Here is a 57,671-nt window from a genome sequence, read left to right as displayed (position 1 = left end):
AGCACTTTTTCGATGCGATGCTTGTGCAGCAGAGCCACCGCTTCTTTACGATCGGCATTTTCGCTGACGGTAATCAAACGCTCTTTGGGCGTCATGACCTTTGAAACCGCTTCGTCAAAGCGCGTTTCAAAACGCAAGTCACGGCTGGTGACAATGCCGACCAACTCATCACCGTCAACCACCGGCACGCCGGAAATATTTTTAGAGCGGGTCAAGTTGATAACGTCCCGAATGCTCACATCCGGCGAAACCGTGATCGGATTCTTGATCACACCGCTCTCGTAGTTCTTGACGTTGCGCACTTCGCTCGCCTGCTGCTCAGCCGTCATGTTTTTATGAATGATGCCGATACCGCCTTCCTGAGCAATCGCAATCGCCAGCCTCGCTTCGGTAACCGTATCCATCGCCGCAGCAACCAGAGGGATATTCAACGTAATGCCCCGCGTCAGCTTTGTTTTCATTTCTACATCGCGTGGCAGCACAGTCGAGTGCGCAGGCACTAATAAAACGTCATCAAACGTGAGCGCTTCCTGAAGAATTTGCATAGACCACACCTTATAACTCAGTGAAAAATAACCGTGTATTATACAGCGTAGGATAGGTGGAGCGCGAGCGAAACCCATATTTTGTTGAATAATTTTGGATTTTCTGGTTAGGCAGGCGTGGGTTTGCGGTATCTAGCTTTTAGGTTTATTATCCCTGCCCTAATTTTTCCAATCGGAGATTCTTTATGCCCGACTGTATTTAATATTGTATGTCGCCTAAAAGCGCCTACTGTTGGTGCTCTATCTCCTCCATCCGTGGAGTCGTCGGCTATTGCTCCTGCACTGCTCTACCTTCTGCATCCTTGCAGTCTCGTGGCGTAAAACTGGTCTCTGCTATCTATTTTTTCACCGCTTGCATCTTCAGCAACGCCAGCCTTTTCTTTTTCGCCCGCTCCGCTTTTTCAGCCTCTTCTTTTTCCTTGCGCAAGCAGCGCGCGTCATAACGCCGTTTGGCCTGTGCGGATTTTTGCGCCCGACTCCGTTCGGTATTGCTGGGCGGTGCGGGCTGCATGACGATGCAATCGACCGGGCAAGGCGCTATGCACAATTCACAGCCGGTACATTCTGCGGCTATGACCGTATGCATGAATTTTGACGCGCCCAATATCGCATCGACCGGGCAGGCGGCGATGCATTTGGTGCAGCCGATACAGTCTTCTTCAATAATAAACGCGACGCTTGGCGGCTTGTGGACGCCGAATTTGGTATTCAGCGGTTTGGATGGAACGCCCAATAACTCGGCCAGATCGCGTATGCCTTCGTCGCCGCCCGGCGGACACTGGTTGATGTCCGCTGCGCCCGAGGCGATGGCCTCGGCATAGGGGCGACAGCCTTGGAAGCTGCATTGCCCGCATTGGGTCTGCGGCAGTAAGGCATTGATTTGATCGATCAAGGTGGGAGATTTAGTTGAAACAGACATGTTTTGAATAGGGTCTTTTAATAGTTCCTACGCTCCGGCGAGGGAATTCAGTTCGCAACGCTCTGGCATTGCGGGACGCCGGAGCGTTCATCGTTATATGCCAGTATCCCGCGGGCTTTCGTCATCCCGACAGTCCCTGGCCTGACGTTAGGCAGGAAACGGAGCGAGAGGCAGACCTTCCAGGTTTTAAAAACCTGGAAGGTCTAATCGGCAACGTTATCCGGTAACCGGTATATGCCTTTTTGTCCATGATGACGACTCTGAAATACACTTGTATAACGGCGAGCACCACCGGAGCGCGGGAACGATAAATTCTGCCCGGCGGCCACTTTGCCTCTTGGTATTACTTAACCCGCATGCCCGGCTGCGCGCCTTCATCAGGGCTTAAAACCCAGATGTCCTTGCCACCGGGACCTGCCGCCAGCACCATGCCTTCGGATACACCGAAACGCATTTTTCTCGGCGCCAGGTTGGCGATGACCAAAGTCAACTTGCCTTCCAGATCTTCCGGGCTGTAGGCGGATTTAATCCCGGCAAAGATGTTGCGGGTTTCATCGCCGATATCCACGGTCAACTGCAGCAACTTGTCCGCGCCATCGACGTGGTCGGCCTTGATGATTCTGGCGATACGTAAATCCAGTTTGGCGAAATCGTCAAACTCGATGGTGTCGGCAATCGGCTCGCATGTTTTCGCTTTTGGCGGCTCGGCGGTTTTTTCCAGATTTTCTTTGGACGCTTCAATAATCGCCGCGATTTTATCGGCCTCAACCCTTGTCATCAACGGTTTGAATTCGTTGATCGCGTGGTTTAACAAAGGCTTGGCATCAACCGGCCAGGCTTGTGCTTCGATGTTTAAAAAGCTTTCCGCATTACCTGCCAGCACCGGAAGAACCGGCTTCAAGTAAACGGCCAGCAAACGGAACAGGTTGAGGCCCATGGTGCAAACTTCGTGCAGTTCCTGATCCTTGCCTTCTTCCTTGGCAATCAGCCAGGGCTTAAGCTCATCAATATATTGGTTGGCTTTATCGGCCAGTGCCATGATTTCGCGCATGGCTTTACCAAATTCGCGGGTTTCGTAAAATTCGGCAATTTGCGTGTTGGCCTTAACGAATTCATGGAACAAGGCTTGTTCTGAACATTGCTCGGATAACTTGTTGTCAAAGCGTTTGGCGATAAAACCGCTGCAACGGCTGGCGATGTTGACCACTTTGCCGACCAGATCGGAATTGACCCGCTGGCTGAAATCGTCGAAATTCAAATCGATGTCATCGACCCCGGCGCTGAGCTTGGCGGCAAAATAATAGCGCAGGTATTCAGGGTTCAAATGATCCAGATAAGTCCGGGCTTTGATAAACGTGCCGCGCGATTTGGACATTTTCTCGCCGTTCACGGTCAAAAAGCCGTGCGCAAAAATCGCGCTCGGCGTCCTGAAATGCGCGCCGCTGAGCATCGCAGGCCAGAATAAGGCGTGGAAATAGATAATGTCTTTGCCGATGAAATGGTACAGCTCGGCGTCGCTGTTTTTGGACCAGAATTCGTTAAAGTCCAGCCCTTGTTTATCGCACAGGTTTTTAAAGCTGGCCATGTAACCAATCGGCGCATCCAGCCAGACATAAAAATATTTGCCCGGCGCGTCGGGAATCTCAAAACCGAAATACGGCGCATCGCGGCTTATGTCCCACTGCTGCAAGCCGCCGTCCAGCCATTCGGCCAGTTTGTTGCTGACTTCGGGTTGCAAGTGGCCGGCGTGGGTCCAATCACGCAACATGTCGCTAAAGTTGGCCAGATCGAAAAAATAATGCACGGAGTCTTTATCGACAGGCTTTGCGCCGGAAATGGCCGAAACCGCGTTTTTCAGTTCGGTCGGCGCGTAGGTTGTGCCGCAGACTTCGCAGCCATCGCCGTACTGGTCGGCCGCGCCGCATTTGGGGCATTCGCCTTTGATAAAACGGTCGGACAAGAACATGTTCTTAACCGGATCGTAGGCTTGGGTAATGCTGCGTGAGCTGATGTGTCCGGCATCGCGCAGACGTTCGTAAATCAGCGATGACAGGGTTTTATTCTCTTCGGAATGAGTGCTATGGTAGTTGTCGAAGGCCACGCTGAACTCGGTAAAATCGGCCAGATGCTCCTTGCCGACCTGGGCGATCAGTTGTTCCGGGGTAATGCCTTCGCGGTCCGCCCTGAGCATGATCGGCGTGCCGTGCGTGTCGTCCGCGCAAACGTAATAGCAGAGGTTGCCGCGTTGTTTCTGGAAACGCACCCAGATATCCGTTTGAATGTACTCAACCAGATGGCCGAGATGGATAGGGCCGTTGGCATAAGGCAGTGCGCTGGTGACGAGAATTTTTCTATCTGGCATAGTGTAAAAGCTCAAGCAATTCGAAGGCAAAATTAGCTGGTTATTATGGCATAAAATAAACGCAAACTACGATTATCAAGCAGCCAACAAGTGCAATAGCGAGTTGAAATCGGTAAAATGGCCTATATCTTGAGTTTTATGCTTGGTAATTGATCAGGCGAATTTATTAACAATTATGGAGCATGGTCATGGCAAGCCTCGAAAAAGCAGCGGTAGAAGATCTTCTGCAAACATTTATCGACCCCAACAATGGAACCGACCTGGTTTCGGCAAAATCGGTCAAGGCCATTGCGATTGACGGCAACAACGTCAGCGTAAAACTGGAGCTGGGCTATCCCGCTAAAAGTTATTTACCCGTACTTAAAGCCGAGGTTGAAGAGCTGCTTAAAACGCTTCCCGGCATCGGCGATGCCAGCGTCGAAGTCAGCGTAAAAATCGTTTCCCATGCCGTGCAACAGGCCTTAAAGCCGCTGCCCAACGTCAAGAACATTATTGCCGTGGCTTCCGGCAAGGGCGGCGTCGGCAAATCGACAACGGCGGTCAATCTGGCGCTGGCTCTGACCGCGGAAGGCGCCAATGTCGGCATTCTGGATGCGGATATTTACGGCCCCAGCATCCCGATGATGCTGGGGCTTTCAGGCTTTCCTGAAAGCAAAGACAACAAAACCATGATGCCCAAGGTCGCTTTCGGCGTACAGACCAATTCAATCGGCTATCTGGTCGAGGCCGACCAAGCCATGATCTGGCGCGGCCCGATGGTAACCAATGCCTTGCAGCAACTGCTTAAAGACACCAACTGGGACAATCTGGATTACCTGATTATCGACTTGCCGCCCGGCACCGGCGATATACAGCTAACCTTGTCCCAGCAGATTCCGGTCAGCGGCGCGATTATCGTCACCACGCCGCAGGATATTGCGCTGATTGACGCCCAACGCGGCTTGGGCATGTTCGAGAAAGTTAACGTGCCGGTACTGGGCCTGGTTGAAAACATGAGCATCCATATTTGCAGCAACTGCGGCCACGAAGAAGCCATATTCGGCGAAGGCGGCGGGAAGTTGATGGCCGAGCGCAACAGGATTGAGTTTCTGGGCTCCTTGCCTTTGGATATCAACATCCGGCAATTTGCCGATAGCGGCAGACCGACCGTGGTCGCCGACCCGGACAGCCGCGCGGCGCAGATATACAAGCAAATCGCCCGCAAAACAGCGGCACGATTGGCGTTAAAGGCCAAGGATTTCACGACAAAATTCCCCAGGATCGTTGTGCAGAATACGTAAAAAGCTTTTTCACCACGAAGGACACGAAGAGCACGAAGAAAAAAATATAAAACTTCGTGTTCTCCGTGTCCTTCGTGGTGAATAAAAAACTTTTAACCTCGGGTGTTCATTCAACTTCCATGCTTAATCCTTGCGCTGCCTGTGGATGAGAAGTTACCAAGTTCTATGCTAAAATCCTGTTTTTTACATCAATTCAGGTAGTAATACTCCATGAGCATTAAGTCGGACAAGTGGATACGCCGCATGGCGGAACAACATGGCATGATCGAGCCGTTTGAAAGCGGCCAGATCAGGGATTCGGAACGCGGCAGGGTGATTTCCTACGGCACCTCCAGTTACGGCTATGATGTCCGGTGTTCAGACGAATTCAAGATTTTCACCAACATCAACTCTGCGATCGTCGACCCTAAAGACTTTGATTCAAGCAGCTTTGTCGATGTTAAGTCCGATGTCTGCATTATTCCGCCAAACTCGTTTGCCTTGGCCAGAACGGTTGAATTTTTCCGCATTCCCCGCGATGTCTTGACGATTTGCCTGGGCAAATCGACTTATGCGCGATGCGGCATCATTGTCAACGTAACGCCTCTGGAACCGGAATGGGAAGGCCATGTGACGCTGGAGTTTTCCAATACCACCACGCTACCGGCAAAAATCTACGCCAATGAAGGCGTTGCGCAAATGCTGTTTTTTGGCGGCGACGAAATTTGCGAAACCTCTTACAAAGACCGGGGCGGCAAATATCAGGGCCAGACCGGCGTTACTTTACCGAAAGCGTAAGCAGGTTTAATAATTCACCACGAAGCCAAAAATAGGCGCCTCTACGACTGCAAGGATGCAGGAGGTACGACTCCACGGATGGAGGAGGTAGAGCAATGCAGGGAGCAATTGCCGAGAGCACCAACATTAGGCGCTTTAGGCGACGCAGGAGCAGTTGCCGAGGCGACAACGAAGAACACGGAGAAAAAACTTCGTGTGAACGGCTCAATGGAAAACACAAAAAGGTAAGGAGTGTTTAGAATTGTAAAGTTCAAAGCAAGCTTTGAACTCCGCCATCTAAATTTCCTGGAGTCCAAAGCTTGCTTTGGCTACTTTAAAGCCGGCTTAACGATTTTAAAGCGTGAGCAGTTACGAAAAAATAAGGTAAAAAACTTCGTGCTCTTCGTGCCTTCGTGGTTTTATGCTTTTATCAAAACTATTGAATAGTTAACGGCGCCGGCAGATTGATCGGCGGCAGCTGCACAAAAAAACCTTTTTCTTTCAGGCTTGTCAGCACTTTTCCGGCGTCTTCCTTAGCCAATTTGCGTTCCGGCGTCAGTTCCAACTCCATCACAAATTCCATCTTGCCAAAGCTGCCGAAAAGCGCTTCCGGCACCTTGGAAAAATCATCTTTTGTATCAACGTACAAATAAAGATGTTCTTTTTTCAAGCTCTTATAAATAAAACACAGCATAGGGTCAGTCGCAGATAATGAATCAAACGACTATTTTAACCATTTTTGATTAGAATGGCCTTTTCTTACTGTCCCGTTAATACCAATGGCTAACTATCAGATCAAACCCGATGAGTTTTTTAAAAAGGCTTGTTCTTTTGAAGCGGCCCTGATTCTGGTCGCGATTATTTTAGGTTGGATCGCTGGCATCGACCCTTTCGCTTACCTGCATTTTTCAGAGTCAGCCATTGCTTATGGCGTGATAGGGACCGCGCCTTTGTTTTTGCTGTATCTGAGCATGGAGCAGATACAAGCGGAGCCAGTGGCAAAAATCAGGAAAGTGCTGTTTGAAACCTTGGCACCCGGCTTGTACCGTTACCATTGGACTGATTTGCTGGTGCTCGCATCGATTGCCGGGCTATCGGAAGAACTGCTGTTCCGGGGTGTTATCCAGCCCTGGATTGAATCGTCCTGGGGCATGACCGCAGGCTTGGTCGTCAGCAATATCATTTTCGGCCTGGCTCATGCCGTGACGCCGCTTTATGCTGTGCTGGCGACTTTAACCGGAATGTATTTAAGCTTAGCCATGGATTATGGCGGCGACAGGAATTTGCTGCTGCCGATTGTTATTCACGGCCTGTACGATTTCCTGGCGTTTATCGCTTTAATGCATGCGTACCGGGCAAGCCGCTTAACCGAGCCCAAAAAGTAATATTAAAATCCAGCATCAATTCAATTCAGCCACTTGACAAAAAAAACCGCCGCCCCCACATAATTGCTGAAAGACAAATCATCGTTTTTAAGTTTGTTATTGCATTAAGACATTAATCATTAGGAGACAAAAAATGGCTGTTATACGTTATGAACCATGGGGTTTACTGAATCAACTGCAAAGAGAACTATCGCTTTCACGGGAAGAAAAACCAGGCGAGGGTTCGGTTGCAACGGCCGAATGGACGCCCGCAGTCGATATAAAAGAAGAAACCGATAAATTCGTTATCTATGTCGACATTCCCGGAGTCAAGCCGGAAAATATCGACATCAGCATGGAAGCCGGAGTTTTGACAGTGAAAGGCGAAAAAGAAGCCGAAGCCAAAACCGAAAAAGAAGGCTATAAACGGGTCGAGAGAGTATCGGGGTCTTTTTACCGCCGTTTTAGCCTGCCGGATTCTGCCGATGGCGAGGCGATCAATGCAAAATGCAAACTCGGCGTATTGGAAATCGTCATTCCCAAACGGGAGGCCATTAAACCAAAACGCATCAATGTAATGTCCGAGGAATAATTCCAAGCCCTCATTATATTTGACTTAAACAATCTGCAGCAGGTCTGGCAAACCTGCTGCGCTGAATATCCATCGCTGATTTGTTGCAGCATCAAAATCCAACCTGGTTTTCCGGGCTAATTCAATTGTAATCGGACAGGCACCACATGGAATATAAAGACTATTATAAGATCATGGGACTATCCAGGAGCGCCACTCAGGATGAGATCAAACGCGCCTACCGCAAGCTGGCGCGCAAATATCATCCCGATGTCAGCAAGGAAAAGGATGCCGAAGCAAAATTCAAGGAACTGGGCGAGGCCTATGAAGTGCTCCAGGACCCTGAAAAAAGAGCCGCTTACGATAGATTGGGCGCCAACTGGAAAGCCGGCGAGGATTTCAGACCGCCACCCAAATGGGATGAAGGCTTCGAATTTAAAGGCGGCGGCTTTACCGGCGGCGGTGGCGGCGTTTTTAGCGATTTTTTTGAGCAATTGTTCGGGCAAGGCGGATTTCGTACCTCCGAACAAGGTACGCGCGGATTCCAGGCGCGGGGCCAGGATGCGCATGCCAAAATTTATATCGACCTGGAAGACAGCATTCGGGGCGCGACTCGCAATATTACCCTGAGCGCGCCGGAGATGGATGCGCGCGGCCATGTACAGGTCAAGCAAAGGAGCCTGAACATCAAAATCCCCAAAGGCATTAAACCCGGCCAGCATATCCGGCTGTCCGGCCAGGGCGACCCCGGCTCAGGCGGCGGCAAAGCCGGCGATTTGCTGCTGGAAATAGCCTTTAATCCACATCCGCTATACCGGATTTCCGACGCCGACATTTATCTGGATTTACCGGTCACGCCTTGGGAGGCGGCATTAGGCGCCACCGTCAAAGTGCCGACGCCGGATGGAAAAGTTGACCTGAAAATACCGCCCAATTCCCGGCAAGGCAGCAAACTGCGTTTAAAAGGCCGTGGCTTACCGACCAAAACGCCGGGCGATTTTCTCGTGGTGCTGCAAATCGCCCTGCCGCCGGCAAACACCGACCGCGCCAAGGCGGTCTATCAAAAGATGCAGCAAGAACTTAATTTTAACCCGCGCCAGTCGCTTGGGGTATAAGCCTATGAGTTCACATGATCTATTGCCCATACATACCGGAACGGTCATCGAAGAGGACAGCCTGACCCTTGAGCAACTATGCCATGCTTGCGGCGTCCACGCAGAGTGGGTTATCAGCCTGGTTGAAGAAAGCATTATCGAGCCGCAAGGGGATGAAATACAGGTGTGGCGTTTTTCAGGCGCAAGCTTGGTGCGGGTGCGTTCTGCGCTCAGGCTACAGCGCGATCTGGGCGTTAATCTGGCCGGCATCGCGCTGGCGCTGGATTTGATGGAAGAGCTTGAAAACCTGCGTGCTGAACTGAAAAAAATGCAGCATGGTTGAAGATCAGAAATATCCATCTGCCCTGCTGCTTGCAACCTCTTACTCAGCACCTTGCCGAGCAATTTTAAAACACTCCACAGTTCCGTTCATTTCATTGGCTGTCAGCAGATAATGCTCGCCATCCACGACATAATGGGCGATGCCTTCGGGCGACTTGTCTTCATCGCCGGCAATCTTGCCCAAAGCGACTACTTTAGGGTGAAAAGGATCGGCCAGGGAAATTAATTCAACCGACCCGGCTCTTTCCATGCCTACGGCAACATACGGTACGCCGTCCAGTTCCAGGGAAACCAGCATTTCCGGCTCCGAGCCTTTTTTATTGCTGCGCCGATCCGGGTAGACTTTATTGGCAAATGCAAACTCATCAAGCTGGTTGCCGGTATCGCCCAGCAAAGCACCAGTCGCCGCATCGAAAACACTGACCGTACGTCCGCCGCTAACCGGCTGATCCTTGTCTGATGCAGAACCATTATCCTCGTCTGTGTCGCCTTCATCGGCCGTAACGAAATAACGGCCATTAGCTACCGTGGTAATCCCGTCGGGTTCGCGCAACCCTGTCATCGATTGGTCGAATTTCACCCAGCCGTCATAGCGGGCATCAACTTTATGCTGGCTCGCGCCCAAGCCGTAATAGCCGATGACTTGCTCGCTGGTTAAATCGACGACCGCAACCGCATCGTCTTCCTGCAAGGTGACATAGGCTTTCTTTGCATCCGGTGTAATAGCGATATATTCCGGCTCCAATAAGGCTGGAGAATGGGTTCTGATCGGAATAAGTATTTTCTTCTCGCCTTGAGTTTCCGAGCCGAAAACTTCCCGTCCTTCAATATATCCAAGCAGGACTTTTTTCTTGTCAATCTTGCCGTTGCCGTCAAAATCCATGTTCTTGCTGATAACACCATCGCCATTCCAATCGATTTCCCTTTCCATAAACCGGCCGCCTTTGCTTACCACGAAGCCTTCATAATTCATCGAGTTCGCCAGTTCCAGATTTTTGTGGCGCTCAATGTGCCCGGACGGGCTTAAGTAAACGATAGAAATGCTGCCTTCCGGCGTGAAAAACTGCTTACTTGACGGCTCAAACAAAAAATCTTCGCCTTCATTGGCGATCATGGCAAACTTGCCGTCTCCGGAAAAAACCACCGAATCTGGCCCAAAGCCGACGATGACGCGATCTATCAAAAAACCGGTTGACGCCGAACGAATCTCCAGCCTGCCGGGCTTGTTACCGGCATCGATAACTGCTGCAAACACATCCAGCTTAGGATGAAACGCAACCGAGGTCAGTTCCTCACCTGTATCCAGCCTCAGGTTGAAGCGGGATATCCGGCGCAAGTGCTCAGGCTTGCTGACATCCAGTACATCAGCTTCGCCTGTCTCAAAATTGCTAAGCACGGCCCGCAAAGTGGATTGCTGAATGCTGACGATTTCCGTACCTCTTTCGTGGCCCGAGTCATAAACACTCACAGGCTCTATGTTCCAATTAACAGTAGCAGGCGGAACAGGCGCGGTTGCGCATCCGGCCAAGCACAAAATTGGTATAAATTTAATGAAGGGACTAACTTTCACCGCTAACCTCGTTGACGACCATTTGGCAAGCCAGGAACTTGCTTTCTGGCCTGATATTTAAAATAGCCATCATATATGAATTCTTGCCAATAAAAAAAGCCGCGCTGGCTTTCCAGCGCGGCTTTGCGTTCAGCTGATGCTTGGGTTTATTTAGTACGCTAACTGGGCACGTACTGTGAAAGTATCGTTATTATCCGGATCAGCGCCTGTTGGTGTAACAACAGCGGTGTTGTTCATGCTGAACGCTCTGTTGTAATCAGCCATTAAACGGATATTATTGTTAAGATACCAGTTTAAAGCGACAGTGACAGCCGACATTTCGCCGCCGCGGAAACCGCCATCATTCAGGTCAACTGCCGAATAACGTGTCGCCAGTTCCCATGCGCCCCATCCGCCATTTTTCAGGCTGAACTTCTTCGCAGGCTCCACTTTGAAAAATCTGCCTGCCTTGTACTTGCGTGATTCGCCGGTGATAGTCCAGCCTGCGTCGACATACCAGCCGTCCAGCTCCAGATTGCTTGAACCGCCATCAGCAGCCACTACCCCTGTGCCTTTTTGCTTCCGGTCAACCCACATTCTGGTATATTCAGCGCCTGCTGAAAACGGCCCATACAAACCGGCAGCTTCCAGGCCTAACATCTTGATATTGTCTACATCTTGAGCTGTTTTATCTAATAACAACAGGTTAGACATGTGATTGGTTTCATACTCAAACCGAAGCGCTCTGCTCGAAGCGACATCGCCGCTATCATCCGGCTTGCGGTAGTTACCGGCGATACCTAAATGCACAACCTTGCCCTTCTCTTCGATCGGCGCATACGTGGCGCGTCCGTTAACAGCCCATCCTTCATCTCCGGCATTGGCAACTTCAGTACCGGTGGTTCTGGCAGGCGTAATTGAGTTTCCAAAAATACCGGCTTCCGCCATCCAGTGTTTCGGGGCTTTACTCTCAAAATTCAAACCGATCGCACGGTCGACAACCGGTGCGTTTAATACGTTCATTAATGAACGCTCGGTAAACATCATATCGTTAGAACTTTCTTGCAACTCACGGCTGAAGTTTTGCTTCATTTGACCTGCGAAAATATTCGCGTACTCCAGGCCACTGTATTGAATAAATACATCCTTCATACGGACATTGTCATCAGCGAAGTCCGCTACGGTTTTGAAGCTCCAGTCTTTGTAGAAAGTGCCGTTAAAATCTATACGTGCGCGGCGAAATTCCGTGCCGTCATTGGCTTCATGATGCGTACCATTTGGTAAGCCTGTTACGGGGTTTCTTGCAACAAAATTATCATTGCCGCTGTAATTTGCATCGGCATGAATACGACCACCCAGCTTAAACTTGAAGTTCTTATCCTTTGTTTCAAAGTTAAGCCCTTTATTATCCAACTTAACATTAACCGAATCAGCCGCTGAATCCGCATCGGCATGCTCTTGCAAGGCTTTGATGGAGTTTTCTTTTAATGCCAGATCTTCACGGATCGCTTTAATTTCCGCTTGATCCAGTTTTTGTTCTCTATCAACTGTCTTGGCAGCTTTATCGACTTTTTCGAACGAACCCATCAGTTCCCGGCCATGGCCTGGCTCTGCATAGATCTGCTTGGTTTTGGTATCTACATAAAGATCCATGGCAAAAGCGCCGGATGTTGCGCCTGCACCTAAAACGGTAGCGATTGCCAATGTAAGTTTAGATATTTTCATGTTTTGCTCTTGGTTGTTATCAAAAAGTTTGAGCAAGAATATGGAAATAAAATGACAGCTTAATGACAGCTTCATGACAACTTCATGACAGCGCAACAAAAGCGATACGCGGTTGCGGATCTACAAAGAATTTAAGACATCGTTAGATCTTGGTGAAATTTTCAATAAAATCCAGCAGATTACCAATTATCTTTTTAGCAACAAAAATACTGCATAATTGACCAAAGTAAATTTTGACCGCCAAAAACTACAGATACCGAAGTTCAAAGCTTGCTTTGCCTGAATAATGGAAACCGTGAACACACCACTACAGATGCAGACGGTAAGATAAAATACCCAAAGTAGATGCTTTGCGACCCACCACTATCTCCATCCTTGAGAAAATTTATCCGCTATTGTCATCATATTGCACAGTCTGTTGCTTTATACTCACGCCCACTAAAACAATCAATTTAACGGATTTATGTTGAACCCCGGCTTTTCCGTTCATCCCAATAACTTCAGTTCCCTGATGCTGTTTGGCTTAAGCCTGACCAATTATGCGCTGATGTATTGGGCGAATATTTTTCTGGCCAGACATCTTACTATCGGGGCTTTCGGTGATTACAGCGTGGCAATATCCATCGTCACTTTGCTATCGACGCTGGCAACATTAGGTCTCGAAAAATACGCCCTGCGTCTGGTTTCCCTGTATATCGAGCGCAAAAACTGGCCGCGTCTGCGTGGCTTCTGGCTGTTTTCGTTGCGCACGATCATACTGTTCAGTATTTTACTGATGGGCTTGCTCAGCTTAGGGCTGGGTGCCTTTTTGCCCTTGCATAAGACCGATTATCACGCAGTGACTATTGTCTACTCCGGCTTTCTGCCGGTGATTGCGCTTTGCCTGTTTTTGGTTGAAGTCATTACCGTCTACGGTGTGCGGATTCTGGCTTTTGCTTTATATCGCTTTTTTCTGCCTGCGGTATTTTTGCTTCTGATTACCGGTTTACACAATTTTCAATTTGAGCTGACAGCTGTTTCGGCAGTGCTGTGTTTTGGTATAGCCTGGTGTTTGACACTGATACTAATGATAATCACGGCGCGAGCGGCCAGTCCAAGAGCGCTCAGACAGGCAGAAGCCAACTCAAAAGGCCGACGCTGGTGGCTGATAAATTCACTGCCGTTGTTGCTCAGCAGTGTGATGATGACCGTACTCACCAGCGCAGGCATTATCATCCTGGAAGTGTTGCACCCGTCCCAAGCGGTGGTCGGAACTTACGCTGTTGCCATGAAAACATCGGCCTTGATTTCGCTGATCGGCACATCGACCAATCGCTATTATCTGCCTATGCTGGTGGTTTTGCTGGAGCGCAAAGACCAACGCGGCATCAAAGCCCTACTCGATAAACGCATGCGCTTGATCGCGGGCTTTATCGCAGTTTTTCTGAGTATTATCGGCGTTTGGGGGCAAGAAATACTCGACCTGTTCGGCTCCGATTTTTCCCAAGGTTACCAAGCCTTATTCATCACCACGACCGGAGCCGCTTTTAGCACCCTGTTTTCCGACTCGCCCTACTATCTGCAATTCATGGGCCGCAATCGCGTGGTCGTCAGCTTAATGTCATTTGCTACGGTCAGCATGATAGGATTGAGCTATATGTTGGGCTCCTACTACGGTGCAACCGGCGTTGCATTGGCTTACGCCATACCGACCATGCTGCTATTTGTCAGCCTGAAATGGCTAGCCAATCGGCATATGCGTAATTTGTTCGGTAAATAGCGCGCCACTGGAAACGGGTATTGTTTTTCAGCGCGTACCCAGGCTATCTAAAGCATAAACTCAACCCGACTGGGTTTATGTTCACACGTCTCCTTAAAAACTAAGCTCGATCCGGGTGCCTCCCGCTACACTGGCTCGGCTTAACCCAAGCCTGGCTTTATGCAGGTCGGCAATTTCCTTGACGATCGGCAACCCCAATCCGCAACCATCGCCGAAGCTTCCGGGAATACGGTAAAAGCGTTCGAATACTCTGCTGATTTCAGCCTCGGGTATGCCTGGGCCGTCATCTTCAACACTCAGGCAAGGCGCTGGATAAGACTCGACTTTAACCGTTATATTGCCCCGGTCGCGCCCATAACAAATGGCGTTGTCCAACAAGTTAGCCAGCAACTCCCGTAATAGAACGTCATCGCCACGCACATACACGGCCCGCTTCGAGCCTTCAAAGCTGAGCTCCATATGCCGCTGCAATGCCTTAGGCACCCAATCCATGCAGGTTTCCTTAGCTAATTTGCACAAATCGATCGGTCGCAATTCAAAATCGCCATTGATCGGCTCCGACCTGGCTAAAACTAATAATTGCGTAGTCAGATGCGACATGCGGTCGGCGCAGCCCTGAATTTGCACTAGGGCGGGTTTCATCGCAGGCAAATCCTGTTCACGTTGCGCGCGCTCAACTTGCAGTTTTAGGCCTGCCAGCGGGGTGCGCAATTGGTGAGCGGCATTGGCGATAAAGCGTTGCTGGGCGGCAATAGCATGCCCTAACCGTTCCAGCAAATCATTGATGGTATCGGTCAGCGCCCGCACTTCCAGAAAAACGTGCTGCTCTGGAATGGGCCGCAAGTCGCGTGGCGAGCGCTTGGCAATTTCATTTGCCAAGGTATGTAACGGCTGCAAGCCGCGCCTTACTCCGACCACCAGATAAATACCTGCCAACAAAACCAGCACCATTTGCGGCACCAGGTCGGCCAACAAAATATCCACCATCATTTTCCGCCGTTTATTTAAGGTCTCGGCGACATGGACAAAAACCTTTTCCCGGGCATTTTCACGTGTAATTTGCATGGACACTACCCTGACCGGTTCGCCATACATCTTATCGTCAAAAAAAACCGGCCGCGTCCAGTCGGTTTCCGCATCAAACGGCTCGGGCACGAATTTGTCGCCCGTCAGCATGCCTTGTTCTTCCGAGATGATTTTGAAATAAGTTTGATCCGTTTCATCCCATTTAAATATCTCCAACGCGGCAGGAGGCAATTCGACGAACACCTTGCCTTTGCGCACTTTGATTTCCTGCGCTAATGACCGTGCCGAATCGAGCAACCAGCGGTCGTAAGCCACGTCAGCATGGTGCAGGGTGACAAAATAGGACAGCACGGACTCGATGCTGATAAAAAAAATCAGCGGCAACGCCAATCGCAAAAGAATTTCCGTTTTGAGACTCCGCTGTTTATTGGTCATCGGAGCGCTCCAGCAAATAACCGAGCCCGCGTACCGTCCGGATCACCGCGCCATACGGTTCGATGCGTTTGCGTAACCGATGCACATAGATTTCCACGGCATTATCGGTCAGCGCGTCGCCGTCCACGGCCAAGCGTTGCGCAATACGGTCTTTGCTGACGACTTTGCCGGCCTGAACCAGCAGTATTTCCAGTACCCCGTATTCCCGCGCTGACAGGCTGATGGTCTGGCCGTCGACCAGGACCTGATGGTTATGGGTGTCCAGCGCCAGCCGGCCGATGACTATATCGTTACTAAAACCGCCGTAACAACGCCGAATCAGCGCATGCACCCTGGCTTCCAATTCCCGGAGTTCGAAAGGTTTGGTCATATAGTCGTCAGCACCCTGTTTAATACCGTTGATCCTGTCGTTGATACCGTCACGCGCCGTCAGGATTAAAATCGGCAGCGGGATTTTCCGGCTGCGCAGTCTGCGCAACAATTCCAGTCCATCCATATCCGGTAGCCCCAAATCCAGCACGATCAAATCGAAGTCTTGAGCCAGCAGTAACTGTTCTGCGTAAGCGCCGGTCATAGCGGAGGTCACCGAATAGCCGCTATCGCTCAAGGTATGAGTCAAGCCGTCAGCCAGAACGGCGTCGTCTTCTATCAATAAAATATTCATATCTCAGGGTGTTGCGAAAGGTTCTTGAAAGGTTAAAGAGCTAGGATAACAACGTACTTAATGGTTGCCGACCAAAGACTCACTGCTGTTTAAGCCAAGAGTTACAGGATGGACTGACCAAGGAAGCCGTAAGGATTAGCATGTCCCATACACGAGGATACCATCAATGATTTTGCAACGATTAAAACTTTTCAACACACTTTTCGATAGTCGCTGGGAGGATTTAACCCGCGACACTTGGATAAAGACAACGTACCGGGACTTTAGCGCCGGCTTGATCGTAGCGCTGACCGCGATTCCGATGGCTATGGGTTTTTCAATGGCGATGGGACTTCGTCCGGAACAGGGCATTATTGCCGGTGCGTTGGCCTGTGCGGTGGGCCGGACCTGGGGTGGCTCAAAATATCAGGTCTACGGTCCTACCGCCGCCTTTATTCCGTTAATTGCCGGGCTGGTAGCCAAGTATGGCGAAGCTGGCGGCGGAACATTGCAGACGGCGCACGGTTTTCTGGTGCTGGTATCGATCATAGCCGGGGTGATACTGATGATGATGGGCGTATTCGGCCTCGGCAAATACGCCAAATTGGTGCCGAATTCGATCGTCGTCGGCTTTACTGTCGGCATTGCGGCCGTTATCGCGCTGACCAATCTCAAGGATATTCTGGGAGTGAAAAGCCTTGGAGATATTGTGGGCCAAGGCATGGACATGGCCAACGATTTTTCGCGTAATGTTGAGCTGGCGTTCTCTAGTCTGGATAAAATAAACGGATGGTCGGTCGTGATCGGTCTGGGCACTTTTTTCCTGACCAAGTTTCTGCTGCGCATTTCGATATTCATTCCGGCCCCGCTAATCGCCATCGCCACATCGACGTTGGTTTCGGCAACATTATTGAGCGATAAAGGCATTGTCGCTGTCGGCGACATTTACGGCTCCATCCCGAATCATTTTTTCGTGTTCACGCCGCCAATATTGCCGGCTATGACTTCAGGCGTTCTTGTTGACATTGTTTATTTCGTTTTAGCCATCGTTTTTGTATCCGGCGTTGAGAGTCTATTATGTTCGTCGATGGCCGACCGCCTGGCCGACAACCGCAAGACCCCGTTCAACCCCGACAAGGAATTCTGGGGTCAGGGTCTGGTGCAAGTTATCGTACCGATGGTTAACGGCTTTCCCTGTACCGGCGCCTTGGCCCGGACCGCGACCAGCATCAAGGCCGGAGCCGTTACCCCGCTGGCCGGCTATTTCAAGGCAATTCTCAAACTGGCTTTGGCTTATTACATAGCCAGCTATCTGGAACTTGTGCCGATGGCTTGTATCGGCGGCATTTTACTGTGGGTGGCGAGCAACATGTTTAAACCGGCTGAGATCAAAGAAGTCCTTAACCACAACAAATTTCATGCAGGTTTGATGGTTTATACCGCGATTATGGTGCCGATGACCGACTTTTTGACCGGCGTTCTGTCAGCCTTGATTCTTTATGCGGTGCTGTTCAAATTCCTGGATAAACCGGTTAAGCACGAAGAAATGCAGCCTGCTGAAGTCACTGGCGAACTGCAAGCAATCACCGCTTCGCCCGGCTATTTCAACTGCGTTACAGTTCCTCTGGCGATGACCGATGAGGATGATTCTGAATTACTGCAATACGCAGCCAAGCTTGCCAAGCGGGAACTCAGTAAGGAATTCCATTTCGTGCATGTGATTCCACCGCAAAAACATCCGATTCAGGCGAAACAGCAGGAATCTATCAAACAGCGCATTCGCGATGAAGTTGAAAAATATTTCGACACACCTATTGAAGGCTTGAAATTGAACCATCACGTCATGAGCGGAACGTCGCGCCTCGACAAGCTGATCGAGTATACGGCTACCTCCAACTCCGACCTGATTCTGCTTGGCCATCGCAAAAGCCGTTCCGGGCAGCGCTCGCTGGGCCGCCGTCTGGCAATGGTCACCAAAGCCTCGGTCTGGATGGTTCCGGAGCATACCGGCCGCGACATCAAGCGGATTCTCGTCGCAATCGATTTTTCCAGCCCTTCGGCAGACAGCTTATCGCAAGCGACAGCATTGGCAAAACGGCACGGCTTAAGCGAGATAACGGCAATGCATGTCTATTTCGACGCCTCGACGGTACGCTACGAAGAACATGTCAGCGAAGTTAAATGGCATGAAGTGCATGCCTTTGAGGAGTTTTTGTCAACTATCGACACTCATGGCATAACGGTAAAACCTGACTTTGTCGAAAGCAGCATCCCGGCCAACGCCATTTTGCGCAGAGCCCAAGAGCTTGAAGCCGATCTGATCGTCATGAGCACCCGCGGCCACAGCTCCGCCGTGACTATTCTGCTCGGCAGCGTAACCTCGCAGGTCATGTCGGATTCGCCGATTCCAGTTGTTGCGATTAAACATTTCGGCGATCAACTGGGGCTTTTCGATACTTTAATCGCCAACCGGTTCTGGGAACAGTCCGATACTAAAACCAGCTAACCTCCTCTTTACCTCAGCAGCTAATGCCGGCCTGTAACGATCAGGCCGGCATTTTTTTTGTCCGGCTCAATTAAAAGTATGCAGTCCATCAAGTTAGCTGATTTGAAAATTGCTCCCGACATGATTATCCGACATACTTAAAAAGCTTTTATGTGCATTAGCGCAAACAAGACAGTGAGGATTTATTAACTTTTACCGGGAGTAGGACATGCAGCAATTTACCTTGAAAATGAGTCACGCGTTAATCCCTGTAATCATCGCAATACTGGCGACCGGCCCGGCGCTCGCCGACAAGCCCTCATGGGATGGTAAAAACAAGGCCGATAAACATCAACGGAGTGAGAAACAACATCATGACAGCGGCTACGATGACCGGTCGTTTCATTCAAAAAACGCAAGAAACTCTAAAGAACGTCACTATTTTGATGATCGGCATCGAACCATTGTCCGCGACTATTATAGTGAGCAGTTTCGTACCGGCCGTTGCCCGCCGGGACTCGCCAAGAAGAATAACGGCTGCATGCCGCCGGGCCAGGCAAAAAAGTGGGCTATAGGCCGACCGCTTCCTCGTAACGTGATTTACTACGATCTGCCTCCGTCGGTCATTTCGCAGATGGGGCCGCCACTGCCAGGGTACCGTTATGCGCGCGTAGGGTCCGACATACTGCTAATCGCGATGGGAACAGGGATGGTTGTGGATGCTATTTTGGATTTGAACCGGTATTAATTGCGAGTATGTTAAAAAGTATTATCCAAGCCGGGATAAACAATTATTCACCACAGAGAACACGAAGGACACGAAGTTTTTCCTTTGGTTTACCGGGTAGGTCGGACAACAGCTTTTTCGTTGGCCGATATTTGAAGTCTATAGGTCGGGCATAAACAGCATGCCCGACCTACGGGACTTCAGCTAATGCCGGCCGGTAACGATCAGGCCGGCATTTTTTTGTCCGGCTCAATAGCGATACTCTGTACTTAATCAGAAAAAGCCGGAAGCCCTTGGGATCAAAGCACCGGAGATTGCCGCTTTCGTCGCATTTAAGTTCTTAATGCACTGCATTCCACATCGGCTGCAAAAGAGTCTGGCATTGCTGCTCAAACGATTCTCCCAGCACCAGCCCGATATCCAACACATTGCCGTAAAGCCGCCGGAGTTCCGGCTCGTAGGGCTGCTGGGCGATTCTGGACAGTTGCTCTATGGCGGCGTTCAGCGCAGACCTTGACGCCCGGTTGCCGGCTGACAGCTTGTGGGCCTGCTTAATGTACGCCAGCGCCGGATCCACAAAAAACGCATCGGGCTGTCTTTGGCCGAGTTGGTATATTTGGATCAGTCCGGTCAGATGTTCCGGCTGACAATGTTCAGGCAGCCAGCCTAAGTCTTCATCGGTACTGAGTAAAAACGTCGAGTGCTCTTGGTGCCGGTTAATAATCAGGTGATGCAATAAGGCACAGATAAAGTCCCTGCCCTTAAGGTCGGCATAGCGATAAAACAGGCTGCCGCATTCATAACGATTGCCGAGTTTGCCTACCAGGCGGTAACCGCCGACGGTGATGTCGATCGGCAAATCATCCAAGGGCGCGCCCAGATTTTTACCTTTTATTCGCATGATAAATTCATTAATCACGCGCTGCTGCCGCTCAAACTCCAACTCGCCCGGCACACCTGCCAGCCACCGCCCCTGCGCCTGGAGTTTTTTTACCGATACCGGCTTGCCGTTTAATCCGTCGTGTATCCATTCATGATAAATACCGTAACCTTCCAGCTTGGCAATGCTGAACGGCTCGCGCTCTTCGGCATTGGCCCTCATGCCGGTAAAGCGCAGATCCATTTGCCGTTGCATGAAATGACGTTGGGGATGCCGGAAAAAACTGAACAATTCGCTCAGATCGATCACTTCCGTTCCCACATTTGTTTCAGGGATTGTTCCTTGCCACCACAACCCTATAGCGGCTTGGTTGCCCCTGCCGGATAACGCCTTTGCGGTTTCGCAATCGGGCTCGGAAAAGCTGAACAGATTTTCCGTTCCGTCAAAATAGCGTCGGCTGAACGGTTGCAAGGGATGCCGGGTAATCAGGCCGCCTTCACACGGTAAAGCTTCCAGCAATTCGCTGATCACTACCGACGGCGGAATGGAATCGTTATGGCTGATCGACTGGCCGATATAGGTCACGATCAATTGCTGTCTGGCCGACAGCAGGATCTCCAGGAACTGGTAGCGGTCATCGCTGCGGTGCGAGCGGTCGCCTTTGCGAAAGTCTTTAGCCAGCAGATCAAAGGTCGGGGGGCGGTCGATTTTCGGAAACTCGCCGTCATTCATGCCTAGCAGCGCAATCACCTTGAAGGGAATGGAGCGCATCGGCAACATCGAGCAAAAAGTCAGCTGTCCGCGCAAAAAACCGTTCGCCGATTTATGCTCGGCAACCATGCCTTTCAGCCAGCTGATGATGACTTGCAGATCGACATCGTCATTATGCACTGTGGCCAGCTCGGCGGATAACTCCGCCAACAGTTCGTTAAGCTGCTGACGCTCGACCGGTTCCGCCGCCGCCAATAACTGGTCTGCATAATAATAAAGCTGCGTACTCCAGTTTTTTAACGGTTTTGCTTGCTTGAGCTCCTTGCTGGCTTTAAACAGCAGCTGCATAAAATCGCACAGGCTTCCCAAGGCCTGCGCCGATGAGCCTTCAATATCCCGGTAAGGCAGCACCGCCGCAACAAAATCCTGATCGCTGCCCACCGCATAGCCCATCAGCAACCTGTCCAATGTCGCTTGCCAGGTGTTTTCGCTAAGCTCGGGCAGGCCGAGTTCCTGCTTGTGTTGCGCCGACCGCCCCCAACGTACATGGGTATCCCGCACCCAATGTTTGATCAATTCCAGGTCGGTCTCGAACAAACCGAAGCCCGGATATACCACTGGCTGCTCCAGCAAATCCACTACCGTCTGCCAACCGAAACGGCTTTGGCTTAAATCCAAAAAACGGATGAACGCATCCAGCGCGTTGTTGCTTAGGCGCAGGCTTCGGTCAGCGATGGCATGTTGAATATCGTCGAACACGGCGGAAATAAACGGCTCATACACCTGAATATCCGGCGCCATGACTACAATATCGCGCAGCTCCAGCGTTGCATCGTTTTCCAGCGCTTGCAGCAACTGGTTTTTTAGCACTTCCACTTCGCGCATCCGGGAGTGGCAGGCATGGATGCTGATGGAGTTGTCCGCTTGTAAAGCCTGACCGTCCAGCCGGTTATTCAAGATGCCGTTTTGCAGCCATTGCAGATTAGTGCGCGCCTCGCTCGGCTCAAAGCTTTCCGGTTCGAAATCGAACTGCGCCTGCTCCAGCAGCATTTCCTGAAATTCGCGTCCCTGCTGGCCTAAGGTTGATAACAACGGATGCCCGCTAAAGCTTTCGTCAAGGGTGCGCTGCCTTTTACCGGCCAGATCGGCCCAGAAATCCTGCGCCGGATTGAGCAGGAAAAGATGCAACTGGCAATGCTTGGACAGGCCTTGTAAATAGCTCAAGAATAACGGCGGCATGGTATTAAGCCCAAACACCGAAATCCGCTCCGGCAGCTGCGAACTGAATGCGCCTTCCTCTGCGCCATTGAGTTTGGCGATCACATCCAGCCACAACGAGCCGCGATGCTTGCTGCCGGTCTGTTCGGTTATTTGCAGCCACAGTGCATGCTGCCATGCTTCGGTTGTTGTTTGATACAGCAACCGGCCCTTTTGCCAGGCTTCCAGCATATCCGGCCGCATCATCTGGTACTGGTCGAAAATCTGCGATAGCTGCTGTGCCAGTTGATAGCGTTTTAAGGCGACATTTTCGCCGGACAGGTATTGCGTCAACGGTAAAAACACCTCGCCGTCGAGCCTGCGTAACAAAGCCTCTATCCGCCACAGCATCAAATTACGCTCGAAAGCCGCATCGCTTAAACGGCTGTCGATGTTCTGCGCCAGGGAGCTGAAAAACTTGCCCGGAAATAAAAATTGGTAATTGCCCCAGACTTTGAATTGGCTGGCTAATTGCTGCGATAACCAGCGCTCCATGCCCTGACTTTGAATCAAAAAAACTTCCTTGGCAAAGGGCGATGTCAGCGGCGAGTTTTCGATGACGGCGGTCAGGTGAAGGACCAGATTTTCGGTTTTATTGGAGCTGTGCAGAATGAACATGAGCGCTTGAATTTATCGTGGGCATTTTAAAAATCAGCTGAGGAATCTTTGGTTCTGCGGTATTATCACACACCATTTACTTACCCTTAACTAAAATCAGGAAGCCTCATGACTCAAGATGAATTAAAACAAAAAGTGGCCCAAGCCGCGTTACATTATATTAAAGATGTTTCTATCGTCGGCGTAGGCACGGGCTCTACGGTCAAGCACTTCATTGATTATTTGGCCGACTTTAAGGCGGATATTGAAGGCGCGGTTTCCAGTTCTGAAATGAGCACAGCCCAGTTGAAAAAAGTCGGCATTCCTGTGCTGGACCTGAACGCGGTCGGCACGCTGGATGTTTACGTCGACGGCGCTGATGAAGTGACTCCGCATAAACACATGGTTAAAGGCGGCGGCGGCGCACTAACCCGCGAAAAAATCATTGCCGCAGCCAGTAAAAAGTTTGTGTGTATTGTTGATGAAAGCAAATGCGTCGATGTGCTGGGCAAGTTCCCGTTGCCGGTTGAAGTGATCCCGATGGCCAGAAGCTATGTCGCCAGAGAACTGGTTAAATTAGGCGGTCAACCGGTGTGGCGGGAAAATGTCGTCACCGATAACCACAACGTGATTCTCGATGTGCACAACCTGGACATTATCGACCCGATCAAGCTGGAACAAATCATCAACAACATTACCGGCGTGGTCACCGTCGGCATTTTTGCAATGCGCCCCGCAGACGTGGTGCTGATCGGCAAAGGTACCGAAGTTATTACCCGCTAAGCTTGTCGGCAGACCGGGCCGTTGCGCCCGGTTTGCGCCCTTCATCTACAGCCGGCAAATTTATTGCTGCTCTCGAAATAGCGCTTTAGGCGCAGCTTCCGCTCCTCGGCAATTGCTCCTGCATTGCTCTACCTCCTGCATCCATGACAGTCGTGCTCACGCTAAGTACCTACATCCCTGTAGGCAATGCAGGAGCAAGCGCGGCGATATGCCGAAGCGGCATACCTGCCAGCGGCGCCCTCTCAACTATTGCACTACCGAGACCTCTGGAACAACGGGTCTTTCCTCATAAATTCCGGTTAATTTCCGTTTGAACTCATCAGAAATCAACCTGGAATCCTGCTTGCTTTTTACTACGCGCGGCGTGATCAGGACAACCAGTTCATTTTTAGTTTTATCATGAGAAGTATTGCCGAATAATGGCCCTATCAACGGAAGATCGTGTAAAAAAGGAACCCCATCTCTGTTCTCAGTGTCTTGTTCATCAATCAGGCCGCCTAATACTATCGATTCCCCGTCTCGTACAGCCACGGAGCTTTCAATCTCTTTTTTATCAATGGTAGGAGTTTGTTGTTGAGTAGCAGAAGCTGTAGCCGGTACATTCACTACGCTACTAACAATTTGTTTGATTTCCATAATAACCATACCGTTCGCATTCACCCTGGGCGTAACTTCCAGGGTGACACCGGTATCCTTGTATTGAATTGTATTGGATTGAGCAAAGGAGGGAGCCACCGCCCCGCCAGCGAGTGGAATCGATGAGGTGCCGGTTGATATGGGCACTTGTTGACCGACATTTATTTTCGCTTGCTGATTATTCAACACCATTAAAGACGGTGATGAAATGACATTAACGTTACCTTTGCTGGCTTCCGCATGCAAGACAGCTTTTATATCACTTGAGTTCTGTACCAAGCTGAGCCCCCCCGTGCCAAAGGCTTGGGCCCCAGCAACAGCCAGATTTCCCAGATTAACTCCACTCAATCCGCCTTGTCCGCCTAAATTGCTACCGATTGCAGTGTCTCCCTGGCTTAAAAACCACTCTATGCCGTACTGTAAATTATCCGTCAGCCTAACCGAGACCACGGACGCATCAATCAGCACTTGCAGCGGCAATACATCCAACTGCTTGATGATGGGGAGTATCACTTCATACTCCTGCGGTGTGGAAACTACAACCACCGAATTATTGGCGACGTCAGAAATAATTTTCACCTCGCCCACATTGGCCACTTCCGCATCTCCGGTTTGCGTGGAACCTGTACCGGTTGATGGTTTCCTGGGCTGTTTGTCACTCGCCTGTTTATTGCTTACTTCAGCCGCATTTTGCCCTGGTGCGACCTTGGCAGGTCTTTCTTTTCTGGCGGCGCCGGTAAAAATCTCATTTAACGTTGCCGCCAGTTCTTCAGCATCGACATTTTGAACCCTGTAGACATTCACGCCACCGCCGGAAGCTGTATTCGCCTTATCCAGACGGGATACCCAGTTTTCAATATCTCTTAAATAGCTGGCCTGATGCGTAATCGCCATAACGGCATTCAATCTTTCAACGGGAATAAAGCGGAAAAACTCATTGCCTCCGTCTCCCTCTTTGCCTTTTTTATAAAAAATTTCCTCCAGTTCTTTGATGAGTGTTTCCGGTTCAACATGCGCCAAGGGAAACAGGCCGAACGATCGCCCCCTCAACGTATTAATATCAAAAGTGCTGACCATGTCCATTACCCGGCCCACTTCATCAGGGGTGCCGGACGCAATCAGGATATTGCGCGAGGCATCGACATTGAGAATGGTCTTTTCCTGCACCAGCGGTTTTATCACATCGGCAATGTCTTGTACGGGAACATTTCTGACCGGGATAACCCTGACCTGGAAGCCTGTCTTGCCGGCGCCGCTAGGGGCTGAAAAACCGGAACTGTACATAGCTTCGCTGGCCGGTTCGATATGGTAAATATTCGCATCCCTGATCAACACGGCATTATTCATGCGCAGCAGCATTTCCAGGGTGGGAATGAGTTCGTCCTTCGCTAAGGGCTCGGTGGTTTGCAGGGTAACCTTGCCTGCCACTTTGGGGCTGAGTACGTAGTTCAGTCCGAGGATGTCGCTTAACACCACTTTGGCCACTTCACCCAAATCGGCTTCGTCGAAATTAAGGCTGTATGCGCCTTCGCCAGCGCTCTTGCCTCTCCTGTGCGGCGTTGTTGTCTCGCTCACAAACCGGTTGGTGCCGGGATATAATTCAGGCAGGGTCTCCGTTGCTCCGGTAGTCGGCACTTTGTTTTGCAGTTCTTTTATAACCTCATCGGGTTGATCTTTTTTGATCGGCGTCAACGGCAGTTTGGCGGCCTGTCTGGGTCCGAGTAATTCACAACTTGAAAGTGTTAAACCTACGGCCACTAAACAGGAAGCTGTTGTTATTGTTTTTATATTTATCATTGGTTACCCTCAGATGCGTCTCCGTTATTGTCTTGTGGAGGCGGCGGTGGCGGTTCAGATTCAGGTGTTGCGGCCGGAGCAGGGGCCGAAGCAGGAGCAGGCGGCACTGTGCCATTCGCGCCAGGCAATGGTGTTTTTAATTTTGGTTTTCGAAGCAATAGTTCTTTCTCTTTACTGCCCTGTTTGAGTAAGGCCCTGTCCTTGTTTATTTCGGTCAGTTTCCAGCCGTCAAGATCTTCGCCTACGGTTATTTTTCGGTGATTATCCTTGGCAACTTTTGATTTAGCCCGGCTGAATAACGCCGATACGGTTTTCTTGGTACTGTAAACGCCGGTCAGTTGCCAATCGAAAGTCTCTGTTTTAGTGGCAGCTTGCCCTGTCTCACGAACCGGCTCATCGACAGGTCTTCTGCCTTTAATAAATAACGGCCTGGCAACCAGATCAACGTAATTGTCTTCCGGCTGGCGTGTCAGTTCTATGTCGGGCAACTGATCCGCTTTATACTCTTGCGGTTTCTCCGAGGAGATTGATGTCAATAAACGCTCCCTCATATAGTGCGCGTATAACCATTCTCCGGCAATAACCAAGCACAGGCCTATGCCGACAGCTACCAGCAATTTTATAAGTTTAATATTCATTCCGGCTGCTTTCTCATAAAACTAACCGCTTGAAAATTGATGTCCAGTTCGTTACTCAGTTCTATCTGGCGCGTTGCTCTGCTTCTGACGCCGCGTACCGGCCTTATCTCTATCTGATTGATAATAATCAACGGGGTTGATGTTTCTATCTTGTACAACACCGCCCGTAACACTCGGCTATTGCCTGTCATCCTTACGCTGACGGTTATCCGGTTAAATTCATTCTTATTGCCCGGCTGCGTGGCGGCAGGAGAGCGGGCATTGCCGCCGGGAGAAAATGCCGAGACAGGAAGCGCCTGAGTGCTGCTCAACTGTCCGCCGGCCTCTACAATCGTTCTTTTAATAAACTCCTGAACCTCAGCGGACGCTAGAGCGGGGGTACTCTGCCTATTCAAAAGTCCACGCGCTTGATACTGCTCTTTTATGACACTCATGTTTTCAATGACGGCATCTTTTCTTGCCAGAACCCGCTCATATTGCTGTAGCTTGAAAACAAGATTATTTTTGGCGTCGTGCAGCTCCAAACCTTTGTTAACCACGGGTACGATAACGACGAGGATGACAAGCAGTATCGCTGCAAGCAACAGCGCGACGGCCAGCCATCGCTGCATTTGCTGACTACCGGTCTTGGCCATTTGCCCCTCCCGGTTTTGCTTGGGATGGCGTGCGTGCCGCACGACCGGGATCCGGTGTAGCGGCCGTCGGCATGGAGGAAGGCTCGGCTGCCGGAATAACGTCGGCGGTAATCTGGAACCGCTCCTGTCCGGTAACCCTGTCCTGAGTGACCGGCGATACGAAGCGGGCATTGGCAAATAATTCGGAGTCCTCCAAAACGCCGATCAATGTCGACGCGGAGGGCGACTCGCCTTGTATTTGCAGGTTCCTGTCCGCGTATTGCGCATAGGATATCCAAGTATCGTCTTTTATTAGCGTGCTTAAGGTATTCAGCATATCCACTATGGTTGGAGCCGCGTTTTTCTCCGCTATTAATAGCCGTGTCTCATCTATCATCGCATCAATTTCCAGCTGCAAAGCCTTAACTTCCCTGACCTCCTTTTCTATGGCGTCGATTTTTTCCTGCAAGGTGTTGACCGTCTGAGATTCAAACCAGACCGGCAGCATCAGCGCGGCAGCCAGTAGCAATAATATTCCGGCAATCAAGCCGCTATAAATCAGACGCGGCGTAGTTGCGGGTTTTTCCCTTAGGTTTTCCGGTAATAAATTGTAGATATCATAACGTTGCTCAAGATCGTTTGGCGTCGCCTCATAATCGACGAATAGCGGCGACATGTCCATTGCCCTGATATATTCATATAAGGCATCCAGCGTTTCTCTTGGAGTCAACACCAGCATGGCCCTGATTTGCCCAGGTTCATGCTCGCCTTCCATCGGCTTAACCGCAAAATAAACCTGTTCCGCCTTAAATGGCGTATAGCGATCAAGTTCGTAGGCAACAACCTGGGACAGGTTTTCTTTTACCGCAGCCGGCAAGGCCAGCTCTTTTTGAATCGCTTCGTTTCCTGTCAGCCGGAGTATTAAGTTCGCTTTAGCCAACCGTTCATCCTTGGCACGCAAGGCTTTATATTGCTCTATTCCTGCGGCGTTGCGCTCCAGTACCGCCAAAGGCTCGGCTTGGTCATTAAGTATGTAAGTCAGCGCCAGCCTATTGTTTTCGGGCCGGACAATAATAAATCCCTGTTTCTCATTAATCAGCTGCCTGATTTTTTCAGGCACTAAAAAGTCAAGTTCGCGCAGCCACCAGCGGAAGAACTTTTTAACATCCAGATCAATTGTTGAATTCAGGTTCGGCATACTGTCCCACTAGCAACTCATTTTTTTCATCTACAAACAATGACTCGTTAACCGCTGCATTACGCTGCCATTTCAAAACCTGAAACGGCGACGTCCCCGTCGTACTATCCTGCTTTTTTACCAGCGCACTGATGGTGGCTGTCGTGCCCTCCTCCAACAGTGCTTCGGCAACAACCGTGATTGCGCCTTTTTGTTCTGCTCCGCCGCTAATAACTGCTGCGGGCGGGTTAACACCTGCTTGCCCGGATACCGTGCCTGAATTAAAGGCTACCGGTGCTGCCGGCGGGGGCAAGCCATTGATCGCATTTTCCCGCCGGGCCTCAATGTATTGGTCTATCAACTCAACATCTATACCCGGCAATACATATAAAACCTCTTTGGCAGCCTGAGCCATATCAACATTCGTCTGTTCAGAGTGGACCGTGACCAAGCTTTCAAGCCATTTGAATATCTGTTCATTCATGCCCAATACCATTTGTAGCTCGTCAACAGATTGAAACGGCTTGTTGCGAGGCTGATAACTTAATCCCGCCTCCTTATATTCTTCTTTCTCCGCGCCGTTTATGCGCACCAGGTCATCCCCGTCACGCCAATCGAGAATCGCATTGAGCAATTTGCTTTGCAACTCCTCATCAACAGGCGCACGCATCATCAGTTGTTGCAGCAGAGCCTCATCTGCGCTGTTTAAATCCACTTTGCCGACTTCAGATAGCAGCCGAATGCGGACTTTCGAATCCGCGTAATCAATTTGGTAAATACTGCCATCGGTACGCCAGCGCTGCTGCGGGTCCGGATTCATGACCATCAGCTCTGCAATGGCAAGCCCTGATTCTGCTATCGCCACGGCCCGGGCATTATCGCTGCTGCCGGTTACAATGCCCGCTTCGCGCCGCATGCTAAGAGCAAAACTGCCGGCCATAATGGTCAGCAAACTCAACACCCACAACACCAGCACAAGGGCAAAACCGCCAGACCTGCTCATTCTCATTCTCATTGGCTGCCCTCTAACGGTTCTGAATTTGCTCCAGTCCCTGCACCTGCCACCTTTAGGGCTATAACTATTTCCGGCCAAAAAACGCCATCTGTCGTGTTGATGCTGATCTTGACCAATTGGGGATGAACGTCTTTTTTTAGCCATTCATCCTGCCAAGCGTATTTATCCGTATTATCGACAGCGCCAAAGTAAGAAAGCTCAAAGTCGCTTACATGCCTTAACAATATCTCCTCTTCCTGATTCCATTCTTCGCCTTCCATTGCCGGAAAAAACGGCGTCAGCGTCACCTTGATAACCTGCTCTTTGTCTTCTTGCCGCTGCTCTATTGAAAACAGCTGCATGCCCGCCCTGCCGACGCTTGCAGGAAAAGACGAAACAAACTGCAAGGCGTTTTTTTTGCCTTGGAAAGAGAATGTCTTATTCATGTTTTCCGTGTCCGCGCCACTGTCGTCCGCCGTCGCCCCCGTTTCCGGCTGGTTTGCAGCGTCCACTTCAGCCCCGGCGATAAAATCGTTCCATAAGGGTGTGGCTGAAGATAAATGCCGCTGAAAAAAGTTATAGACCACGGCGACTTCGTTCACTTCGGCTATCTTGTTTTCTCCCTGTTCCCAGCTTTGGGCGCAAATTCTCAGGCTGCTGAACAATAGCACCACCATCAGGCTTAATAACGTCATGGCTATCAGAACTTCAATCAGGGTGAAGCCTGTCGCGTATCTTAGCCTTGCGCCTTGTACCGGGGCTTTGCTCATAATATTTTATTCGCCAGTTTCAATGTCACCAGCTCTACCTGCCTGCCATCGGCCCTGGCATCATCACTCCAGCTGACGATAACCCTAACCTTATAAAGCACTGCCGCTATGGTCGTGACATCCAAATTTTCAGCCGTGAACTGGAACGGGCTAACGGATACTCGCCAATGGTATTTTTCATTTTCCAGCCCGGTAGCCTCGCCCGGCTGCAAGGGTGTTTCCACGCCGGCTCTAGCCATGATGGATTCAGCAATTTGAACGGCTGCGGTATATTCCTCGGCAACGCCGGCGGTGTTGACGCCAGCAGAAAATATCTTTAGCAAAATCCCTAAGGAAAGCGCCAGAATTGAAAACGCAATCAGTATTTCCAGTAAAGAAAAGCCGCGTTGCTTATTCATTTTCAAGTTCAATCTGACCGGTTAGCCAGTTTATATCGATTTTCCATACTGTCTGCCCCCGCTCCAATGTGACTCTTCCTCCCGTGGAGGAGCCATCGGGAAAAAAGCGGATGTTTGCGGCGCCTTCCCCGGTTAGTTCGGTTTGCGCAGTCACCACGGTCAAGTCAACACCCTCGGGAATTTGATAAAGCTTGTCCCGACCGCTGACCGTGTAACTGTTGCCGGCAAGATCAAGAGCTACCGTGGTTTCCTGGTGGGTCATTAAAGCCTGCCCCCTGGCATAACGCAGCGCTGAAACGATATCTCTTGCCGCCGCCTTGATTTCTGTCGTGTCGCTTCCTGATGACAGGTTAAGACCGATCACCGAGAACCCCAGCACTACGACAAAAAGCACTACGACCAGTTCCAGCAGGGTAAAACCTTTACAGCGCTGTGCCGTATAAATCATTCCCAACTAACAATATCCTGATCTTCGCCTTCGCCGCCTTCCTTGCTGTCCGCCCCTAAGGTATACAAATCAAATTTCCCGTGCTCGCCGGGTGCAGTGTAATGGTATTCCTGTTGCCATGGGTCCAGCGGCATTTTGGCCTTACGCAAATAAGGGCCGTTCCAGCGTTTGGCGCTGTCGGGCGATTCAATCAAAGCTTTCAAGCCTTGTTCTGTGCTCGGGTAGCTGCCCAAGTCCAGTTTGTACATGTCCAGGGCCGCCGACAAATCTTCAATTTGCACTTTGGCCGCTTTGGTTTTGGACTCGCCCATGTGCTTCATGACCTGCGGTCCAACTATCCCGGCCAGCATCGCAATAATGCCCAGCACGACCAGCAACTCAAGCAAGGTAAAGCCTGCTTCGGTTCCCGGACGGGTTGCGGCATTCATGCCATCCTTCGCGATAGTTTTTTTCATCTGTTTCATAATGTCGTGTTTCCTCGTTTAAAAAGCTAAATCGTTAACGCTCAGAATAGCCAGCAAAATCGAGACGATAATGCCCGCAATCATCAGTCCCAGCGAGATGATCAAAGCCGGTTCCAACAATGCCAGCATACGCTGTATTGCCACTCTAAGCTGTTTATCGTAAATATTCGCCACGCGTAGCAGCATTTCTTCCAGACGCCCTGTCTCTTCGCCCATCTTTATCATCTGCATAGCCATTTTTGGAAATATTCCTTTTTCCAGCAAGGCATCGGACATGTTTTTACCCTGTTTTAACTGGTCTTCGGTATCTTGAATGGCCGCCGCCAAAACCAGGTTGTCTACTGTTTCGCGGACGATCACCAGAGCCGACAGTATCGAAACGCCGTTACCCAACAAAGTGCCTAAGGTGCGACTGATGTTGGCGGTTTCTTTGTTCAAAATAATCATCCCGGCCAGCGGCAATTTTAAAAAACGCCCGTCCCACACCTTCTTTCTGGCCGGATCGGCCATTTGAAGATTCATATACCCAGTGATGACGACAACACCCAAAATCAATACCCACCAATAGCTTTGCAGCCATTCGGCCAGCCCCACCACGATCTGCGTCGATACCGGCAGCGCCTTGCCTGCGCTTTCGAACATCTCGGAAAACTGCGGCACCACGAAAGTCAGCATCACGAACAAAGAGGCCAACGACATGATCAGCAAGATGGCCGGATAGATCAAGGCCGTGCTGACCGTGTCTTTTAGCTCGCGGGAACGCTCCAGATATTCGGACAGCCGCGTTAGCACTTCGCCCAAACTGCCCCCGGCCTCACCGGCGCGTATCATATTCAGGTAAAACTTGCTGAAAATGCCGGACTGTTTTTCCAACGCATCGGCCAGGGTGGAGCCGCCTTTGACTTTGTCCAGAACCCTGCCGATCAACTTGGTGACCCGCTCGTTATCTTCAGTTAAATCCATCAATACCAGCAAGGACTTATCCAAAGGCAAACCGGACTCCAGCAAGGTTGCCAATTCGCCGGTGAACAGCGCAATATCTTTTTGCGATAACTTGGACTGTTTTAAACCCAGCCTTAAGCCCAGAAACGATTTGGCACTGGCCGGTACCACACGAACCGGGATATAACCTTCCGCCTGCAAAGTCGCAATCAGATGCCGTTCGTCAACCGCGTCTCTGACGCCTTCTTCAGTCTCGCCAAGACTATTAACCGCTTTATATGCAAATAACATTATGTTTCCGACGTTACCCGCAGCACTTCTTCCAAAGTGGTAATCCCTTGCAGGGCTTTAACCAAGCCGTTTTCATACATCGTGGTCATGCCCTCTTCAATAGCGAGTTTTTGAATGGCCCCGGCTTCTTCATGCGCCATAATCAATTTACGGAGCGGATCAGTCATTTGCAAAAACTCAATAATCGCCAATCGGCCACGATAGCCCAAGCCCCCGCAAGACATGCAGCCGACCGGTTTGTATAAGACAATATCGGCTTCTGCGCCAGTTCCCGGCTGGCTTGCAACACTCGCACCTTCTTTGGCGATTGCCGAACCTGTTCCCGACAGGTTTTCGGCATATACACCATCCCTGGCGATACCCGAAGCAAACTGCTTCAGCCTCATGCCTTCAATGATATCCGAGGGCGGCGTATAAGGTTGCTTGCATTCAGGACACAGTTTTCTTACCAGACGTTGCGCCAATATGCCGTTGACGGTGGAGGTGAGCAGATATTCTTCAAGGCCCATATCCAGCAACCGGGTGACACCGCCGGCCGCATCGTTAGTATGCAGCGTCGATAGCACCAAATGCCCGGTTAACGCCGATTGCACGGCGATTCTTGCGGTTTCCAGATCGCGCATCTCACCGATCATAATCACGTCGGGATCTTGCCGCACGATAGAGCGCAACGCCGAGGCAAAGGTCAGTCCTATTTGCGGCTTTGCCTGAATCTGGTTGACCCCTTCCATCTGGTATTCCACCGGATCTTCAACGGTGATGATTTTCCGCTCGGACGTATTGAGCTGCTTTAACGCGGCATACATCGTGGTCGATTTTCCGCTTCCAGTCGGACCGGTGATCAGGATGATGCCGTGCGGCTGAGACAGCACATCAATAAACTGCTGTAGATGCTTGCCGGAAAAGCCCAGCGCGGCAAAGTCCAGTACCGTGGTTTCCTTGTCCAGCAAACGGATCACCACGCTTTCGCCGTACATTGTCGGTATCGTGGAAACCCGCAAATCCAGCTCTTTGCCCAGCATTTGCACTTTGATACGGCCATCCTGCGGCAAACGGCGCTCGGCGATGTTCAACTTGGCCATGATCTTGATACGCGAAATCACCGCCGCGGTGGATTTAACCGAGGGCGCATCAATATCCTTCAATACGCCGTCGACCCGCAACCTGACTTTCAGGGATTGCTCAAAAGGCTCAATGTGAATATCCGAGGCCCGGGTTTCAATCGCCCGCTGCATGATCAAGTTGACCATTTTGATCACCGGCGCTTCACTGGCCAGGTCTTTCAAATGCTCCAGGTCTTCTTCGCGCAGATCGTCGACGCTCAGATCGTCGGCCAGCTTGTCCGTTTGTGCGTGGCTTTCGCCATACTGCACTTCCAGCGCGGCATCAATCTCCGAAAGCAGCCCGACTTTAGGAATGATGTTCTTTCCGGTCGCCAGTTTTAACGCATCAATGACAAACCGGTCTTCCGGATCCATCAGAGCGACGGTTATGTCATTATTGTTATGCAAACCAATAACATGATAATTTTTTAAAAAGCGCAACGGCACGGTTTCCGGCAGTTGCATTTCCAGCGGATATTGATCCGGCGTCACTTTTTCGAACAGGCCTGATTCGACAAAAGCATCGGCCACATCAAGCTCCGAACACAAGCCAAGCTTAACAAGTAACTGCGGCACGCTTTCCGATACCGATGTTTTTTGCATGCGCTCAACTTTTTTTAACTCTGTGGCGGAAAGTTTCTGTTTATCTTGCAAAACAGTTAGCAGCGATTCATATGCCATTATCCTGGAGAAGCCCGTAGCTGTTGTGTTAGTGTTTTAAAGAATAGAGGGTTAGGCGTGACCAATCAATAGGCGTTATTACCTATCAAATGAGCCTGTTATTTAGCTGAATTTGATTAAAATTTCAAATATTTTTAATTCAAAGTGATTTTCTTGAGGACTAAAACTTTGTGCTTGTAGGTTGGACCTATCTTGTTGCCACCATAAGAATATGCCCGATCGTTGATGTCAGATACTATTTATATAGCTTGATAATTAAAGCAAGCTTAAGCTCGCGCAGTCGATACCAGAAAATCGTGGCCTGTCCTTATTGCACCCAATACACTAACACGGCTGGTATTTCTATAAAACCATGGATTTTATCTTCTCTAATTCGGATCATAAAGAAAGGTTTAGCTCATTACGACAAAGGCAAAGCAACCGGACTCGCTTCCACAATAAATAAGTACTTACCCCGACACCGACTTAATTGTGATTGCCGCGCAGTTGGCAAGTAGAGTTGACAACCACTGCCAAGGGAGTACAAAACAAAGTTCTCGCGTCATTACGCTCCGGCAAGGTAATGACTGTTCACTGGATAGGTAAGTCACCCAAAACTTGGGGACTGTTCAAACAGTTGAGGAGAAAGCGATCATGAAGAAAAAAGACAACATCGTTTTGCGAACAACGGAAGATCCGATATCAGAAAAAACTGACGGCGGAGCAAAAGACATCATAATAATTACCGGCATCGGCGGCTTTCTCGGACTTTCACTCAGCAAAGCGCTGGTACAAGATTATGACATTATCGGCCTGGATAAAGATTGCGCCCCCAATGTGGGTAGTAAATCCGAATCTTTGCAGCATGTTTCCTGCATCCCTTGCGATTTAACCTCGGACCAGTCGGTCAACAAGGCCATGGACGAGTTGCGAAAGCGGTTCGGCAAGCGCATCGCCTCGGTTATCCATTTTTCCGGCTACTATGATTTCACCGGCGAGCCCAATCCGCTCTATGAAGAAGTCAATGTCAAAGGCACCCGCCGCCTGTTGCACGCCTTGCAAAACTTCGAAGTCGAACAGTTCATTTATGCCAGCACCATGCTGGTCCATGCCCCCTCCGAGCCCGGCGTACCGATCAACGAGGATTGGCCGTTACAGCCCAAGTGGGCCTATCCGCAGTCAAAGCTGGAGACGGAGCAGGTCGTCCAAAGCGAGCATGGCGCCATTCACTATGCGCTGCTCCGCATCGCCGGCGTATATACGGATCATGTCCAGCCGCCGACACTGGCGCATCAGATACAACGGATTTACGAACGCCAATTGACCAGCCGCGTTTTTGCCGGCGATATTTCTCACGGCCAAGCGTTTATTCACATCGACGATCTGCTTGACGCTGTTTCCCGCACCGTCCGAAAGCGTAAGCAATTACCTGCGGAAACCCGGCTACTGCTGGGCGAACCGTCGACGATGGGCTATGAGGCCCTGCAAAATGAAATCGGCTTTCTGATCCACGGCGAAACGTGGGATACGGAAACGCTGCCGAAAATGTTCGCCAAAGTCGGCGCGCATTTGCAAGAGCAGATGGAGATTGTGATACCGGATTCCATCGACAAAGGCGAAAAACCTTTTATCAAGCCGTTTATGGTTGATTTGGCTGATGACCATTATGAGCTGGATATATCCAACGCCCGAAAGCTGCTGGACTGGGAGCCCAAACATTCGCTACGCGACGCGCTGCCGCCGATCGTCAACGCGCTTAAAGCCGACCCTATGAGCTGGTATAAGCGCAATAAACTCAGGCCTGCCGAGTGGGTCGAAACCATGGTCGCGCAGCCTGAGCCCGCCGACCGTTTTATCGAATCCTATAACCGGTCGTTGCGCGATGAGCATCGGCAAAATCTTTGGGCGCATTTTCTGAACATGGCCATGGGCACTTGGCTGATAACCAGCCCGGCCATTCTAGGTTATCAACAGCAGACAATGATTATCAATGACTTGGTCAGCGGCGCCCTGGTGCTTCTGTTCGGGGCGCTGTCGCTATCGCAACGGATGGCTTGGGCCCGTATCGCCAACGCCGCGGTAGGATTATGGCTATTGTTTGCACCATTGGTATTCTGGACGCCCAGCGCTTCGGCTTACCTGAATGATACGCTGGCGGGCTTGCTGGTAATCGGCTTTGCCGTGCTGGCGCGCCCCATGCCGGGCATCGGCTTGGTGGCGCGCATGACCGGCCCCGACATCCCGCCCGGCTGGGACTACTGCCCGTCGTCGTGGACCCAGCGCATACCGATCATCTTTCTGGCCTTCATCGGATTCTACATCTCCCGCTATCTTGCCGCCTATCAATTGGGCCATATCGGCAATGCCTGGGACCCTTTTTTCGGCGACGGCACCGCACGCATCATCACCTCTGACATCTCCAAGGCATGGCCCGTCCCCGACGCCGGACTCGGGGCGGTGACTTATGCGCTGGAGATACTGACCGGCATCATTGGCGGCCGCGACCGCTGGCGCACCATGCCCTGGCTGGTGGTCCTGTTCGGCGTGATGATTGTGCCCCTGGGCATCGTCAGCATCTTCTTTATCATCATCCAGCCCATCCTGATAGGAACCTGGTGCACGCTGTGCCTGTTTGCCGCTGCCGCCATGCTCATCCAGATTCCTTATTCGGTCGATGAACTGGTTGCCACCGGCCAGTTTCTGGCGGAACGCCGCCGCAAAGGCAAATCGGTGCTGCTGGCCTTCCTGCGCGGCGATACCATGGAAGGCGGCCGCAAAATGGAGGTCGATAATTTTGAAAGACCGGCTTGGACAGTGCTCCAGGACATGTTCGGCGGCGGCGTTAATGTGCCGTGGTCGTTGGTTTTGAGCATGGCAATCGGGGTCTGGTTAATGTGCACCCGGCTGATTTTTGCTACCCAGGGCGAGCAAGCCAACAGCGACCACCTGATCGGCTCCCTGGTCATTACCGTGGCGATTACCGCGTTGGCGGAATCCGCCCGCCCTGCTCGCTTTATCAATATATTGCTGGCCATTCCGCTGATGATCGCGCCCTGGATGCTCGACGGCGGAAGCCCGGCTGCTGATTGGTCCGGCATGTTGGCTGGGGTGCTGCTGATTCTGTCGAGCATACCTCGCGGCAAAATCGAAAACCGCTACGGAAGCTGGAGCCGGTATCTGGTTTAAGCCGGGCGGGTTTTTTAGTCCAGGCATAAGGCTTGTAACTGAAACCGGCCTTTGAAATGCCTGATTTACTTGGCTGGCAACAGCCCATCATGAAAGATGGCTTGCTCGGCAGTCGCAGCCGAATCCATCCTGCGCCTTGCAGCTTAAAACCTGATTGGAGGTCCATATGTTATCGTTCTTTGCACATCTCATTCTGACAGCAGGCTTATTACTGATCGTGGCCCACTTCGTCCGCGGCGTTCAGGTAGAAGGCTGGGGAGCGGCAATCATCGGTGCGCTTGTTCTCGGCTTCGTAAATGCCGTAGTCCGGCCGGTGATGGTTTTTCTGACATTGCCCCTTACGGTTCTCAGCCTGGGGCTGTTTCTGCTGGTAATCAACGCGCTGATGCTGTGGCTGGTGGCGGCTCTGGCTCCGGGTATACGCGTTCAAGGTTTTTGGCCCGCGCTAATCGGCAGCCTGGTGCTCACCTTGCTCAATCTTGTCGTTGATATTTTTATCTAATCTCCTTGAGTTCGGGCAAGCGTTTTCGATTGCCCGACGTTCCCTTGATGAGGGGACGCGGTAAGATTAGTGCGATGTCTTAACCTAACAATGCAATCTCCTGCTTGATGGGAAAGAGCGACAGGCCAACATTATGCGCATAACCATGTTCTTGCCGGTAAGAGCTACGTTCCTTTTTTATCCGTAACACAAGGTCGCTGAACGGATCGGCCAAAAGCCCCGCATCGCATTTTTTCATGAGAGAAGCCATGGCATCGCTTTGTATATCATAGCCGCTACGACTGGCATAAGTGCTCTTAAAGCAGCCGTCCCATGCGCTTGGTTCCGGGCCTAGCCAATATTGGGCATGAGGCATAGTCAGCGCTATTTCCAGCCCTTTGGGGTCCATGTCGCTGAAGACAATGACGGTTTTATCTTTTCCGAAGCGCTGCAAAAAGTCGCGGCAAGCCTCGGCCTTGGCGCCGCTCTTGTGATCGCCGCGATAGACCCATAGAGCGCGTAGATCTGGCAATGGCAGTTGCCAAGTGTGGCACAACGGCATGATGGCTAAGTTTTCGACGACTACGATAGTCCGGTGCTCGACTGTGTTAATACTGGAGTTCAGGCACAGCAGGCCGGCCGTCTTTATGCTTTCGGGATAGAGTTGTATTTGTGCGTTATTGACGCGGACGATGCCGTCCGCGCTGTTCAACAACAGTTGGTCGTTTCCGGCCGTTTTGGCGGCCAGTTTTTCGTTGGCGTGGTATTTGGCCATTTCCAACCGGTCGTCCGGAAGTTGCTCCGTGAACGGGTCCCGGCCCATTTCGTCCTTTACCCGTTGGCGCAGGCGGCGTTTGTGCTCGGCGTTGAAAACCAAACAGTTGTTGCTGATATAGCCGCAGCCGTAACGCGCCAGAACTTGACTCCCTATTAGGCTAATCCGGCGGCTGGTGGTTTGGTCGGGCTTGTCTCTGACCAGTTCTCTAATCCAGTCATAAATCTGCCGGTTCATGTCATGCAACCCGCTGCAACAGGATTTCCTCTATAACCTGGTTGCCGTCGAAGCCTTCCAGGTTTTCGCCTTGCATGTCCAACGCAATCGTGCGGCGCATACGTTGCGGCAGGCAGCAATATTGCGCGAACACTATGTCCAGCCATAGCTCCGCTTTGATTTCCAAACCTTGCTCGCTCCAATAACACAGCGCCGAAACCTTGCGGCCTTGCTGTTCAAGGGCAAGCGCAAGCAGGTTTTCGATGTGGCTGTCGTACAAGTCTTGATTGTGTTCGATCCGGCTGGGCATCTGAGTGTCCAGCGGCGCTGCGGCACTGTCCCGTCCCAACGGCGCGACGGGTTTGGACTGGCGCCGCAGTTCCTGGACGATAGCGGCCAGATCGGCCTGCAACACAGGGTTGGCTGTGTCGATGCCCGGCTGGAGTTTCAGGCCTGTGCCTCGACGCAACAGGTCGGGAACGCCGGCGTCCTCGCTCCAGTCCAGCGGTTCCCATTCCGGGTGTTGCCGCAAAAACTGGGCCATTGCCCGGCAGCGGTTGGCGGTTTGCTCCTGCAACCTCAATTTAAACAGCAACTCTTTCATGCGCCCGACGATGCCGGTCAGCCGTTCGACGATGCTTTTGTATTGATCGATGAAGCGGATGATTTTCCGGCTCAGTTCCGGCGGAATGCCGCTCCAGCTCAACCAGTCGTAACAATCGGTTATCCTGACCTGGTTCAGTTCCTGCACCAGTTGTTGCGCATAGGTTAGCGCCCGCTGGTTTTGCCGGATTTTGCTGTTCAGCGAACTGACGAAGCCGAATTGGCTGGTGATCGCCGCGAACATCACGCTCAGGCTGTTCTCCAGCGCTTCGGTCGCTTCGTACAGGGTATCGTCGATCTGTTCCAGATGATGATGGGCCTCGTCCTGATTGTTCTGCTCCAACGCCCGGCGGTAGTCTTCAATGTCCTCCTCGACGCTGACGATCATCTTGGCCATATTGATGTTTTGCTGGTAACGCTGGTTGCGTAGCAGCAGGCGGTCGATCAGGCGCTTGAGATCGCCGGTCAGGCGGTATTCGTCGCTGGTGTCGGCGCTGCGCAAAATGCCGGATTTCTTCAGGCTGTCGATCGCGCCGCGGTTGTCGTCGTCGGCAAACACCGTGCCGTTGATATAAGTTTGCGCCAACAGTTGATCGGCGCCGGCCAGCTTGCGGATTAATCCTGCGATTTGCTCGTGGTCGAAGCTCATAAAAACAGTTCCTGCTGTTCGCCGTCTTCGCCGCCGGCCGTATGTTGGTCCAGTTCCAGGTTTTCGGCGTCGTTCAAGAAGGCGATGATCCTATGCAGATAATTGATCTTGCCGGTGGCGATATAAACCGAAGCCTGCGCATTGGGCCGCGCCAGGTAGCCCGATTGTTCCAGTTTTTGCAACACCCAGGACAACTGCTCGGAAATGGTGGTTTTGCTGGTCTTGAACAGTGTCAACTGGGTCAGCCGGTTCAGTTGTTCCGACAGCGACGGCTCGTGCTCGATGACTTGCAACAACTGGTGCAAGCGGATTTCGTCGCGGGCCCGGATCGGCATATCCTGGCCCAGCGCGGTCATGACCATATCCATCCATTCGACCACCGGCCGCAATTGCGAACGGGTTTCGGAAAAAGCGTCCCTGATCGCCGCGCGGTTACTGTCGTCGACCACGGTGTAGGCGGCGTAAAACAGTTCGCCGTCCAGATTCAGTAATTCCCGCTCCAAGGGCTGCAAAAATGCGTTGATCTTGTCCGCATTGGCCGGCTGCGACAAATACTCGAAAGCGTCGGGGTAAGCGGTCGGACAAATGAAATGGCCGCTGAGCAGGGCTTCGGCAACGTGCTTAAACATGGGCGGCCTCCTTGGGTAATGCGTTCAACAGTTGATCCAGCTTGCTTTGCGGCAGTTCAACTTCGTGCAGCTTTTGCTGGTTTATCAGATAGCGGCGTTTGAACAGGCCCAGCACATGGCGGTCGGCGGTTGGTGTCGCCGACAAAATGTGGATTTTCTTCTTGGCCAGCAGATTCATCATGGCTTCGATGTTTTCCGGGGCCAGATCGCCCAATTCGTCAATCGGCCAGCAAACTACAGTCTGGTTTTGCTTGCGTAGCATCGACGTTACGCCGGTAAAGAACGTGATCAAGGCCAGATAGGACAATCCTGTCGAACTGACGTCCTTCAATTCCCTGGCGTTGCGGGCATGCTTGAGCTGGCCGTTTTCGAAGATGCTGAATTCGATATCGAACAACGCCAAATGCTTGATCTTGACGCCGGTGGCCGGCAGCAGCGCAGTCAGTTCGCCCATGGCTTGCACCAGCGCATCGGGGATATCCTCTTGGCCGCCCAACTCGGCGTTATCGCGGTACTGGCCGTAGTGGTCGCCGAACTTTTTCAAAGCCTGCCAATATTCCAGGTCGCTCATCTTCGAGCGGATATTGACGGTGATCTCGCCGAGTGCAACGAAATAGCGTTCCTCGCTGACGTACTTGGACAACTCCGCGCCGGTACTTTTGATCGCGCGGTCGAAGTTATGCAAATGTTGATAAAAATTGTTGACGCTGAAAGCGTGCAATTCGATTTGTTGGACCGTGGCCTGTTTGACATGGCCAACCATCTGCAACACGTTGATTAAGGGTTGCTCGATTTCCAGCGCTTCGGCCTGGAAAAATTCGCTGTGATGAGGCGAGGCGTTCTGGGCCTGCGACCAGGCTTCGGCCAATTGGCTGCGTTGGTGCTTGTTAAAGAACTGAGCCAGGGCCTGCTTGCCGCTTTGAATGTCGCGTTCCTGACGCTTGCGCGCCTTCAGGGTGTCCTGCGTCAGGCGCGGCAGCGTACCGGGCGCGTATTCGGGTTGGTCTTCCGCGCAGACCGGCGGGCAATTCCGCAATTGATCGGTGCATTGTTCCAGTTGCGCCAATAAACTGTTGTTTTTCTTCAGTTGCTCTTCCTGGGCGTTAATTTGTTGATTCAACTGCGCCCGTCGCCGTTGAAAATCCTGCTTCAAGCGGTCGATTTCGTCTTGCAATTGCTGAATTCGACGCTGGCAATCGTCGCGTTGCCGGCAGTGTTCAGGATGTTGTTGCCAGCGATTTTTCAGCCAGTCCTGGTAATCTTCGGCTTTGCGTTGAAAGCCCCGCGCTTCGCGTTCCAGCTGTGCGGTTTCCTTGAGTTTTGCGGTCAGTTTAATGACGGTATCGTCGCTGCCGCCGGCTTTTAAATCGCTTTTCAGTTGTTGCTCGATGCGCCGTTGTTCCTGCCTGAATTGCCCGGTGTCGGTTTCAGTTTGCTCGGCTATCGTTGCCAACAGGTTTTTGCAGTCGGATTCGATGATGCCTTTACGCGCCAGATGTTCGTCTTGCAAAGCCTGTAACGCCTGCTGGTGTTCGGTTTCGATGCCGGCCAGGGCTTGGTCGCAGGCTTTGATATCGGCGGATAATCGGTTGATTTCCTGTTCCAGTTGCTGTCTGGCTTTTTCGGTTTCAGCCTTGATCTGGTCGGCCAGCGCGCCAGCCTCGCTACGTAACGCATCCTCCTGATTCTCGGCCTGCTTCACGCGTTGTTGAGCCGAGTCCAATGCCGACTTGGCTTGCTCGCGCAACTTATTGACGGCCTGCAAGCCGGCTTCCAGCCCTTCGCATTCTTTGCTGAGTTTAGTTACCTGCTCGAACAGGGCTTTTTCCTGTTGTTCCAGCTGCGCCTTGTCGGCAGTCAAATAACTGTGATCGGCTAAAGCCTCCAGGTTGATGTCAAGACCGTAAAAATCGTTGCCTGGCTGGTCGCTCCAGTGCGGATTCAGGCCGGTATGGTCCAGCAGTTCCGGCGCGATGACCCGGCCTATGTTCTGCTGCCAGCCGTCGGCTTCCTGTTCCAGGAAATATTGCAGCGAACCGGGTTCCGGACGCAGGCGTTTTTGGCAATCGACATGGCGCTCTTGGCTGCGCTTCAGTTCGATTTTTTTGTCCTTAAGTTCCTGTTCGGTTTGCTGGAAATGGCTCAAGGTCTGTTGGTAATCGCTTTGCGCTTTGGCCTGGACTTGATAAGCCTGTTTGGAGGATTTGCCGGCGGCTTCCAAAGCGTCCCGGTTTTTCTGCTGTTGTTCGATCAACGCGGCCGGAACCGGCGGATTTTTCTGTTGATTTTGTTTGACTTGAAACTCGGTCGAAAATTGCCCGCGCTGTTCTTTTACAGGATGCAGGCGTGCTTCTTTATCCTGAAACAAGCGGTCCTTGCGCTGCTGGAATTCGGCATCCGCTTCCCGTAAGTGTTGGCTTTGCCGCAGTTGCGAGTCGGAGCATTGCTGTTGATAGAGTTGGATTTGTTTTTCGTGCCGGTGCTGCAATTCACTTAATTGTTTTTCGTAAAAGCGTTTGATTTCCTGGGTTTTGTGTTCCAGCGCATCCAGCTCGGCTTGAATATCCTGCTGCGCTTTAGCGTATTGCTCCGCCTTGGCGGCTTTGATCGCAAAGCTTTCGGCGCCTTGTTCTTCAAAGTCCAGTTTTTTCGCTTCCAGCGCTTCGATCTGATAGCTTAATTCTTTCAGGCGGCTCTTGGCTTCGTTCAGCGCATCTTCTTTGGGCTCCAACTGTTGCTTGTTGGCTTGCTGCAATTGCTCGCGCTGCCGGCTTAACTCTTTGAGGCTGTTTTCCAGTGCTTGCGTTTCCTGTTGGCAACTTTTGTATTGACCTTGCGCCAAAAAATGCAGGTGGGACAAAGACTTCAGGGTTTGCTTTAGTTCCGCTATGGTTTGCAGCAAGCGGTCGAAATCGGCGCGCTTGGCCTCGATTTCCCTTGCCGCGTTCAAATCGGCCAGCCAGGCGTCGATGTGCTGCTTGTTCAACTGAAAGGGTTGTTGTTCGTCTTCGTTTTGCAGGAAGGCCTGGCTGAGTTTGCCGCGGGAAATATCGATCAGCATTTGCTTGATGACGTCGAAATCGCCGATTTTTTCGATCACCGAACCGATGACTTTTTCGATGTGGTTGATCGGCGTCCTGGCCATCGCATAACGGTTTTGCAACAGGCGCAGGTCTTTCTTGCCGCCGCTCAGTTGATGGCATTGGATGATGCTGCAATAGTCATCGACCGCAACGAATTTGGAGACTTCCGCCGTGCTGCGGTAAAGCCGCTCTATGCTCTGGCTGTCGCGCGGGTAGCCGTTTTCGTTGATGTAAAAATCCTGCCGGTACGGCGCATCGATGAACTTGTATTTGGCGGCGCGGCCGTCGCTTTGCACCATCACATGGCAAATCTGTCCGTGGGGACGCTGGTATTCGTAAACCAGATAACTGCTGGCGCGCGGCAGGTAATAATCCAGAAAGCCTTTTTTGCTGCCGCTGCCGCCGACGATGTTGCTGGGCCGTTCGCCCCAGAACAGCTGCATCAACCGCAAAAACGTGGTTTTGCCGGCGCCGTTGGTGCCGCTGAGGTTGGTATGTCCGTCCAGCTTCAGTAAAACGGTTTTTCCAGCCCAGAAGCTGTCGATCAAAATGATTTTTTTTAGCTGATAAATATCAGTCATGCTATTCCTTAAAATCAGGATGGCTCGCGGTCATCCTGCAAAATTAAATGTCGTAATCAGGGGAACGCGCAACAGGTTTAATCCGGTTTGCCCGATGTCTGGCTATGGAACAGTGGCTGCACTACTGCTCGCGATTTCGTAAAGATCAAAATTGCCCGGCTTGGTGTGACACAAACGTTGCTTGTTTTCATAGTGACAATAACAACTTTGTCTGTTCAATAACTTCACGTTCATTAATGTCTAGAAATAATCTGCCTTACAGCGCTACTCCAAATAGGGAATAACCCATATATTCACAAATGCTAATTTTGAGCGTTGAGTTCCGCTCATCTGCGCTAGCCAAGCCGTTATTTAATTTGGAGTTTTCTAAAACTACGTACTTTAACGAATGGTATAAATTGTTTTTTCTTATAATCTAGTGTGGTTTATATCAATCCAGATAATAAATACAACAAACGGTGGGGAGTCAGTATGTCAAATTATTTAATAGGACTTATATTATCTATTTTTTTAGCTTCAGCCGGTGGTGCGGCTTACTTTCTTAAATACCCGGACCAACGATCCGCGGTAGAGGCCTTCATTAATAATATCTCTACCGCCAACACAGGAGGAGACTCTGATACAACAGGTAATAATGGTGTAGCACGAGCTCCAGAAATTAATGCATCATCAGGAACTAACGCAATTGCTATATTAATTGGCGCCTTATTGCTAGCTAGTGAAAAATATCGAGTTAGACGCTCTTAAAACTTCTTATAGCGGTCAAGTTAAATTTCCTCTCCCGGCAAAACCGGGAGCTGGTTATTGTTAGCAACGTAGCGCGTGGCGGTGTTTCCGGCCAATCAATTATTAATAACTGATGTTACGCAGTCAGTCGACTTTAAATTTAAGGCGTCGCTAACGCGACAGTTTATTTGAACCGGGTTCTCGCACCCGAGGGCGAGTTACTTTCTTTTGCTTCGCCTCGGCAATTGCTCCTGCATTGCTCTACCTCCTGCATCCTTGCAGTCGAAAAGAAAGTAACCAAAGAAAAGGCGATCCGGTTGCCGCTTAGTTCACTCGGCACATCCTTGTGCCTCGCCCTGTGGGTGCTACGCATGCAAACCGGCTATCCTGCCGATTTGTCCTGTGCTCGGCGCGGCAAACGGGAGAAGCACATCCTGTGCGTAACATCAGTTAATAAGGTTAATCGCGGCCTGTTGAGGTCATTATAGAAACAGCAAAGCTTTAGCCACCTCTTCTTTTTTCACAATGACAATAAAAATCTTGCCTGTTCGATAATCTCACGCTCATCGATATCCTTAATCGAATAATCCTGCTTGTTGAGTTTATACGGATTGACGATAGACGCGGACTTGACCACCTTGTTGATGTCGGTTTGGTAAACCCGGCTGACCGGCGTCGGGCCGAAGATGGTGATTGACGGCCTGTTTAACCCCCAAGCCATGTGCGTCGGCCCGGTATCGTTGCCGATCAGTAAATCGGCCTTGGCGATCAGCGCTTTCAGGCTGTTCAAATCCATCTTGGGCGTGACTTTGATCAGGTCGGATTGCGACGCCATCCATTCCGCCGTGGTTTTTTCCTGCCCATTGCCCCAGGTGACCAGACAGTTTTGCTGCAAGGCCTCGGCTATTTTTACATACTTGGCGGCCGGATAGTTGCGGCTATCCCAAGTCGAGCCGATCACCAGCACGATATTGCTCCGGTCTTTTGATAGGAGATCGTATATTTGCGGGTCTTCGTTGTTGAAAAACAGGAACGGTTTTTTGTTAAGGATTTGCTCTGTGCTGATGTCGAACCCTAGAGGGCTGGATAGTATCAGCGCGTTTCTGTCGATGGTATTGACGTCGTAAGCGCAGGCCACTTTGACGTCATAAAACCATGACGCGGCCTTTTCCCTGACTGAGCCGGCATCGAATCCGGCGATGCGTGTTCCGCGCTGCGCCAGTTCCTGGCCGACCTGCGGCATGCACACCATCCCTGGCAATACCAATTTGGCGATGGCTGCCGATTTAATCAATCCTTGAGCATCAATGATCATGTCGTAGTTGTTGACTGCATAGCTGCGTATCTTTTTAAACTGCGAAAAAATACCCGCCTTGTCGGTTTTTAAGGCTTTCAGGTTAACCGTCAGAATGTTATCGATATCCGGATTGTTTTTTAAAAGCCCGGCGAACCGTTCTTCGACGATCCAGTCAATCTGAATTTCCGGGGAATGCGCCTTGATGAACTGCAGGGCGACCATCGCATGCACGATGTCCCCCAGGGCCGAGAGCTTTACAATGGCGATTTTCACTTACGCCCTGATTGGGTGAGCGTTATAGATTCAAGCACCCGCTCCGGCGTGATTCCGGTCAGGCAGTGGCTATGGCCTAGTGGGCAGTCGCGCTTGAAACAGGGCGCGCATTCAAGGTTCAATGAAATAATCTCGGCCTTGTCATTCAAAGGCGGCGTAAAGCCCGGATCCGACGAGCCGTAAATGGCGATGATTTTTTTGTCCAACGCGGCGGCGACATGCATCAGGCCCGAGTCGTTGCTGACCACGGTATTCGCCAGCGACATTAAATCCACCGCCTCGGCTAGAGAAGTTCTGCCGGTAAAATCGGTGCAGAGCCCCAAAGTTGCTTTGTTGATTTGCTCGGAGTCGGTTTTGTCCTTTTCGGAACCGAACAGCCAGACCTGCCAGCCTTGATCGAGTTTATGCTTTGCTACTTCGGCGTAATACTCGATCGGCCAGCGCTTTGCCGGGCCATATTCGGCGCCGGGGCATAAGGCTAGTATTTTTATCGGTGTGTATGCCGCAGGACTTCCGGGAGCAGATGCGGCGGCTGACGGCGCCAGCTTGAATTTTTCGATGACCCGCTGTTGCTTATCGTTGCTGATCGTTAGCGCAGGCTTTGGGCATTCAATCGGCATGGGCGCATCAACAGGCAGGCCCAATGCGACGAAACGCTGCACAGTCATGGTCAGCCGGTTTTTATCCAGCTTTCTGGCATCGTTCAGCAAACCCCAGCGGCATTCACCGATGTAACCGGTACGAACAGGAATATTAGCAAAGAACGAAGGGATTGCCGATTTCCAGGAATTCGGCAGCAGGATAGCTTGATCATAGTTTTCCGAACGCAGGCTCAGACCCAGCCTGATGCGCTCCATCAGGCCAAACTTGCCGCGCGGCAGCGGCATGACGATAGCTTTGTTCACTTCCGGCATTCTTTCCAGCAGCGACAATGTCCATGCCGGAGCCAGCACGTCAATTTGGCAATCCGGGCGGGTGTTTTTCAGGGTGATAAACAGGCTTTGCGCCATCACCATATCGCCGACCCAGGAAGGGCCGACAACTAGAATCTTGTGATATCTTTTCAAGACCTTATCTGACTATATATTTATAAACCACGAAGTAGGGTACGCATCGCGTACCATTTTCCCAGCATCACCCAAGTTCAACAAAGGTACGCGATGCGTACCCTACATAACGTTTACGCGACGTAAGTCAGCCAATCGGCGTGATCGTCTCTGCGGCCATGCACGTAATCGAAATACAGCGACTGCAACTGCTCGGTGACCGGGCCACGGCTGCCAGAGCCAATCTCGCGGTTATCCAGCTCCCTGATCGGTGTCACTTCAGCCGCAGAGCCGGTAAAGAACGCTTCATCGGCAACGTAAATCTCATCGCGGGTGATGCGCTTTTCAATCACTTCATAACCTTGCTCTCTGGCAATGGTCATGACCGTATCGCGGGTAATGCCTTCCAATGCCGAAGTGGTTTCCGGCGTGTAAATTCTGCCGTTGCGCACGATGAACAGGTTTTCGGCGCTGCCTTCCGCCGCGAAGCCTTCATGATCCAGCATCAACGCTTCATCGTAGCCATTGGCGCGCGCTTCCTGTAACGCCAGGATGGAGTTGATGTAGTTGCCGTTGGCTTTGGCTTTGCACATGGTGCTGTTGTGGTGGTTGCGGGTATAAGACGAGGTGCGGATGCGGATGCCGTGCTCTATGCTTTCCGCGCCCAGATAGGCGCCCCATGACCAAGCGGCAACCATCACATGCACTTTCAGGTTGTCGGCTCTCAGACCCATGCCTTCGGAACCCAAAAAGCACATGCTGCGGATATAAGCGCTGTCCAAATTGTTTTTGGCAACCGCATCGCGCTGAACTTGATTGATCTCGTCTTTGCCATACGGCATTTTCATGTTCATGATATGCGCCGAACGGAACAGGCGATCGGTATGATCCTGCATCTTAAAAATCGCCGTGCCTTTTTCTGCGTGATAAGCCCTGATGCCTTCAAACACGCCCAAGCCGTAGTGCAAGGTATGTGTCAACACATGGACTTTAGCTTCACGCCACTCAACCCATTGCCCGTCCAGCCAAATAACGCCGTCTCTATCGTCCATCGTCATCGTTTATTCTCCAACATTAATTTAGTAACTATTTATTGATATAACATCGCTGTCCATGAAAGCCAAAAGTAGTCGCCTTTAGGCGACACGAAAAGCGCGAAAAATATTTATGACGCAATTCGTGCAACTATTGCTCAAAGCCTTGTAGGCCGGAAACACCGATTCGATCAGTAGCGAGAACCGGTGTTTCCGGCATGCCGCTATAGAAAAGCATCAAGAAAATCCCAGTCCTTTTCTATACCTTTTTTTCGTGCCTTTCGTGCTTTTCGTGGACAATATCTATTCCATATACTCATGCCAAATCCGCTCGACTTGAGTGCTCATTTTGGCGACATCGGCCTCGGCTATAACCGCCTTGTCCCCTTGTAAAACCAGCTTATGCCCGAAATCCCGGTAGGCGCAGTAAGCGTTTTTAAGTATTTGCTCATCGGCTTTGGAAATAAATCTCTGCTGCTGCAAGCCTTCAAGCAGCCTGACATTATCGGTGTAAGTCGTCAGCGCTACATTTTTAGCCGCCTGGTCTAAAACGCCAAATTGTACTATAAACTCAATATCCGCAATACCGCCTTTGCTTTGTTTTAGGTCAAACTTGTCTTTATCTTTGGTGGCCAAGGCCTCGCGCATTTTTTCGCGCATCTCGCGGACTTCGTTTTTCAAGCTTTCAGTATCCCGTGGCAGGCTCAAAATTCGGCTTCGTATGGCTTCATACTGTACTTTCAATTGCGAATCGCCGGCGATAAACCGGCCCCGGACCAGCGCCTGCAATTCCCAGGTCCAGGCCTGGTTTTTCAGGTAATCCTCATAAGCGTTAATATGAGTAACCAGCAAGCCGGAGTCGCCATTGGGGCGCAAGCGCATATCGACTTCGTAGAGGACGCCGGACAACAACTTGGTATCGAGAATATGCCGGATTTTCAACCCCAAGCGGCCGTAAAACTGCGAGCAGGAAATCGGCTTGTCGCCGTTCGTCATCGCATTGCCGTCTTTGCAATCGTACAAAAACACCAGATCCAGGTCGGAGCCGTAACCCAGCTCGATACCGCCCAGTTTGCCAAAGCCGATGACTGCAAAGTTGATCGCATTGTTATCGGTATCGGGCGGCAAGCCATGCTTATCCGTCAGCATCAGCCACGCACGCTCGACAACATGGCTGACGATGCTTTCCGCGATATAGGTCAAGTAATCGCTGACCACCATCAGCGGAATGACATCCATAATATCGGCGGCAGCCACTCGCAACACATTCAATTGCTTGAACTGGCGCAATACCACCATTAATTGCTCAAGATCCTGCACCTCAATTTGAGCCAGCAAAACCTTGAGTTGTTCATCAAGGTCGGCTTTTTTGAGCGGCTCATAAAGGGAACGGGTATCCAGCAATTCATCGAACAACACCGGATATTGCGCCAGATAATCGCAAATCCACGGACTGGCCGACGACAATCTGATCAATTGGGCCAAGGCGCCGGGATTTTCAGCCAATAACGATAAATACACGTTTCGGCCGACTACCGTCTCAAACAAACCGAGTATCCGCGCCAAGGTTTCATCCGGATTGTTGACCTGCCGCATGGCTTCTATCAATTGGGGCATCAGCCGGTCCAGCACGCCTGCGCCTTTGGCTGTCAGCCTTTTAACCGCAAGCGAATGCTTAAAGTCTCTTATCGCGGCGAGCATGGCGGCGGCGTCTTGAATACCGTATTCTTTTAGATACTCCGTCAACTCCGTTTCATCCGCCACGCATGCCCAAATCTTATGGCTATCCTGGTTTTCGCTGTCCTGCTTTGACAGCGAAAAGACCTGATCGAAGATTCCATGCACCTGTTTTCTTACCTCATCCAGATGCTGTTTAAAGCTGTCCCAGTCCGGATAATCCAGCGAATAGGCCAAAACTTGCTGCGCCATCGGGTCTGTCGGCAAATCGTGGGTCTGCCGGTCCTGGTATTGCTGGATATGGTTTTCTACCCGACGTAAAAAGCAATATGACTGCTTAAGCTGGTCGGCGTCATTTTGCGACAATAATTCCCGTTCGCCGAGCAATTGCAGAACATCCAGAATGGGCCGGGTTTGCAAGGCTTTGTCGTTGCCACCGCGGATCAATTGAAACGCCTGGCCGATAAATTCGATTTCGCGTATGCCGCCGGGTCCCAGCTTGATATTTTCCATGCGGTCTTTGCGTCGCAGCTCCTGGGTTATCTGGGCTTTTAGCGAACGCAATTCCTCAAACGCACCATAATCGAGATAGCGCCGGTACACAAAAGGCCTGAACATCGCCATCAGCTCTGCTCCGACTTTAAAGTCGCCAGCGACCTGGCGCACCTTGATCATCGCATATCGCTCCCATTCCCGGGCCTGGGTCTGGTAGTAGTTTTCCATGCCGTCAAAGGTCATGATGATCGGGCCGCTGTCGCCGTATGGCCTTAAGCGTATGTCGGTGCGAAACACAAAGCCGTCCACGGTGATCTCGTCCAGAACCTTGACCAGATTGCGACACAGCCTGGTGAAAAACTCGCCATAGCTCGTTTCCTTCCTGTCCGGCAACACGCCGTCTTCGGCGTAGGCAAAAATCAGGTCAATATCGGAAGAATAATTCAATTCGTAAGCGCCCAGTTTGCCCATGCCCAGCACCACGATCTGCTGCGGGCTGCCGTCGGACAATAGCGGCGTACCGCGCAGTTCGCAGGCTTCCTGATAGAGAAAATGCAGCGCGTATTGAATGCAGGCATCGGCCAGATGCGATAACTCAGACAGCGTCTCCGACAATTCGGCCCACCCGGCCAAATCCCGCCAAGCTATCCTGACCATCTCCCTGCGCCGAAAATCGCGCAATTTCGTCATTAACTCAGCCTGCGTCTCAACCGGCGCATGCGCCAGCTTTTCAACATAACTGTTTTGATGATAAGCCGACGATAAATCGCCGGAATTGACCAGATCGACCAGCAACTCGGGCTTGCGGGTGCAGCTTTCGGCAACAAACAGACTGGAACACCAGACCTTGGCGATGGATGCAGTAAACTCCGGCGTTCGGCTGATATTGAGATTAAGCTCCGTTAGCCGTTCACCCCATTTCGCCAGCGAATCGGTTACCGTAGATCTTAAATGATCAGGCAGCGCTGCAAATTCGGGTTCGAGATTTTTGATAAAAGACATGAGTGGAAGTCAGCAATGAAAAGCCCATGATAACGAAAACACACCGGCAACAAGTAGCGCTATTTGTAAGCATGTTGTTAAGATCGGCGAAGATGAGTAGAACGAGGCTTAATAAAATGATAAAGTTCAATAAATTTCAATAACTATTTATGATTTAAACTTATGAAAACGCCCACATTTACCAAGAACTTCTTTTTTGCCGCGCTGACTAGCGCGATTATTGTATTATCAGTTACCGGCTGCTCGGATGATGAAGAAAAAATCGCAGCGGCGAAACCGGCAGCGCCCGCCGCCGTGCATAACCCATTTGACCATTCTCACGATACCGCTGTAACCGATATACAAAAACACAAGTTTGAGCATGATTTTGCCGACCAGTGCGTACAACGGGAATTGAAGAATTCAACTAATAAAGAGTTCGACAAGAACCGCTACGCGACGCCTTGCATGTGCATCGCCAAATATTTAATGAAAGATCTGACTGCCGACGAAGCTCAACTGTTTATCGGCGAGCATAAAAATGCCCAGTCTTTAGTGATTAAATATGAAAATGCTGCTTATCACTGCCTGCAACAGAATGCTCACCCTAAAGGACCGGATTTTTCCAGAGCGCCACAGACTGAATAATTGACTTGAAAACAATTCACCGCGAGGAACGCGAAGTTGAACTTTGTTGGCTTTTCTTCGTGGTGATTGTCTACCCTCACTCACCAACACGTAATAATCGTTTTCTGCGTTAGGCGAAAAACATGCCGATAGAAGACCTTTCAGGTTTTACGACTGCCATGGATGGCGGCCGAAACTGCTCCCGGCAGTCTTCGGCATTTCCTCCATCCATGGAGGTCAGAAGTGCTGAAGCCGCCGGGAGCGGCTCCAGTAAAAACCTGGAAGGTCTGACTCGCAACGTTCTTACCAGATATAGGACAGCAGGCCGGTTCCCTCTATCGCTCAAAACGGCTTACCTGTGCCCCATGGGTATTCCGGTCTACACTACCGCAATAACTGTCTTTTCCGCCAATTCTCTTAGTATCTGCAAACCGCCCGCAATAATCAGGTCGGGATTGGGATGCTTCGACTCTTCGGCAACTTGTTTCAGGCAATCAGCCGCCAGCACCCCACCTTCATGTTCCTGAATTATTTGCAGCAACCGGTAAGTGATCGGGGTGATTTCTATAAAATTAACCTCATCCTCCGGGTCGCGATAAACAACCAGGAAGGTAGCCAGTTCCGGTGCCGTTTCAGGTAAAAAATCGGGAGATATTTTATGGACCGGGTATTGATAGGCTAACGGCCAAGCCAAAGGCGACAAGCGGACATGTCTGCAAGGCAAATCATCCAGGTTCTGTTGCTTGGCTGGCGAGGCCTCCTTGGCGATCGACAAGGCCATTTCCACCCATTCGTAATGCGCGAGCTCCAGCATAAACGGGAAATCCGCCGACCTGTCCCGCTCGTTTTGCAGATAATCCAGAAACTCTTCCGGGATTTCCGAAAAATGCGGCGATTGGCTGACATGCTTGGCAAAAAAATCCTGGCCCAGCTCAAACCATTGCCGGTCATTCAATAGCGTCCGCAACACCGGAAAGTTGATTGACAAAAAGCTGTCGATATTGTTAAAAAACAGTTCGCGATACATCGCCATCCGTTGCGGATTGACATCGGCAGGCGGCGCATTGTTCTCAGGATCCCGGATATACGCGGCAAACTCAAGCTGCTTGACTTTAAAATCGACGCTCATGCGGGCCTCAAGCGGACTGCTGTGCATGTTGGTTTCCCCAGGCTTTCTGTATCGCACTGATGGTGTTCACTTCCTTGATTAATTCATCCATCGAGGGGATATTGAAATCCCGTTCCAGCAGCGTCGGAAACACGCCAAAAAGCTCATAAGCTTTGCCCAACAGTTTCCAGACCGGATCGATCACCTCGGCGCCGTGGGTGTCGACCAGAAAATCCTCAGCCTCGACATAATGCCCTGCAATATGTGCATAAGCGATGCGGTGCGCAGGCATGGCTTTCAAGAATGCTTCGGCATCGTAACCGTGATTAATGCTGTTTACGTAGATGTTATTGATGTCGATCAGCACATCGCAGTCCGCTTCTTCGATAACGGCGTTGAAAAAATCGATTTCCGCCATTTCCTGACCGGGAGCGGCATAATAAGACACGTTTTCGATGGCGATCTTTTGCTCCAGAATATCCTGAACGCGCTTGATCCGCTTGGCAACATGGGTCACCGCTTCCGAAGTAAACGGGATCGGCATCAGGTCGTACAAATGCCCGCCTTTGCTGCAATAACTTAAATGTTCACTGTAGAATTTGATCTGATGCTCGGCCATGAACTGCTTGACTTCACGGACAAATTTTTCATCGAGCGGATCGGTACTGCCGATCGACAGCGATAAACCGTGGCAGACAAAATCGAAACGCTCGGTCATTGCGCGAAACTGCTTTCCGAATTTTCCGCCGATGGTGATCCAGTTTTCCGGCGCGACTTCATAAAAGCCGACTTCTTCGGGAGGAGATTCAACGATCTGATTTAGAAATGACCGCCGCAAGCCTAAGCCGGCGCCGTGAACGAGATTTTGGGTTGTGTCCATAAGAACACCTTGCTGTGACTTGAGAGGAACTGGAGGGCATGAGATTAACCATGCCCTCCCTGTACTAGCACGCTTGGACTTATTTGCCGGTTGCGTCTTTAGGTGTGTTGCCTGAGTCCTTAGGCATATTCATATTGCCGCATGCGCCTTCCTTGCCCTTCATCATCGCGCCGCAAGCCATTTCCATGCCGGGTTTCATTTTGCCGTCTTGCATCATTGCACCGCATTTGCTTTCGCCGCATTTGCCTTCAGCCGCTTTAGCTGGCGCAGATTTGTTGCCTGCACATGCGCCTTCCGCCGCCTTAGGTTTTTGCATGCCACCCATTGCCGCGCCGCATGCCATTTCGCCAGCCTTATCAGCTTCTGCAACTTGCATGTAGCCACTTGATAATTCAGTCATACCGAACGGATTAGCTTCGGCATTAACCGCAGTTGCAGCAAAAGTGGACAGAACGGCAGCACCCATTGCAGCAGCTAGAGGTGATTTATTAATTTTTTTCATGTTAACTCCAGTGTGTTGAGATCAAAAATATTCAGCTTCAATTCGTTCCCGGCTGTTAACCCGGGAGATGAATCGATACGTAAAACGCATCGAATGCACTCATCATATCAAAATCAACTAAATAAAGAATGAATTCCTTATCTTCCATAAATTCCGTTAGCTTAACGGCTTGGCTTTCCTTTCAGTACCCTCATCCTGGTAGCCGGTTTTAAACTGATACTCGCACAAATCTTCAATGACACAACTTGAGCAACGCGGCTTTCTGGCAATGCAGGTGTAGCGGCCATGCAGGATCAGCAAATGATGCGCATCCTTTATATGTTTTTTAGGCACACATTTTTCCAATTTCCGCTCCACCTCCCGCACATTTTTTCCGGGCGCAAGGCCGGTACGATTGGCAACCCGGAAGATATGCGTATCCACCGCAATGGTATGCTGCCCAAAAGCGGTATTCAGTATGACATTGGCGGTTTTTCTGCCGACGCCTGCCAGCCCCTCCAGTTCTTCCCGCGTTTGCGGCACCTGTCCGTTATGTTTATCAAGCAACTGCTGGCAAAGCGTGATGATATGGGCGGCTTTGCTATTAAATAGTCCGATGGTCTTGATGTGTTCTTTCAACCCTGCCTCACCCAGCGCCAAAATGTCGCTAGGCGTGTTGGCAACGGAAAATAATTTGGCTGTGGCTTTATTGACGCCTTTATCGGTCGCCTGTGCCGATAAAACGACCGCAATTAATAATTCAAACGCGCTGCTGTAGTTCAGTTCTGTAGTCGGATCAGGTATAGCGGTAGCCAGCCGATCGAAAATTTCCAGGCGTTGTTTTTGGTTCATGGCGTTATGGAGGGGCTTCTCTCTCAAAAATATGCCGGTATTCTCAACATAATTGAAGAGCAGGACAAGACTTTCTGAAATGAAAATCGGCAGCTGCACGCTTTCTGTTCGCGCTGGAAGCGGAAATGTTGGCGATTCCCTAGCTTTGGTGTTTGCTATGGATTCATTATGCGTGTAACTCATGGTCGCTTTGTTGTGCGATCGACTTTACAGACAAGTTCCCAATTCAATGAAATATTTCAGGGCCTTATACTTGATCATCTAATGAATTCTGAGCCGTCATTGAGCTTGTGACAGCAAGACTCAAAAACCAGCGTCATCTGCGCAAATGACCACCGGCGACATTATTCAAACAATTCCGCTTGTTGCAAACTCATTCCCTGCGCATCCTTTGCAGATAATATTGGCGCCGTTTGCAATGGCCAGTTTATAGCCAGCGTCGGGTCATTCCAGCAGATACTGCGCTCATACTCTGGACGCCAATAGTCTGTGGTCTTATAAAGGAACTCGGCCGTGTCGGAAAGCACCAGGAAGCCGTGAGCAAAGCCCTCGGGTATCCACAGCATGCGCTTGTTTTCAGCGGACAGCTCCACGGCAACATGATGCCCAAAAGTCGATGAGCCTTTCCTGATGTCCACCGCCACATCGAGTGCCGCACCCTGCACCACGCGCACCAACTTGCCCTGGGGTTGCTGGATTTGGTAATGCAGGCCGCGCAGCACGTTTTTCACGGAGCGCGAGTGATTGTCCTGCACGAAATCGACATCGCGTCCGGTAAGCTCAGCGAATTGGCGGCGGTTAAAGCTTTCAAAAAAGAAGCCGCGCTCATCGCCGAACACCTTGGGCTCGATGATGAACACGTCGGCAATCGGGGTAGGGATAACTTTCACAGATGACTCTCCTCTTTCAGCAGGCGCTGCAAGTAGCGTCCGTAGCCGTTTTTAGCGAGCGGGAGCGCCAGTTTGCCCAGTTGCTCGGCATCGATAAAACCTTTGCGATAGGCAATTTCTTCCGGGCAAGCCACTTTCAAGCCTTGGCGGTGCTCGATGGTCTCGATGAAGTTGCTGGCTTCAATCATGCTTTCGTGGGTGCCGGTATCGAGCCAGGCATAGCCTCGCCCCATGATTTCCACATTGAGCTGGTTGCGCTCCAGGTAAATGCGGTTCAGGTCGGTAATCTCCAGCTCGCCCCGGGCGGACGGCTCCAGGTTGGCGGCCAACTCGACGACCTGATTATCGTAAAAATACAG

The 57,671-nt window shown here is 51.0% G+C and carries 48 protein-coding genes (1 of these 48 running past the window's edge); 14 read left to right on the top strand and 34 right to left on the bottom strand.

Annotation, left to right across the window (positions count from 1 at the left end; translation table 11 throughout):
- The 3 genes from guaB to metG all read right to left on the bottom strand — a co-directional run.
- Positions 1–545, bottom strand: partial view of an IMP dehydrogenase gene (gene guaB / locus M0R47_RS09160; protein ID WP_292553437.1) — the 5' end (the start) only. 922 nt of this gene lie to the left of the window's left edge; only the first 545 of its 1,467 coding nucleotides appear in the window; its start codon is at positions 543–545; its stop codon lies off the left edge, out of view.
- Positions 546–882: 337 nt separating this feature from the next.
- Positions 883–1,464 carry an electron transport complex subunit RsxB gene (gene rsxB / locus M0R47_RS09155; protein WP_292553434.1) on the bottom strand — a complete coding sequence of 194 codons (582 nt, stop codon included), beginning with the start codon at positions 1,462–1,464 and terminating at the stop codon, positions 883–885.
- Between the two features lie 343 nt (positions 1,465–1,807).
- Positions 1,808–3,826, bottom strand: coding sequence for a methionine--tRNA ligase (metG, locus tag M0R47_RS09150; RefSeq protein ID WP_292553432.1), 2,019 nt, complete (start codon positions 3,824–3,826; stop codon positions 1,808–1,810).
- A 188-nt stretch (positions 3,827–4,014) separates the two neighbouring features.
- Between metG and apbC the strand changes: the two genes are divergently transcribed.
- Together apbC and dcd are read left to right on the top strand one after the other, a co-directional pair.
- A complete protein-coding gene (gene apbC / locus M0R47_RS09145; protein WP_292553430.1) occupies positions 4,015–5,106 on the top strand; it encodes an iron-sulfur cluster carrier protein ApbC in 1,092 nt (363 codons plus the stop codon).
- Positions 5,107–5,316: 210 nt separating this feature from the next.
- Positions 5,317–5,883: a dCTP deaminase gene (gene dcd / locus M0R47_RS09140; protein ID WP_292553429.1), complete on the top strand. Its 567-nt coding sequence runs from the start codon at positions 5,317–5,319 to the stop codon at positions 5,881–5,883.
- Positions 5,884–6,298: 415 nt separating this feature from the next.
- On the opposite strand, the gene M0R47_RS09135 is transcribed toward dcd, so the two are convergent.
- Positions 6,299–6,556 carry a YcgL domain-containing protein gene (locus M0R47_RS09135; RefSeq protein ID WP_292553427.1) on the bottom strand — a complete coding sequence of 86 codons (258 nt, stop codon included), beginning with the start codon at positions 6,554–6,556 and terminating at the stop codon, positions 6,299–6,301.
- 85 nt (positions 6,557–6,641) lie between these two features.
- On the opposite strand from M0R47_RS09135, the gene M0R47_RS09130 reads away from it, so the two are divergent.
- The 4 genes from M0R47_RS09130 to M0R47_RS09115 all read left to right on the top strand — a co-directional run bounded on the left by M0R47_RS09130 (position 6,642) and on the right by M0R47_RS09115 (position 9,234).
- Positions 6,642–7,247, top strand: a complete 606-nt coding sequence (locus M0R47_RS09130; RefSeq protein ID WP_292553425.1) for a CPBP family intramembrane glutamic endopeptidase — start codon at positions 6,642–6,644, stop codon at positions 7,245–7,247.
- A 133-nt stretch (positions 7,248–7,380) separates the two neighbouring features.
- Positions 7,381–7,818 (top strand): Hsp20/alpha crystallin family protein, encoded by a 438-nt coding sequence (locus tag M0R47_RS09125; RefSeq protein WP_292553424.1) that lies wholly within the window; start codon positions 7,381–7,383, stop codon positions 7,816–7,818.
- A gap of 146 nt (positions 7,819–7,964) precedes the next feature.
- Positions 7,965–8,912: a DnaJ C-terminal domain-containing protein gene (locus M0R47_RS09120; protein ID WP_292553422.1), complete on the top strand. Its 948-nt coding sequence runs from the start codon at positions 7,965–7,967 to the stop codon at positions 8,910–8,912.
- Positions 8,913–8,916: 4 nt separating this feature from the next.
- Entirely contained in the window at positions 8,917–9,234 is a 318-nt protein-coding gene (locus M0R47_RS09115) for a chaperone modulator CbpM (protein ID WP_292553419.1), read from the top strand.
- A 39-nt stretch (positions 9,235–9,273) separates the two neighbouring features.
- On the opposite strand, the gene M0R47_RS09110 is transcribed toward M0R47_RS09115, so the two are convergent.
- The gene (locus tag M0R47_RS09110; protein ID WP_292553417.1) at positions 9,274–10,701 is read right to left on the bottom strand and encodes a hypothetical protein; all 1,428 of its coding nucleotides are present in this window, start codon (positions 10,699–10,701) and stop codon (positions 9,274–9,276) included.
- A 252-nt stretch (positions 10,702–10,953) separates the two neighbouring features.
- Positions 10,954–12,507, bottom strand: a complete 1,554-nt coding sequence (locus M0R47_RS09105) for a porin (protein ID WP_292553416.1) — start codon at positions 12,505–12,507, stop codon at positions 10,954–10,956.
- Positions 12,508–12,970: 463 nt separating this feature from the next.
- On the opposite strand from M0R47_RS09105, the gene M0R47_RS09100 reads away from it, so the two are divergent.
- A complete protein-coding gene (locus M0R47_RS09100) occupies positions 12,971–14,266 on the top strand; it encodes a lipopolysaccharide biosynthesis protein (RefSeq protein ID WP_292553414.1) in 1,296 nt (431 codons plus the stop codon).
- Between the two features lie 93 nt (positions 14,267–14,359).
- On the opposite strand, the gene M0R47_RS09095 is transcribed toward M0R47_RS09100, so the two are convergent.
- Together M0R47_RS09095 and M0R47_RS09090 are read right to left on the bottom strand one after the other, a co-directional pair.
- A complete protein-coding gene (locus tag M0R47_RS09095) occupies positions 14,360–15,727 on the bottom strand; it encodes a sensor histidine kinase N-terminal domain-containing protein (protein ID WP_292553412.1) in 1,368 nt (455 codons plus the stop codon).
- Entirely contained in the window at positions 15,717–16,391 is a 675-nt protein-coding gene (locus tag M0R47_RS09090) for a response regulator transcription factor (RefSeq protein ID WP_292553409.1), read from the bottom strand. Before M0R47_RS09090 ends, M0R47_RS09095 begins: the two co-directional genes overlap by 11 nt.
- 166 nt (positions 16,392–16,557) lie before the next feature.
- Between M0R47_RS09090 and M0R47_RS09085 the strand changes: the two genes are divergently transcribed.
- Together M0R47_RS09085 and M0R47_RS09080 are read left to right on the top strand one after the other, a co-directional pair.
- On the top strand, positions 16,558–18,876 hold the full coding sequence (locus M0R47_RS09085; protein WP_292553407.1) for a SulP family inorganic anion transporter: 2,319 nt from the start codon (positions 16,558–16,560) through the stop codon (positions 18,874–18,876).
- A gap of 208 nt (positions 18,877–19,084) precedes the next feature.
- The gene (locus M0R47_RS09080) at positions 19,085–19,603 is read left to right on the top strand and encodes a hypothetical protein (RefSeq protein WP_292553404.1); all 519 of its coding nucleotides are present in this window, start codon (positions 19,085–19,087) and stop codon (positions 19,601–19,603) included.
- A gap of 319 nt (positions 19,604–19,922) precedes the next feature.
- Here M0R47_RS09080 and recC read toward each other — a convergent pair whose 3' ends face one another.
- Positions 19,923–23,048 carry an exodeoxyribonuclease V subunit gamma gene (gene recC / locus M0R47_RS09075; protein ID WP_292553401.1) on the bottom strand — a complete coding sequence of 1,042 codons (3,126 nt, stop codon included), beginning with the start codon at positions 23,046–23,048 and terminating at the stop codon, positions 19,923–19,925.
- A 108-nt stretch (positions 23,049–23,156) separates the two neighbouring features.
- Here recC and rpiA point away from each other — a divergent pair, with 108 nt between their 5' ends.
- Positions 23,157–23,810 (top strand): ribose-5-phosphate isomerase RpiA, encoded by a 654-nt coding sequence (gene rpiA, locus M0R47_RS09070; RefSeq protein ID WP_292553398.1) that lies wholly within the window; start codon positions 23,157–23,159, stop codon positions 23,808–23,810.
- A 246-nt stretch (positions 23,811–24,056) separates the two neighbouring features.
- Here the strand turns inward: rpiA and gspD are convergent, their stop codons facing one another.
- Genes gspD through gspE form a run of 11 tightly spaced genes read right to left on the bottom strand, consistent with a single transcriptional unit; the run spans position 24,057 to position 34,763 of the window.
- Positions 24,057–26,243, bottom strand: a complete 2,187-nt coding sequence (gene gspD, locus M0R47_RS09065) for a type II secretion system secretin GspD (RefSeq protein WP_292553395.1) — start codon at positions 26,241–26,243, stop codon at positions 24,057–24,059.
- A complete protein-coding gene (locus tag M0R47_RS09060) occupies positions 26,240–26,881 on the bottom strand; it encodes a hypothetical protein (protein WP_292553392.1) in 642 nt (213 codons plus the stop codon). The genes gspD and M0R47_RS09060 overlap by 4 nt, the downstream gene beginning before the upstream one ends.
- Positions 26,878–27,516, bottom strand: a complete 639-nt coding sequence (gspM, locus tag M0R47_RS09055; RefSeq protein WP_292553389.1) for a type II secretion system protein GspM — start codon at positions 27,514–27,516, stop codon at positions 26,878–26,880. The genes M0R47_RS09060 and gspM overlap by 4 nt, the downstream gene beginning before the upstream one ends.
- Positions 27,500–28,693: a PilN domain-containing protein gene (locus M0R47_RS09050; protein WP_292553387.1), complete on the bottom strand. Its 1,194-nt coding sequence runs from the start codon at positions 28,691–28,693 to the stop codon at positions 27,500–27,502. Before M0R47_RS09050 ends, gspM begins: the two co-directional genes overlap by 17 nt.
- Positions 28,668–29,675 carry a type II secretion system protein GspK gene (locus M0R47_RS09045; RefSeq protein ID WP_292553384.1) on the bottom strand — a complete coding sequence of 336 codons (1,008 nt, stop codon included), beginning with the start codon at positions 29,673–29,675 and terminating at the stop codon, positions 28,668–28,670. The genes M0R47_RS09050 and M0R47_RS09045 overlap by 26 nt, the downstream gene beginning before the upstream one ends.
- A gap of 8 nt (positions 29,676–29,683) precedes the next feature.
- On the bottom strand, positions 29,684–30,436 hold the full coding sequence (locus tag M0R47_RS09040) for a prepilin-type N-terminal cleavage/methylation domain-containing protein (RefSeq protein WP_292553380.1): 753 nt from the start codon (positions 30,434–30,436) through the stop codon (positions 29,684–29,686).
- Positions 30,433–30,834, bottom strand: coding sequence for a type II secretion system protein (locus tag M0R47_RS09035; protein ID WP_292553377.1), 402 nt, complete (start codon positions 30,832–30,834; stop codon positions 30,433–30,435). The genes M0R47_RS09040 and M0R47_RS09035 overlap by 4 nt, the downstream gene beginning before the upstream one ends.
- Complete coding sequence (locus M0R47_RS09030) at positions 30,827–31,282, bottom strand: GspH/FimT family protein (protein ID WP_292553374.1); 456 nt, start codon at positions 31,280–31,282, stop codon at positions 30,827–30,829. Before M0R47_RS09030 ends, M0R47_RS09035 begins: the two co-directional genes overlap by 8 nt.
- Entirely contained in the window at positions 31,279–31,737 is a 459-nt protein-coding gene (gene gspG / locus M0R47_RS09025) for a type II secretion system major pseudopilin GspG (protein ID WP_292553489.1), read from the bottom strand. Before gspG ends, M0R47_RS09030 begins: the two co-directional genes overlap by 4 nt.
- Before the next feature lie 27 nt (positions 31,738–31,764).
- The gene (locus tag M0R47_RS09020) at positions 31,765–32,979 is read right to left on the bottom strand and encodes a type II secretion system F family protein (RefSeq protein WP_292553371.1); all 1,215 of its coding nucleotides are present in this window, start codon (positions 32,977–32,979) and stop codon (positions 31,765–31,767) included.
- Complete coding sequence (gspE, locus tag M0R47_RS09015; protein WP_292553368.1) at positions 32,979–34,763, bottom strand: type II secretion system ATPase GspE; 1,785 nt, start codon at positions 34,761–34,763, stop codon at positions 32,979–32,981. Before gspE ends, M0R47_RS09020 begins: the two co-directional genes overlap by 1 nt.
- A gap of 633 nt (positions 34,764–35,396) precedes the next feature.
- Between gspE and M0R47_RS09010 the strand changes: the two genes are divergently transcribed.
- Both M0R47_RS09010 and M0R47_RS09005 read left to right on the top strand, forming a co-directional pair.
- Positions 35,397–37,928, top strand: a complete 2,532-nt coding sequence (locus tag M0R47_RS09010; protein WP_292553365.1) for an NAD-dependent epimerase/dehydratase family protein — start codon at positions 35,397–35,399, stop codon at positions 37,926–37,928.
- A gap of 166 nt (positions 37,929–38,094) precedes the next feature.
- The gene (locus M0R47_RS09005; RefSeq protein ID WP_292553362.1) at positions 38,095–38,430 is read left to right on the top strand and encodes a phage holin family protein; all 336 of its coding nucleotides are present in this window, start codon (positions 38,095–38,097) and stop codon (positions 38,428–38,430) included.
- Between the two features lie 79 nt (positions 38,431–38,509).
- Here M0R47_RS09005 and M0R47_RS09000 read toward each other — a convergent pair whose 3' ends face one another.
- The 4 genes from M0R47_RS09000 to M0R47_RS08985 are packed head-to-tail and all read right to left on the bottom strand — an operon-like array spanning position 38,510 to position 44,945.
- Positions 38,510–39,421, bottom strand: coding sequence for a hypothetical protein (locus tag M0R47_RS09000; RefSeq protein ID WP_292553359.1), 912 nt, complete (start codon positions 39,419–39,421; stop codon positions 38,510–38,512).
- 1 nt (position 39,422) lies between these two features.
- Positions 39,423–40,652: a hypothetical protein gene (locus M0R47_RS08995; protein WP_292553356.1), complete on the bottom strand. Its 1,230-nt coding sequence runs from the start codon at positions 40,650–40,652 to the stop codon at positions 39,423–39,425.
- Positions 40,649–41,281, bottom strand: coding sequence for a hypothetical protein (locus tag M0R47_RS08990; protein WP_292553354.1), 633 nt, complete (start codon positions 41,279–41,281; stop codon positions 40,649–40,651). Before M0R47_RS08990 ends, M0R47_RS08995 begins: the two co-directional genes overlap by 4 nt.
- The gene (locus M0R47_RS08985; RefSeq protein WP_292553351.1) at positions 41,274–44,945 is read right to left on the bottom strand and encodes an ATP-binding protein; all 3,672 of its coding nucleotides are present in this window, start codon (positions 44,943–44,945) and stop codon (positions 41,274–41,276) included. The genes M0R47_RS08990 and M0R47_RS08985 overlap by 8 nt, the downstream gene beginning before the upstream one ends.
- Before the next feature lie 471 nt (positions 44,946–45,416).
- On the opposite strand from M0R47_RS08985, the gene M0R47_RS08980 reads away from it, so the two are divergent.
- Entirely contained in the window at positions 45,417–45,692 is a 276-nt protein-coding gene (locus M0R47_RS08980; protein ID WP_292553348.1) for a VPEID-CTERM sorting domain-containing protein, read from the top strand.
- Positions 45,693–46,191: 499 nt separating this feature from the next.
- Here the strand turns inward: M0R47_RS08980 and waaC are convergent, their stop codons facing one another.
- From waaC to glnE, 4 genes are all read right to left on the bottom strand, one after another.
- A complete protein-coding gene (gene waaC / locus M0R47_RS08975) occupies positions 46,192–47,241 on the bottom strand; it encodes a lipopolysaccharide heptosyltransferase I (protein ID WP_292553346.1) in 1,050 nt (349 codons plus the stop codon).
- Positions 47,238–48,308: a lipopolysaccharide heptosyltransferase II gene (gene waaF / locus M0R47_RS08970; protein ID WP_292553344.1), complete on the bottom strand. Its 1,071-nt coding sequence runs from the start codon at positions 48,306–48,308 to the stop codon at positions 47,238–47,240. Before waaF ends, waaC begins: the two co-directional genes overlap by 4 nt.
- Positions 48,309–48,421: 113 nt before the next feature.
- Complete coding sequence (locus M0R47_RS08965; RefSeq protein ID WP_292553342.1) at positions 48,422–49,345, bottom strand: branched-chain amino acid transaminase; 924 nt, start codon at positions 49,343–49,345, stop codon at positions 48,422–48,424.
- Positions 49,346–49,624: 279 nt separating this feature from the next.
- Positions 49,625–52,495 carry a bifunctional [glutamate--ammonia ligase]-adenylyl-L-tyrosine phosphorylase/[glutamate--ammonia-ligase] adenylyltransferase gene (glnE, locus tag M0R47_RS08960; RefSeq protein ID WP_292553338.1) on the bottom strand — a complete coding sequence of 957 codons (2,871 nt, stop codon included), beginning with the start codon at positions 52,493–52,495 and terminating at the stop codon, positions 49,625–49,627.
- 162 nt (positions 52,496–52,657) lie between these two features.
- Here glnE and M0R47_RS08955 point away from each other — a divergent pair, with 162 nt between their 5' ends.
- The gene (locus M0R47_RS08955; RefSeq protein WP_292553336.1) at positions 52,658–53,122 is read left to right on the top strand and encodes a hypothetical protein; all 465 of its coding nucleotides are present in this window, start codon (positions 52,658–52,660) and stop codon (positions 53,120–53,122) included.
- A gap of 358 nt (positions 53,123–53,480) precedes the next feature.
- Here the strand turns inward: M0R47_RS08955 and M0R47_RS08950 are convergent, their stop codons facing one another.
- The 6 genes from M0R47_RS08950 to M0R47_RS08925 form a co-directional block, all read right to left on the bottom strand.
- On the bottom strand, positions 53,481–54,257 hold the full coding sequence (locus M0R47_RS08950; RefSeq protein WP_292553333.1) for a putative DNA-binding domain-containing protein: 777 nt from the start codon (positions 54,255–54,257) through the stop codon (positions 53,481–53,483).
- Entirely contained in the window at positions 54,238–55,089 is an 852-nt protein-coding gene (locus tag M0R47_RS08945; RefSeq protein WP_292553331.1) for a DUF692 domain-containing protein, read from the bottom strand. Before M0R47_RS08945 ends, M0R47_RS08950 begins: the two co-directional genes overlap by 20 nt.
- 79 nt (positions 55,090–55,168) lie before the next feature.
- The gene (locus M0R47_RS08940) at positions 55,169–55,591 is read right to left on the bottom strand and encodes a hypothetical protein (RefSeq protein ID WP_292553329.1); all 423 of its coding nucleotides are present in this window, start codon (positions 55,589–55,591) and stop codon (positions 55,169–55,171) included.
- A 156-nt stretch (positions 55,592–55,747) separates the two neighbouring features.
- Positions 55,748–56,422, bottom strand: a complete 675-nt coding sequence (nth, locus tag M0R47_RS08935; RefSeq protein ID WP_292553326.1) for an endonuclease III — start codon at positions 56,420–56,422, stop codon at positions 55,748–55,750.
- A 344-nt stretch (positions 56,423–56,766) separates the two neighbouring features.
- A complete protein-coding gene (gene rfbC / locus M0R47_RS08930) occupies positions 56,767–57,312 on the bottom strand; it encodes a dTDP-4-dehydrorhamnose 3,5-epimerase (protein ID WP_292553323.1) in 546 nt (181 codons plus the stop codon).
- A partial coding sequence (locus M0R47_RS08925; RefSeq protein ID WP_292553320.1) for a sugar phosphate nucleotidyltransferase occupies positions 57,309–57,671 on the bottom strand: 363 nt, incomplete at its 5' end. The genes rfbC and M0R47_RS08925, both read right to left, overlap by 4 nt.

It is taken from the genome of Methylobacter sp. (assembly GCF_023227905.1).
In the GTDB taxonomy this organism is placed as follows: Bacteria; Pseudomonadota; Gammaproteobacteria; order Methylococcales; family Methylomonadaceae; genus Methylobacter_A.
Note: the sequence above shows the minus strand (reverse complement) of the source record. Positions and strands in the feature narration are given on the sequence as shown.

Coding starts and splice junctions, on each gene's coding strand:
- gspD (WP_292553395.1), bottom strand. CDS start 26,243: ATGATAAATATAAAAACAATAACAACAGCTTCCTGTTTAGTGGCCGTA.
- M0R47_RS09095 (WP_292553412.1), bottom strand. CDS start 15,727: ATGACCAATAAACAGCGGAGTCTCAAAACGGAAATTCTTTTGCGATTG.
- M0R47_RS09100 (WP_292553414.1), top strand. CDS start 12,971: ATGTTGAACCCCGGCTTTTCCGTTCATCCCAATAACTTCAGTTCCCTG.
- metG (WP_292553432.1), bottom strand. CDS start 3,826: ATGCCAGATAGAAAAATTCTCGTCACCAGCGCACTGCCTTATGCCAAC.
- M0R47_RS09085 (WP_292553407.1), top strand. CDS start 16,558: ATGATTTTGCAACGATTAAAACTTTTCAACACACTTTTCGATAGTCGC.
- M0R47_RS08955 (WP_292553336.1), top strand. CDS start 52,658: ATGAAAACGCCCACATTTACCAAGAACTTCTTTTTTGCCGCGCTGACT.
- rsxB (WP_292553434.1), bottom strand. CDS start 1,464: ATGTCTGTTTCAACTAAATCTCCCACCTTGATCGATCAAATCAATGCC.
- M0R47_RS09030 (WP_292553374.1), bottom strand. CDS start 31,282: ATGATTTATACGGCACAGCGCTGTAAAGGTTTTACCCTGCTGGAACTG.
- M0R47_RS08950 (WP_292553333.1), bottom strand. CDS start 54,257: ATGCACAGCAGTCCGCTTGAGGCCCGCATGAGCGTCGATTTTAAAGTC.
- M0R47_RS09000 (WP_292553359.1), bottom strand. CDS start 39,421: ATGAACCGGCAGATTTATGACTGGATTAGAGAACTGGTCAGAGACAAG.
- M0R47_RS08985 (WP_292553351.1), bottom strand. CDS start 44,945: ATGACTGATATTTATCAGCTAAAAAAAATCATTTTGATCGACAGCTTC.
- M0R47_RS09115 (WP_292553419.1), top strand. CDS start 8,917: ATGAGTTCACATGATCTATTGCCCATACATACCGGAACGGTCATCGAA.
- M0R47_RS08980 (WP_292553348.1), top strand. CDS start 45,417: ATGTCAAATTATTTAATAGGACTTATATTATCTATTTTTTTAGCTTCA.
- M0R47_RS09135 (WP_292553427.1), bottom strand. CDS start 6,556: ATGCTGTGTTTTATTTATAAGAGCTTGAAAAAAGAACATCTTTATTTG.
- dcd (WP_292553429.1), top strand. CDS start 5,317: ATGAGCATTAAGTCGGACAAGTGGATACGCCGCATGGCGGAACAACAT.
- M0R47_RS09060 (WP_292553392.1), bottom strand. CDS start 26,881: ATGAATATTAAACTTATAAAATTGCTGGTAGCTGTCGGCATAGGCCTG.
- M0R47_RS08940 (WP_292553329.1), bottom strand. CDS start 55,591: ATGAAAAAAATTAATAAATCACCTCTAGCTGCTGCAATGGGTGCTGCC.
- M0R47_RS09050 (WP_292553387.1), bottom strand. CDS start 28,693: ATGCCGAACCTGAATTCAACAATTGATCTGGATGTTAAAAAGTTCTTC.
- M0R47_RS09130 (WP_292553425.1), top strand. CDS start 6,642: ATGGCTAACTATCAGATCAAACCCGATGAGTTTTTTAAAAAGGCTTGT.
- M0R47_RS09090 (WP_292553409.1), bottom strand. CDS start 16,391: ATGAATATTTTATTGATAGAAGACGACGCCGTTCTGGCTGACGGCTTG.
- M0R47_RS09040 (WP_292553380.1), bottom strand. CDS start 30,436: ATGAGCAAAGCCCCGGTACAAGGCGCAAGGCTAAGATACGCGACAGGC.
- gspG (WP_292553489.1), bottom strand. CDS start 31,737: ATGAAAAAAACTATCGCGAAGGATGGCATGAATGCCGCAACCCGTCCG.
- gspE (WP_292553368.1), bottom strand. CDS start 34,763: ATGGCATATGAATCGCTGCTAACTGTTTTGCAAGATAAACAGAAACTT.
- M0R47_RS09010 (WP_292553365.1), top strand. CDS start 35,397: ATGAAGAAAAAAGACAACATCGTTTTGCGAACAACGGAAGATCCGATA.
- apbC (WP_292553430.1), top strand. CDS start 4,015: ATGGCAAGCCTCGAAAAAGCAGCGGTAGAAGATCTTCTGCAAACATTT.
- M0R47_RS08995 (WP_292553356.1), bottom strand. CDS start 40,652: ATGAGCTTCGACCACGAGCAAATCGCAGGATTAATCCGCAAGCTGGCC.
- M0R47_RS09125 (WP_292553424.1), top strand. CDS start 7,381: ATGGCTGTTATACGTTATGAACCATGGGGTTTACTGAATCAACTGCAA.
- nth (WP_292553326.1), bottom strand. CDS start 56,422: ATGAACCAAAAACAACGCCTGGAAATTTTCGATCGGCTGGCTACCGCT.
- rpiA (WP_292553398.1), top strand. CDS start 23,157: ATGACTCAAGATGAATTAAAACAAAAAGTGGCCCAAGCCGCGTTACAT.
- gspM (WP_292553389.1), bottom strand. CDS start 27,516: ATGGCCAAGACCGGTAGTCAGCAAATGCAGCGATGGCTGGCCGTCGCG.
- M0R47_RS09045 (WP_292553384.1), bottom strand. CDS start 29,675: ATGAGCAGGTCTGGCGGTTTTGCCCTTGTGCTGGTGTTGTGGGTGTTG.
- M0R47_RS09105 (WP_292553416.1), bottom strand. CDS start 12,507: ATGAAAATATCTAAACTTACATTGGCAATCGCTACCGTTTTAGGTGCA.
- M0R47_RS09005 (WP_292553362.1), top strand. CDS start 38,095: ATGTTATCGTTCTTTGCACATCTCATTCTGACAGCAGGCTTATTACTG.
- M0R47_RS08945 (WP_292553331.1), bottom strand. CDS start 55,089: ATGGACACAACCCAAAATCTCGTTCACGGCGCCGGCTTAGGCTTGCGG.
- M0R47_RS08990 (WP_292553354.1), bottom strand. CDS start 41,281: ATGTTTAAGCACGTTGCCGAAGCCCTGCTCAGCGGCCATTTCATTTGT.
- M0R47_RS09120 (WP_292553422.1), top strand. CDS start 7,965: ATGGAATATAAAGACTATTATAAGATCATGGGACTATCCAGGAGCGCC.
- M0R47_RS09080 (WP_292553404.1), top strand. CDS start 19,085: ATGCAGCAATTTACCTTGAAAATGAGTCACGCGTTAATCCCTGTAATC.
- M0R47_RS09020 (WP_292553371.1), bottom strand. CDS start 32,979: ATGTTATTTGCATATAAAGCGGTTAATAGTCTTGGCGAGACTGAAGAA.
- glnE (WP_292553338.1), bottom strand. CDS start 52,495: ATGTCTTTTATCAAAAATCTCGAACCCGAATTTGCAGCGCTGCCTGAT.
- recC (WP_292553401.1), bottom strand. CDS start 23,048: ATGTTCATTCTGCACAGCTCCAATAAAACCGAAAATCTGGTCCTTCAC.
- M0R47_RS08965 (WP_292553342.1), bottom strand. CDS start 49,345: ATGACGATGGACGATAGAGACGGCGTTATTTGGCTGGACGGGCAATGG.
- M0R47_RS09035 (WP_292553377.1), bottom strand. CDS start 30,834: ATGAATAAGCAACGCGGCTTTTCTTTACTGGAAATACTGATTGCGTTT.